The organism is Vampirovibrio chlorellavorus (genome assembly GCF_003149375.1).
Lineage (GTDB): Bacteria > Cyanobacteriota > Vampirovibrionia > Vampirovibrionales > Vampirovibrionaceae > Vampirovibrio > Vampirovibrio chlorellavorus_B.
This window is the reverse complement of the sequence record NZ_QFWH01000007.1, coordinates 113,252-169,645: the sequence shown is the minus strand read 5'-3', so window position 1 is coordinate 169,645 and position 56,394 is coordinate 113,252. Positions and strand designations below refer to the sequence as shown.

Genomic DNA, 56,394 nt, shown 5'->3' with positions numbered 1-56,394 from the left:
CTGGACGAGGGCTCAATGAGCGAGGTGAGGGCCGATGTCCGCTCTGCCAAACTTATTGGCTGCATGCTGAGACACTTCCTTCCCGAGAGGATTATATACTCCATCAATACCATTGAAGAGGATGCAAACTTCATCACTTTGGTACTCCAAGACCTAGGCCGTGGTGCCATGGGATTAGGACGCAGTATGGGAAGGGAGATACTTCTTTCTGAAGAGATACTTGCTGTCTTACGTGAAGTCCTTAAAGACACAATTGAATTTGATCAAACATTCAAGGATAAGTATCGGCAGGGGACACTGTTTGATACTGGGGCCGAAACGCTCACCTTTAGTGAGTGGCATGAACGACTGCGTAGCCTGCCGCGCGTGGACCGATTAAAAGTTCAGCAGACGCTGCGTGAACGTGAAGACCTTTTCGATCTGATCCACACAGCCTTAAAAGCATCAACAGAAGCGAAGCCTGAGTCCCATGCTGTTATCCAAGCCAGACCTCCCCGTTTAATAACAGAAGCCACACGGTATCTGGACAACTTCTTCGCCTCCGCTTTAAAATACCTTGGCCCATTAAGAGATGCTCCCAAGCCGTTGTATCCACTTGCAGCCACTAACGATCCATATGACGTGGGTTTACGTGGAGAACACACAGCTTCTATTCTTGAATTACATAAGAACAGGCAGATCCGGTATATCCCATCTACAAATTTCGAAAACCCTGTCATTGATCGCAAAACGGTAACAAGGACACTTGAAGCAGCAGTTATCGATTGGATGCAATATCTTGGCGTGGCTAGCTCAGTAACAAGCCAGGATAAAGGAAAACTGGGACATGAACTGAAGGTGGCACTTTCCAATTCGGATAATCCACACGACCTTACACATGTGGGTGTAGGCGTTAGTCAAGTGTTGCCGATTCTGGTTATGTGTCTACTGGCAGAAACAGACTCCACACTGGTTTTTGAACAGCCCGAGCTACATTTACACCCTAAGGTTCAGACCCTGTTGGGCGACTTTTTCCTCTCTATGGCCTTATGTAACAAGCAGTGTATTGTTGAGACCCATAGCGAATACTTTATCGATCGTCTCCGTTTCCGGATTGCTGCAGCATCAGCCGGGAAGGAATTAAACAATCTGACTAAGATTTATTTCGTAGAAAAGCCATCGCAGGGTTCATTTTTCCGAGAAGTAGTGATTAATGAGTATGGAGCCATTTTAGACTGGCCGGAAGGATTCTTTGATCAATCTCAACAGCAGGCTGAAGCTATCCTTAATGCTGCGCTAGTCAAAAAGCGCGCAAAGAAAAATAAGGATTAACTTTATGTCGGCTCAAGAGGTGATCGTCGATCCATTCTTGCTGTGTCTGCCTAATCCATGCAATTCTCTCGATCAGCTTGAAGAATTCATTAGTGCGATTGTTGGATGGCGTGGGTTTCTCGATAGAGCTGATACTTGCGTTCTGTTATCTGATTCAGCAAGGATCGCACTGAACACTGATGGTGAATTTCCGCATCGGCATAGGTTGGCAGAACTATTAGAAATATTTGAATGTACATTAGCCGATGCAAATACGGTTTCTAGGGTGGCTAATTCTATTTTGGAAAGGACACCCTCCCTTGAAGATTATTACGGGATAAATGCAGTTCTCATTGCGGAAGAATCGTTTGAGTTCGCTCCGACGGCGATCCTTGATCGGTTGAGTACGAACTGTAGAGTGGCATTCAAAGATGATCTATTGATTGCTGGAATAAAGGAAAACGAGTGTGCCACTGATTGTCTTGAATCTCGTCTAATTGTCGCATCTGGAGGCGTGACTGAAAATCCGCCTCCGTCATCCATTTCTATCAAAGCCGACTTTCACGACATCGGTCTTGTCTCAACCGATTCCGACACACAGAGGGTGATGCCGACTTCCATTTCACAAAGCATAGCAGTAGTTTTTAGTCACGAGCAACTGACTGAGTCACTAGATCTATGGACCATTTGGGATAGAGCTTCAAGCGAGGAGGCGGTTCGCTTGTGTATAGATAAATGTGTCAAAAATCTTATTTCGGCGGGAGCAGTCGATAATGCAATAAGTGATTTCATAATTGGAAATGATTTTGTCGCATCTCTTCATACATGGGGTGCAGATTCACGACGTGATTATGCAATGGTTACAGTTGAGTCCTGCGCACGCATTGTTCTTGGAATCCCCAAAAATCCTGTTAAAGAGTTTAAAGAGAGTGCTGAAGGAACAGCAAGGCAACGAACTAGAGACGGTGGTGCATTAGCTTTCAGGACGCACATGACAAAGAAAGGGGTGGGCCTCAGGTTAATGTTTTGGAAGCGTTCCGATGGAGCGATTGAATTTGCCAATATCGGTGGTAAGGATGAGTTGGAAATCTTATGAGTTCGTGGCACTACAGCATCATTCATAAAAGTGCCTGCAAGGTGATTGACGAACAGACTTTGTGGGGGCAGACGGTTTGCCGTATCTGGCTCCCGAACCAAGATGCGGTGGTTCGCATTCTCAGCTCTGACTTACGACCGCTGACTATTGGTATCCAGCCGGAGATCGAGGCCGGACGCATTGCCTATATTTCTGCTGCAGCAAAAGTGGCCGAGGTGCTAGAAGGCTCCATCAACGCCACCGAGGGGCACGTATTACTGGCCCCCATGGAATCCAATGTTATCCCGCTTCCACACCAGATCCACGCTTTATCCCGGGCCATTTCCGGTGACCGTGTGCGTTACCTTCTAGCAGACGAGGTAGGTCTCGGCAAGACCATCGAGGCTGGGCTGATTATGCGCGAATTAAAGCTTCGCGGCCTAGTCCGGCGCACTCTGGTCGTCGCACCTAAGGGTCTGGCCACCCAGTGGGTGGCCGAAATGCAAACCCACTTCAACGAGCAGTTCCAACTAGTGCTGGGTGATGACATCAGCACCTTGCAGCGTCTGGCTCCAGGGGCGAGCCATCGGAGTTCTGCCTGGTCGATGTTTAATCAGGTCATCGTCTCTCTGGATTCGGTCAAACCCATGGATAAGCGACGTGGCTGGACCGCCGAACAAGTTGCCGAATACAACCGAAACCGATTCGAGGAACTAATTACCGCCGGTTGGGATTTGGTGGTGGTGGACGAAGCGCATCGCCTAGGCGGCAGTAATGACCAGGTCGCCCGCTACAAGCTCGGGAAGGGTCTTTCGGAGGCTGCGCCCTATTTGCTATTGCTTTCTGCAACACCCCATCAGGGCAAAACCGATGCTTTCTATCGCTTGATGAACCTGCTGGATGATGATGCCTTCCCAGATATAGATAGTGTCTCCCGAGAAAGGGTGGCCTCATTTGTCATTCGAACAGAAAAACGTAAAGCCATTGATTCTGAAGGCCAGCCGCTCTTCAGGCCCCGGCGTACGCAGATGGTTCCGGTGGCCTGGGAGATGCGCCATCACCTGCAAAAGCTTCTTTACGATGCGGTGACCGATTATGTGCGCGAGGGTTACAATCAGGCTCTTCGCGAGAAAAAACGCCATATTGGTTTTCTGATGATCTTAATGCAGCGCCTAGTGGTATCGAGTACCCGGGCAATCCGAACCACCATGGAACGGCGGCTTGCTGCTCTTAGGGATGGTGAACAACAAGCTAGCCTTCGCCTGGCGAAGATTGAGAACGGCGAAGATAAATCAGAGAATCTCGACGATTTGTATGACATGAACGGCCAAGAACTGCTTGATGAGCTGCTGAAATCCCATGTAGCAGCCCTGCGAAATGAAGGCAGCCATGTAGAGATGCTGTTGGATGCGGCGGTCCGCTGTGAAGAGGCAGGACCGGACGCCAAGGCTGAGGCACTGATCGAGTGGATTTATCAACTTCAGGCAGAGGAGAACGAGCCGGATCTGAAGGTGTTGATCTTCACTGAGTTCGTGCCTACCCAGGAGATGTTAAAAGAGTTTCTCGAAGCACGGGGCATCTCGGTTGTTACCCTGAATGGTTCCCTGAATATGGAGGAACGTAAGCAGGCCCAGAATGCATTTCGAAATACACATCGTGTGCTGATCTCCACTGATGCGGGCGGTGAAGGTCTTAATCTGCAGTTTGCCCATGTGATCATCAATTATGATATTCCTTGGAACCCGATGCGGCTGGAACAACGGATCGGACGCGTGGATCGTATCGGCCAACCTAAAACGGTACGGGCCATAAACTTCGTTTTTGAGGACTCGGTCGAGTTTCGCGTTCGCGAAGTGCTGGAGCAGAAGCTTTCGGTGATCTTTGACGAGTTCGGCATCGACAAAACAGGTGACGTACTCGACTCAGTCCAGGCCGGTGAGTTGTTCGAAGAGGTATTCACCTCGGCGATTCTAAATCCAGATGGAATTGAAACTTCCATTGGAAACACAGTGGAACAGATAAGGGATGAGATTCAGAAAGTACGCCAGTCTTCGGCCATCTATGGCATCTCTGAAGATCCGGATTTGCAAACTGCTGAACGTATGCGTTCCCATCCTCTGCCCCATTGGGTGGAGCGAATGACAGTGAGCTACCTTAATTCCCATGGCGGTGTGGCCAACCGTAAGCGCTCCTGGTGGGATTTGAACTGGCCTGATGGGCAGGAACACTACAAGTGTGTGTTTAACGCACGGGAAGCGGAACGTCTGACCGACGTCACTCTGCTAAATCTTGAAAATAACCGTGTTCGCGGTTTAGCCCTTAACTTGCCACAGGTAGCAGCAGCTCAGCCCTTGCCGTGTGTCACAGTGAGCGGATTGCCTGCCAACATCTCCGGTTTTTGGGGTCTGTTTGAGATTCGTCTTCAGGCTGGGATAAATCAAAAGACCCAGCTTCTGCGAATCCCCATGGTGCGGCGTGGCTATGTCAGCGTCTTCTTAAGCGAGGAAGGAAAACTGTTTCTACCCACGGCACGGCATATCTGGGATACTATACAGACAACAGAAATCCAAGTGCAAACTACCCTCGGGCAGGATGAATCTATTGCCGCCCATACGCATTTACATGAAGCGGCAGAACAGGCAGGACAGGAACTGTTTGATGCCCTGCAGCAGGCACACATCTCATCTGTGGCGAGGGAGGAGGAACGCGGTATTATTTCCTTTGCATCGCGCCGTAAGGCTATTGAGCGGCTCGGCCTGCCAGCGGTAAGACAATTCAGGCTGTCCCGTTGTGATGCGGACGAATCCGAATGGCGACATGAACTGCAATTGGCGCGACAAATCTTACCGGAAATCCGACCGTTGCTGATGCTACGCATTATTAATGGAGGCGCTCAATGAGTAGTTGGAGAGACGCCATCCTGAACGACTTTGTACCCAACGTAAGCAAATTAACATTGGTTGCAGACCCGAACTGTCTATTGACCGAAGAAAAACTAGCGTTGGAGCTTCGGGAGCGCGGTTTTGATCTTATAGAGTTTAATGACCCGGTCGAATTCAGGTATGCATATGAATCCAAGTACCGGTCAATATGGGATTTAGATAAACAAACAGACCTGGTGGTGATACTCCGCTTGCACGATACCGAGCTGGAATCCATACCTTACGATCTGCTCCAGGCTGGTAGGAAGCTTTCGTTCAATCTTGGGGATCTCTTTCCCAACCTGAGCTATCCGGTCATTGAGTTGCTCGATCGAAGCCTGCTTGATGTACTCTTTGACGCCCAACGTAAGTTGTCTCCAGATCGTATGGGAGACAATGCCACCAAGGATTTTATTCTCCGCCATGTGTTCGGCATGGCCACTGAGTTGATTGCCAATGAGGTCGAGCTGCTTCGCGCTCTTCTTCGCCTACATTATGGAAAGCTTCATCTCCCACTGATGTTATCCGAGCGGTTCATACAAGTTCTCGAACATCATGACGTATTCAAGACTTGGCCAATTTCTGAAATTCTTCCAGACGACGAGTCCTTTTTCGCTTTTTTGCAGGAACGTTGGCCGGTGTTTCTTTCCAAGCTTGGCAGTGCCAATCAGATACTAGCAGGTTCGCCGGAATTTTGCCTTAAGTATCCCGGCCCAGATTATCTGCCTTTCGACCATCAGGACATCAAGGTTTACATTGACAATTTGTTCCTTGAAGGTAAACTCACGCCTGTTGAGGCCAAAGATATTGAAGTGGATGCCGGTTCCTGGCTTCGAAGCGGTATTGCTATGACTAGTTTAGATGACGAAGAGCTTCGTGTTTCCCGATTGTTTGAACTTGTCGAAAAGGATCTGCCCACAGCGGAAGCGCGTTACACTGACTGGATTGCTTTTGCGCTGAAATGGGCTGAACTTTCTTCGCTGGTTCATTGCGGCAGCAGCATCAAGCATCAGACCCGACTCAGAGGAATTGGCGATGCTCTGAACACAACCTTTGCTAGTTGGCTGGCCGACCATTATTCCAGTCTGATCAATCTGCCTCCGACAAATCCAGCCATGCTGCATCATGTGCCGCGTCGCCTAGCTCGGGATTTTGAGGATTCTGGGAGTGGCAGTGCCGCTCTGATTGTGGTTGATGGCCTTGCCCTCGACCAGTGGGTGACCATACGCCAGCTTCTGCTACAGCAGGATGGTAATCTAGTCATGCGCGAAACCGCAACTTTTGCCTGGATTCCAACGCTGACCTCGGTATCTAGACAGTCAATCTTCTCAGGCAAGCCACCGCTCTATTTCCCGTCATCCATCAACTCGACCAATAACGAAGAGAAGCTTTGGAAGCAGTTTTGGGAAAGCCATGGTTTGTCTCGATTGGATGTTACCTACCAGCGTGGTTTGGGCGACGGCGATGCATCCAGCGTAATTGACTCCGCGATCAATCCCGGCAAGACTAAGGTGGTTGGGCTAGTCGTGGACAAAGTCGACAAGATCATGCACGGCATGCAACTCGGCTCGGCCGGGATGCATAACCAGATCAAGCAATGGTGCCAAGCCGGATTTCTTTCTTCTCTGGTCAGCAAACTTCTGGATTACGGCTATGATGTTTGGCTAACCGCCGATCATGGCAATATTCAATGCGAAGGCAAAGGCCGACCATCTGAAGGTGTGATCGCCGAGACTCGCGGCGAGCGGGTTCGCGTATACCCCACTCCAGAACTCCGTTCTCAGGTTGCTAGGCCCTTTCCGTTTGCCCACGAATGGCAGCCGGTCGGTTTGCCACCAGATTATTTCCCCCTAGTAGCCGGTAGCCGCGACGCATTCATAAATCCGGGTGAGGCTATCGTAGGTCACGGCGGTATAGCCATCGAAGAAGTCATTGTGCCCCTTGTTAAGTTTGAAAGAAGGGGACGTTAATGGGCAAAAGACACGATTCTATTGGCATTAAGCAGGCTATCCGATTGGAGTGGATGCAGAAAGCAGCCAATCTGATACTGGCAGGACTTGATACAAAAGCCATCCGCCAAGAACTACATGAGTTCCTTGCTGAAAGAAAAGGTAATGGCTCCGAGGGCGAGCGAAGCGATCAGACCCGAACTTTTGTCGTCAACAGTCTTATGAAGATCTGGGCGGCTCCAGAACAAGAGCTACTCCCATTTCGGGACGCCTCACTGGCTTTTTTACAAGAGCACCCGTCGATGGCCCTAGCAGTTCATTGGGGGATGATCTCAGCGGTCTATCCATTTTGGTTTAATGTGGCACGGCAAACCGGCCGCTTGCTGGCATTGCAGGATCAGGTGACCCAAACTCAGATCATCAACCGACTGAAAGAACAGTATGGCGACCGTCAGACGGTCAGCCGCTATGCTCGATTTGTTATCCGCTCCTTTGTTGCTTGGGGATTCCTGAAGGATTCTAAAGCCAAAGGTTGTTATGAGAAAGCCAATCTGGTATGCATAACCGACGTGAAAATGGCTATTCTGATGCTAGAGTCTGCAATTATGGCAACCCCCGAATCTAAATGTTCATTGGGACTACTACTGAACAACCCAGCATTCTTTCCATTTCAGCTACCTGTAATGACTGGTGACCTTGTATCCCAGTGCAGCGAGCGAATCGACGTGGTTCGCTATGGACTTGATGACGAGTTTTTGACCCTGAAATTTAACTGAATTAGCTGTTTTTCTTATTACTTTGGTAGCGAAAATACTTATTTGCTCATCAAAACCAGATAAGATGGGGCTGGTCAAATCCCTCTTGGTTGTTTAACGTAATAGGCTTTGCAATCCCTCTATCTTTGCGCCTTACTGACTATATAACCCTTTTAAGGTGGCAGGTAAACAACAGTTTGCTTGCTATTTAACATTGAAAATACCTATTACCGAGCATACACAGGTGTAAACAGCTCAACAATAAGCTATAATGGTAGTAATAGGTGTGGATAGAGAGGGTTTGATATGACCCCGCTCTCTGAAAACTGGCTGGATGACCTCTCCTGGCAGATCCTGGAAGCCCTTCAAAAGGACGCCCGCGTGTCCTTCAAGGATCTCGGAGAGCGGATTGGACTGACCGGGGGAGCCGTGGCCGAGCGAGTCCGAAAGATGGAAGAGATGGGCATTATCAAAGGGTATCGGGCCGAAGTGGATTTCACCCGATTGGGACTGAATGTGGTTGCCTTTATCAAGCTCAGTTTTTCATCCCGTGAACAACAGGAAAAGGGACGCGCCTTCATCCAGGCCAAACCAGAAGTCGTAGTGGTTCACCAGATTTTAGGCGGGGATGCCGTGATGCTGCGGGGCGTTTTTCCCTCCATTCCGGCACTAGAAGCGTTTATCCAGGAGCTTTGGGAATTTGGAACGGTCGCTACATCCATCATTACATCCAGTCAGGTTCAGGTTAATAGCAGGAACCGTTTTCCAGGCTTGTACCAGTAGCCACTTCAAAAAATGAGGTAAAAGGCCGTTTTCACTTAAAAAAATGAAGTAAAAACGGCTTTTTACCTTAAAAATCGCAAAAGTTCGCCAAAAGGCTTGTGGGATGGGGGTTTATAAGAATATACTATTTATATAAACAGCTATAGGTTAATTTAGACGAACCCAGGGGTGTGTGATACCCCCCCAACACAAGAGGGATGCGCTATGAAAACGCAGAGACTCGGTTTTACGGATCTGATCGATGTGAATCTGATTGTGATCGATCCCGATCCCATCCGTAAGGAACTGGATGAGGCCCATATCGCGGATTTGATGGAAAGTATGACTCTCCTTCCCATGGGGCCACTGGACCCCATTATCGTTAAACCCATCGAAGGGGGCAAATACCAGATCATTAGCGGGAACCATCGGTATATGGCGATAAAAGCGGGTGGCTGGAAAGAGGCCCCTTGCCATGTCATTGAACCCATCAATGATGCCGAAGAGTTCCTGATGAAGCTCCACGCCAATACCAAGCGCAAGAACCTGAGCGATCTGGAAGCGTGTGAAGCCCTAGCGCGCGAACAAGAGATCTACGAGACCTTTTATCCTCAAGTCCGTCGGGGGCAAAACAAGGTGGCACCGTACGGCCAGTTTGGCCGTACGGAGAATAAGCCCTTTACCGAAGTAAAGGCAAAAGCCGCCGGAATGGCTCCAAGAACCATTCGTCGGGATATCCAAATCGGCAAACTGGTGCAAGAGATACCGGAACTCAAGGAGACCGGCGCAACCAAAATGGAAGCCTATGCCATCTCCCAGAGAAAGCCGGAAGAGCGAGCGGTGGTAAGAGAAGCCCTCCAAAGCTCCAACAACCCTCCAGAAACGTTGAAGTCATTCACGCGGCATGAGCCAAAACAACCTGCTGAAAGTTCTGGTGATTACGCTTATCGGCATTTCCGGGATGCCCACCGATTGCTCAAAGAAGGCATTGACTGGAAATCGGTAAGCCGGGTGGAGCACATCTTTGAGTTGGAACAGGCCGAAATCTTCCTACGGCTTGCTCAAGCATGTGAAGACGAGCATTACCGCTTGCAACAAGCCGTCCATGAGATCCGACAGCAATACGGTTAATGAGGTGAAGTGAAACGAGGCTCCCCTCTATGGGGATTAGCCGCTGCATTGAAAGGAGGTGGCCCTCATGTCATCACCTGTTATCAAGCTGTATATTCTCATCCCTATTCCGGTGCAAATCGGTGAAAGGGGCATTGATAAAAGCCATTTGGCCTGGCAAGACCGAAGGCCCGTTTCTTGGAAGCACTCCGTTTCGTTGTATCAGTGGATGAATCAATGTCCAATGTCCCGTACCCTTTGGAACTGATCGACTGCTATGAGAGTTACGATTCAACAAGCCGTAGAGCGGCGTGGCAAAACGCTGTATCGGTTATCTGCCGATCTGGAAATTCCTTTTCAGACGGTCTATGGCTGGCAAAATATGAATAAAGTCCCCAAGCCGGAATATCTAGATCTGATCTGCTGTTACTTGCAATGTCAGATCGGGGAAATATTAAAGCCTGAAAACCCGGAGTATTCTCCCTGAAGGATATTAAATAACCATTTAAGAACTGATAGATTAAGAATATAAGTGATTCTCCTAGCCATAGAACAAGTGCGTGTTTGAGACCGCACTCCCTGAGAGGATCCAGGGGCTTGATTTGAAGGGGATATTTATCATGGCTTTTTTGGGTATGCATTGTCCAGAATGCAATTCAAAAGAAGATGTTCATCGTAAAAGACGTACGGTCGTTCGTTATGCTCAGGTCTTTGATGACAAGGGCATAGCTATTGGAGAGTTCCGGTATTACCATCTCCATTGCCGTCGTTGTGAGTCAATGTTCTTTGTACAAGAGCGGTGCTTATATGACACACAAGATATGCACTCAGAAAAATTTATCGTACCAGAAGAGATCTTTCAAAAAGCCAGTCTAAATAAACCTGGCCTTGCTCATATTGGCACGACGGCAAGCGAATATACGCTGATGATTGCTGCGGGTGCCGATCATCCTTATGCCTTACGGCGTCTGGCATACAACCGTTAGGAAACCACTGTTATGGGATACTGGCGCAATCTAATGTCTGCCGCATTCGGCAAGCAATCCCAAGCCATGCGACTGATTTCCCATGCCAAGGTGGGCCGGGCGGTCTGGAGCGGACGCGATTACGGGAAATTTGCCGATCAAGGCTTTCGGCGTAATGCCATTGCTTATTCTTGTATTTCCATGATCTGCGATTCAATCAAAACTGTTCCGTGGGTGCTATATCAGGGTCAAGGGGATAATCGCAAGGAACTATCTGAGCACCCGCTTTTAAAGCTCTTGGCAAAACCGAACCCCACGCAATCGGGCAGTGATTTTATGGAATCCCTGGCCGGATTTTATCTGATTGCCGGAAATGCCTATATCGAAGCTATCCTCACCAATAAAGGCGCCAAGGAATTATGGCTCCACCGGCCCGATCGGATGAAAGTTATTCCTGGCTCCAGCGGACTACCACAGGGGTATGAGTACCAGGCCGGAGGTGAAGCATACCGCTGGGATGTCGATCCTATCAAGGGCACAGCACCGATCCTGCATATGAAAACCTTTAATCCCCTGGATGACTGGTACGGGATGAGTTTTATCGAAGCTGCCGCTTACGGCATTGATCTCCATAACACTTCAAACGCCCACAACAAAGCATTACTGGATAACGGGGCCGCTCCATCGGCGGTGATTACCTACAAAGCCGAAGACGGCAGCCCTTTGACGGATACGCAGTTTTACCGACTGAAGCAAGAAATCGAGGAGGAATATACAGGTGCTCGGAACGCTGGCAGGCCGCTTTTACTTGAAAACATCACCTGGCAGTCGCTCGGATTCTCACCCAGAGAACTCGACTGGCTACAGGGCAAAAACGTTACTGCCCGAGAAATCGGTCGCGTCTTCAGAGTCCCGTCTCAAATGCTGGATATCGAAGGCTCTCAGACCTACGCCAACATGGAGCAAGCGAAACTTGGTTTTTGGGAAGATGCGGTCATTCCCATCCTGGTCAAGATACGGGATGCCCTGAACCAATGGCTGGTTCCGACTTTTGGAGATGACCTGTTTCTGGATTTTAACCTCGATGATGTCTCAGCACTTATTCCCAGACGGGCTGAACGGTTTGAACGCAACGTAAAAGCTGTGGAAGCCGGTTTGCTGACCATTAACGAAGCTCGGGCGGATCTCGGTTATGAACCCGTGGAAGGAGGCGATGTGATTCTGGTACAGGCCAGCAGACTGCCTCTGGTGTTCTCAATTGAGAACCACACTGATGAGAGTACCCCTGATGTTTAATCTGCCCAATGATAAAGCAAAGCAGCGCTTTCAGGAAGCTTTTTTAAGAATTGAATTTGCGTTTGATAAGGCTCTTGCCTACCGTCTGGGCGTGGATCTCGATAAGCTCTCCCGCCAGGCAGCAGAAGTGTATGAGCGCGGAGGCTTAATCGCCGCTCTAGATTTGGTTTCCCGTTTTGAAGAGCCCATTCAGGTGCATCTGGTGGATCATCTTACCCAGACCTATATCCGTTTTGCCGATGAAACCATCGGGACTCTGGATCCCGCCTTGGGTCGGTCGGCCAACTTTACCATTGCCGCTCAGCGGTATGCCCGCACCTATGGTGCGGCCAAAGTCAAAAACATCAGTGATACCACCCGGCATCAGATCCAGCATGTCGTTGAGCATGCCTTAGCGGAAGGGTTGAGTGTCCCTGATATTCAATGGCGGATTGTTGAGAAAACCGGCGGGCAGATTGCTCGATCCCGAGCCCGCACTATAGCGCAAACGGAAGTGCATGCCGCTGCCAGCGCCGGTTCCCAAACCGCTATTGAATCTTTGCAGCGTCCTTACCGAAAGGAATGGATTGCCGCCGTCCAGCCGGGACGGACCCGGCCCTGGCATCTGGTAGCCAATGGTCAGGTTGTGGATGGGAATGAACAGTTCCTAGTCGATGGGGAGGGCTTGCGTTATCCGGGAGACCCGATGGGCTCGGCCCGGAACATTATCAACTGTCGCTGCGTGAATGCTTATCTGATTTGAGGTTTGCTCATGGACAAACTGTTTTTAGAAGTGCCCTTTGAAATCAAGGCCATCAACGATGAGGACGGGACTTTTGAAGGGTATGGCTCTATCTTCGGCAATATCGATGCGGACGGGGATGTGATTGAGCCAGGTGCTTTTGGCAAATCCCTGATGAATCATAAAACTAGCAACACCCAGCCTGCTTTGCTCTGGATGCATGACCCCTATAATCCGGTGGGTCGCTATCTGGAAGTCCGCGAAGATTCCCGTGGGCTGTATGTCAAAGGACAACTGATTCTGGAAAGCTCCCAGGGCCGGGACGCTTACGCCCTGCTCAAAGGAGGAGCGATCAACGGGCTATCGATTGGCTATGTGCCCAAGGAATGGGAGTTTGATCGAGCGCAAAAGGCCCGAAAGCTGAAAGAAGTGGATCTCTGGGAAGTGTCGCTTGTGACCTTTCCAGCTAATTCCATGGCTCGGGTCATGGTGGTCAAAAACAAGATTACGGCTGGGGAAGTGCCGTCTTTTCGAGAATTGGAAAAGTTCTTAAGCAGAGAATGCGGCATGAGCCGCAAGGAATCCGAAGTCTTATTGAAATCCGGTTATGAAGCGTATGCCTCATTTGCAACCAATCAACGAACAGATGATGAAGAGCCTGATGAAGATTTCGAGTCCAAGGGACTGAGCGATGAGCAGCGGGATGCGCTGATCGCCATTCTGAAGGACATGTAAAACCCGGTTCAACCATCCCCAATTGCGCCACGCGGGAGCTGGCGCAAGTTGTGTTGCCCAAAATCCGATAAGGAGACACCCCGCATGTCTTTTGAACAGTTAAAGAACCTTCTTGAAGAGCACAAGACCGCCGTGGTTGCTTTGAAAGAAGCGGATTCCGAGCGTGCCGAAGAAATCAAACGCCTTGGGAGCACGACCGGTGCCACGGAACAGAAAATGGCTGAAATCAATGCCAAGCTCGATTCCGTGGAAGAGCAAATCACCAGTTTAGAAACCGCCATGCAGCGTAAAGCTAAAGAAGTCATCTTCAGGGATGGCAAAAAATCATATACCGCCGATGAAATGGAGCACAAGGAAGCTTTCAACCAGTTCCTTCGCAAGGGCCATGACGTGGGCCTTCGGGAGTTGGAAGCCAAAGCCATGTCCACCCTTTCCGATCCCGATGGTGGCTATATGGTGGCGGTGCCCATGTCGGATCGCATCATTCAGTACGTGTATGAGACCACCCCCATGCGGGAGCTGGCGGGTCAGGTCAGTATCAGCACACGGGCTTATCCGGGGATGTATGACAATGATGAGGCTGATGCGGGCTGGGTAGGGGAAACCGAAACCCGAACCGATACCAAGACCCCGCAGTTGGGGCAATTTGAAATCCCGGTCCATGAAATCTACGCCAAGCCCAAAGTGACTCAAACACTTCTAGATGATGGCGTCTTTGATGTGGAAAGCTGGCTCGCTCGTAAAGTCGGGGCGAAGTTCTCGCGCAAGCAAAATACTGCCTTTATCATTGGAGACGGCATTAAAAAACCGCGTGAGATTCTGACCTATCCCGCTGGCACCGCGCATAAGCAGATTGAGCAAGTGGCAAGCGGTCATGCTAGCGCCATCACCGGTGACGGCATCATTACGCTGGTGGGCTCTTTGAAAGAAGCCTATCTGGCCAATGCCAACTTCCTGATGAAACGCTCCACCCTCACCCAGCTCCGTACCCTGAAAGACGGTCAAGGCAATTACTTGTGGCAGACCAATTATCAGTTGGGCCTAGCCCAAACCTTGGTGGGTTATCCGATTCGTACCGGAGAAGATATGCCTGCGGTAGCTGCGGGAGCGCTACCGATTGCTTTTGGCGATTTCCGGGAAGCGTATCTGATTGTGGACCGGCAGGGAGTTCGCGTATTGCGGGATCCCTATTCCTCCAAGCCTTTTGTCGAGTTTTACCATACGGCTCGCGTGGGCGGGGATGTGGTGAATTTTGAAGCCATCAAGCTGCAAAAGATTTCCACGTAATCCTGAAAGGAGTATTTTTTCATGCCCACAGATTTGCACAATAACATCCTGATTGAACCCGTTTTGGCCACTCAGATCGTGAGTGGTGCTGCCGGAGAAGTGGCGGTTACCGCCATTGACAGGCAAGGCTTTGAAAGCCTGGTACTTGTTGCCGCACTGGGTGAATCGGGAGATACCTTATCGGGAGCCCTGATGCTGGAGTTCATCCTCAAAGAAGGCGAACTGGCGGATGGTTCGGATCTAGCCTCGGTTACGGATGCCGCCCTTGTCCTGGGGGCGACGCCTGATATCAACGGGGTAGTTATCACGGTGGATGCGGACGGGGAAGACGGAAAAACCTATTCCGTTGGATACGTTGGCAACAAGCGTTATGCCGCACTGGTTCCGAAAAAGACTGGCACCCACACCAACGGCATCCCGGTGGCAGTGATTGCTGTCAAAGGCGGTGCCCATAAACGACCCACTCTCTGATTCCTGAAGGCCCCGGCACTTTGCCGGGTGCCTTCTAACTTTGGGCGGCCATATTGTGATCGATCTCTTCCCAAAACAAGTGCTCCTTGCCATCCTTGATCTCAACGGTATAGTTTTGAACAATACGAGCGTAAATTTTGGGGTTTCTACCACAGTAAATTTGTAAGTAAGAATCTGGGTTCGGAAATACTGCTTGATATGGATTTAACTTTGGACGTGTTGAAAAAAACGACTTCTGGTAAGTGGAATACTGAGTAGCCATGTAATGCTGCTCAATAAACTCTGCAACCCTTGCAGGATTTACTTGAAGACTTTTAACTGCAATGATTCTATCTGCAAGTGGCCTATCCTCAGAATCATATTCCCAAGTAATGAGCCAAACCTTTCTCTTGATTTTAGGTAGTTTGATTGAGTTATAAAATCTCTCAACATCACTCAGATGTTCCTCAATTCCTTCAGGTATAACGCCTCTTGATTGAAGATATGTGGCTGCATAAGCTTTTATCTCATCCAGCGAAATGTTTTCTACGAGCGCCATATAATACATTTTGAGTGCTCGCTCTCGATCACATGGGTGGATAGCAAAGTAGGCAGTTTCATATGCAAAACCACCACGGAGCAGATTTTGCCAAGATGGAGCTGAATACTCAGGCAAAGTGCACCCCTCTGATAAATTCCGTGTTTTCAATTAGCTCTACGATCACTGGATCTTCATGCCTTAAGCCATAAGGTTCTACCAGCCTTGATGACGATACGATCTCCAAGACTTCATGAGGCACCTTTGAACCAATTCTCCTGAAAACCCAAGTATTTATATCAGAAGGGATTTTCTCTGAAATCAGATTGCATCTCCATGCTTGCCCGTCACCTATGTAAGGAGGCATTCCGACTAGGTGTTCTCTCGGGATAATAAAATCCGGTTTATATCGGCCATTGTCTAGATCGTTCCTTAGGGATTGAGAAGCTGGGGGATCAATGGAAATATTCAAAGAACCAGGAAAAAGTTTGGTCTTGAAATACTCTGAAAAGACTTGTTCGTTCTGATTGATCAAGACACTAAACATACCAGCAGAAACTCTTGGCCTGCCTGGTTCCGATATCCTAAATTTCCCTGAAAATGTATGCTTCACCGTCTTCAATAGTCTTTTCTTGTTATTGGATTGATTATCGCCTCTTTAAGGCAAGAAGACCTTTGTGAGTGATTTTCAATCCGCCCAACTTCTGCTCGGCTAACCCAAGGGATAGAAACTTCTTAGTATGGACGTCTGGAATACGCTCCTGTAAAAGGTGTTTCGTTAATTCCTTTAGCGAGTTTTTCTCATCCATTGTTAATTGCTCTTGAAGCATTAGAGGCCCTCCATACTTTCCCACTTCGATTATATGATTTTTCGGCTTCAAAATCCAGAAACGTGAAGCCGGGTAAGGCTTTGTGTAACAAACATGGAACCAATACGATGAAGATCAAAGCGATACAAGACTTTCAAGGCAGCTTGAACGGATTTGAGGTGATTGACATCGCAGAAGGAACAGTGCTGGATGTTGATTACAAGACTGCCAAGATCTTTCTGGATGCGGGCTTTTGCAAGCCCTTGAGCGATTCGGACAAGGCAAAAAAGCCTCATGCAGATTGAATACCACCAGCTCACGCCTCCGGCATCAGAACCTCTCACCTTGGAAGAGACCAAAGCCTGGCTGAAAGTGGATCATAACGTTGAAGATACTTTGATCCAACTCCTAATCACGACAGCTCGGGAACGCTGTGAAGCGATTACTGGCTTATCATTGATGATCCAGCAATGGGTGGCTTATTTACCGTATTGGCCCATGCAGCCTCAAGAGGACTGGTGGGACGGTGTTCGGGAAGGGGCTTTTGCCTGGCAGATCGCTCAAGGGATTCCCTTGCGACATGGCCCCGTTCGACAAATCGATGACTTTACCCTTTTTGACGGTGATGGCAACGGTTCTCCCTATCCGGTGGAGTATTATCTGCTGGATAAGGCCAGAGACCTGCTGGTTCTGAAGTCCAGTGCCCCGACTCCCAAGGGTGAACGGGTCATCAATCCCATTGAAATCACCTACACGACAGGGTATGGCACGGTTCCCGGAGTGATTAAAGCCGGATTGCTTAAACTGATTGCGCATCTCTATGAACACCGGGGGGATGAAGGCAACCGAATCCCCAAGGACGTGCTAGGGCTCTGGCAGCCGTTTGTAAGGGTGAAAGTATGATTGGCCGCCTTCGCCATCGAACCAAGATTCTGGTTCGTTCTGAAATCCCTGACGGAGGTTTCGGAACCTCGGAAACCTTTACCGAACTAGGCACCGTTTGGGCGCAGTTTATACCAGTTTCAGGCTTGAAACGCATTGAAGCCCAATCGTATGGAGCGGATGTGACCCATAAAGTGCTGATGCGTTACCGAGGGGATGTGACGGACAGGCATTGGCTGGAATGGAACAACCGGCGCTTTGAGATCAAGACCTTTCGCTATCTCGATGAAAAGACCGATTGGCTGGAATTCACGGTGCAAGAAGCGGAATTGAATCCATGATCGATCTACGCATCACCTTATCGGAAAATGATGCAAAAAATCTTCAAAAAGCCGGTGAACAAGCCATTGAAGCGATTGCCCGTGTCATTGAAGCATTTGCTATTCGAATTGACCGGGAAATCAAAATCTCAATTGATCGTGGAGCAAAATCAGGACGGATGTATGGCAAGCATCAGGCATCCGCTCCCGGACAAGCGCCTGCAACCGATACCGGGGGCTTTGTGAAGTCCATTAGCTGGCGCAGCTTTAACCGGGGTCTATCGGCTGAAGTGGGATCTCATATTTTTTACGCGCCCTTTCTGGAAGAAGGGACCAGCAAAATGGATCCTCGCCCCTGGCTGCAACCAGCCTATGAAAAACATGCCGATGACATCGTGGATGAGGTAACTGAAACCCTGAAGAGATTCTTATGAACCTGGATGCCATCATCATTCAACTTCGAGAGCACACGCTACCCACTTTTAACCGGCGTGTTCATGGGGCGGCGGAATTTGCCCCGATTTCGGATCTCGATAAAACCGATCTGCCGGTTCCGTGCGCTTTTGTCATTCCGTTAGCGGATCGGGCGCAACCCCAGGCTGAACAAAATATTGAGATTCAGGATCTTGAAGAACGATTTGGGGTGATTGTGGCCATCAGCAACGTGCAAGACCGGACTGGCTTAAAAGCGGTGCTCGATGTTTATGCGGTTCGAGACACAATCTGGAGAGCCATTCTAAACTGGACGCCGGATGCTCAAACGTATAAACCCATTCGCTATTACGGAGCCCGGCTGCTTTCCATGAACCGGGCGGTATTGTTCTGGATGTTTGAATTTTACGCCAAGACAACCATCGTGGATGCGGATGGTTATCAACCGGAGTTAATGGATCTCAAAACCATTCATATTGATCACGATTTAGGCCCAGCGCCTGATAGCCAACTTGAAAAGCAAGACCGGCTGACCAATCTCGACCAATAGCTTTTAAGGGGATAACCCACCTATGAATAAAGAGAACTTGCAAAACAAGGTCTTTGTCGTGCCTGCACACAAGGACCTCATCGTCAGACACCCCTTTACCAAGCGACCCATCCCAGCGGATGGGCTTTTTGTTGAGGATTCCCCCTATATCCGCAGGCGGCTCAAAGACGGGGATTTGCTCCTAGCCAACCCCAAAAGACGCAAAAAAGAGGAGGCTGACGAATAATGGCCGTTTCTTTTAATGACATTCCATCTTCCGTGTTGGCCCCCTCGATTTATGTGGAAATCGACAATTCCAGGGCCTTTCACTTCACCCCGCCCTTTAAGCGATCTGTTTTAGCCATTGGCCCCATGCTTGCCACAGGAAGCGCCCAGGACGGGGAACTCAAACTCATCTATAACAACACCGAAGCCGATCAATACTTTGGCGTGGGCTCGATACTGGCGGATATGCTGAAAAATCTCCGCCTCAATACCCGAGGCGTGGATATTTACGCCATTGGCCTTGCGGATGCCGCTGGGGCGACCAAGGCCACCGCCACCATTCAGGTAACCAGCGGAGCCACCCGAAACGGGACGCTGTTTCTTTATATCGGCGGTCGTCTGGTACGCATCCCGGTTGCTGCTGGTGATAACCCAGCCACCATTGCCACAGCGATTCAAGATGCCGTCAATGCCGATAGCTTACTTCTAACCACGGCCAGTGTGCTGACCGATACCGTGACGCTCACAGCCCGGAACGCGGGCACACTGGGTAATCAAATCGATATCCGAACCAATTATTACGGCAAAGCCGCTGGCGAAGAGTTACCGGCGGGCGTGGCGCTTACTATTACCCAAATGGCGGGCGGGGCAACGGATCCCGATCTGGCTGACGCCATTGCCAATATGCCGGATGAGCGTTTTGACTTTGTACTGAACGCCTTTACCGATAACGCCAATTTGAATCTGCTGGAAGCGGAACTCGATAGCCGGTGGGGTTACAGCCGGATGCTGGAAAGCCATGCCTTTATCGCACTGAAAGGAACCCTTGCCACACTGTCTACATTTGCCGCGAGCAGAAATAACCCGCATTTGACTACGATGGGCTTTAACGATAGCCCGACCGCCCCCTGGATCTGGGCCTCAGCTTATTGCGGACAAGTGGCATGGCATGGATCGATTGATCCGGCCCGGCCCTTCCAGACTCTGCCGTTGATGGGCGTTCTGGCTCCACCGTTGTCTTCACAATTCACGTTGCAAGAACAGGAAATATTACTGGCTGATGGTATTGCCACCTACACCGTAGAAAGAGACGGGCAAGCCCGTATCCAGAGAGCGGTGACCACTTATACCCAAAGTCCCCAAGGGCTGCCGGATGCCAGCTTCCGGGATACCAATACGCTCCTGACTTTGGCATATGTCTCTCAATCGGTCAGGTTTCGCCTGGGCCAGAAATTCAGGCGGCACAAGCTGGCCAAATCCGGCACACGCTTTGGACCGGGACAAGCCATTGTAACGCCTGTCATCATCAAGGCCGAACTCATTGCGCTCTTTAGTGAATGGGAATCCTTGGGTCTCGTGGAAGACATCGAGCAATTCAAAGACGACCTGATTGTGGAAATCAACGCGCAAGACCCCAACCGGGTCGATATTTTGCTGCCGCCGAATCTGGTCAACCAGCTTCGCATTACCGCCATTCAGATCCAATTCCGCGTGTAAGCACCCGTAACAAAGCCAAAGGGTCGCTCTAATAGCGGCTTTTTTGGTATGGAGGATGAACAGATGCCACAAGCCGCTGTGGGTGGCACCGCCTATATCAAAGTGGACGGCCAGCAATACGCGCTCAAAGGCTCTCTTAAAATCACGGGCGATAAGGTGCGAGAAGGTGTCGCCGGGCAAGACGGGGTGCATGGGTATCTGGAGCGTCATCAGGTTCCCGCAATCGAAGCAACTTTTACGGATATGGACGGGCTGCGAAAAGATGATCTGGAAGCCATTGTGGATTCATCGATCACGGTGGAACTCATTAACGGCAAGGCATATGTCTTACGGAATGCCTGGTTTGCAGGACTCTTTGAGCTGGAAACGGAAGAAGGGGAAGTGGCCGTGAAATTTGAAGGTATGAAACTAGAGGAGATCAAAGCCTGATGTCTGACTATCTGATTCAACTGGAAGAACCCCTACAGCACGGGGAAGAGATCATTACCGAAGTAGTCTTCCAAACCCCACGGGTCAAACATTTACTTGAATTTGACAAGGAAACCGGGGAATACGCAGGTTTTCTGCGCTTTCTGAGCGCTTTAGCGGGGCTCCCGCCTAAAGTGCTGGGCCAGATGACGCTGAAAGACATGCAGCAAGCCAAAGCGTTGTTTGCGGATTTTTTGCCCGAAGCCCCGGAGAACTCCGAGGAACTGTAGCGCTTCTCGCCCATCCGCTGGGATATGGCTTTGCCCCGTCTGAAATCGGGGAGATGACCATGGATCAGTTGATGTTCTGGTGGGAGAACCTGGAAATCATCAATGAGCAAGTTCAACGTCAGAATTCTCATCGAGGCCATTGATAACGCCACCGGTCCCATCCGGCGAATCGCCCGCAGTCTCAAGGAACTCAGCAACACCCAAGGTATCCAAAATCTTAAAACCGCCTTTGGAGGCCTCAAAGGGGCCATGGGTAATGTCGCTGCTCAAGCCGGGTTACTGACAGCCAAGCTGGGTGCTGCCGCAGCGGTGGGCGGATTGGCCTTCAAGAAACTGGTCTTTGACCAGATGGTTTCCTGGGAAAACCTGGAGCAAAGCCTAAAGGGGTTACTCGGCGGGAGCAAACAGGCCAAAAATGCGATGGCCTGGATTGCTGATTTTGCCAAAAGAACCCCGATGGATGTTCAAGGCGTGGCGGAAAGCTTCCGTATGATGACGGCATTGGGCTTAAAGCCCATGCAAGGCCAAATGGAAGCCATTGTCGATACGGCGAGTGCTTTGGGTGGGTCTCAAGAATCCATGCGACGCATTGCTTTAGCGCTGGGCCAAGCCTGGACCAAGCAAAAGCTGCAAGGACAAGAGATCTTGCAATTGACCGAAGCCGGAGTTTCGGTTTGGGATTTACTCGCCAAAGCCACGGGAAAAAATACCCTGGAACTGCAAAAACTATCTGAAGCGGGGAAACTGGGCCGCAAGGAAATCCAGCTCCTGATAGATGCCATGGGCAAGAAATACAAAGGCGCTGCGGTGGGAATGGCCAATACCACGGCGGGCATTATTTCCAACCTCAAAGACGCCTGGCAGCGCTTCACCTTGATTCTGTATGAAGAGGGCCTGCTCGATTTTTTCAAGGCCGAACTCAAGGGCTTGCTGGATCAAGTGGATGCAATGGCCCAATCGGGGCAACTGAAGCAATTTGCCATTGAGTTTAAAAACAATGTCATTACTCTTTTTCGAGAGCTAAAGACCGTGGCAGTACAAGTCTGGCCCGTTATCAAGGGGCTGGCTCAAGGCTTTGCCGCATTGGCTCAAGCGGTGGGCGGGTACGGCAATCTCCTGAAAATTGTGATTGGCTTAATGGCGCTTCCTCTTGTTGCCTCCTTAATTCAAGCCGGTGTGGCGCTCTTTAATTTTGGGAAAGCCGCTTATACGGCCATTCAAGGTGCCAAGTGGCTGGGGACTGCTTTTACTGCTGTGCGAACAGCCATAGTTGCCATTGGCGCGGGACTGGGTGGCACGGTGGGCATCGTGATTGCAGCGGTGGCCGCCATTGCGGCTGCGGCCTTTTTAATCATCCAGAACTGGGGACCGATCAAAGCCTGGTTCATTAACATGTGGAATGAGTGGGGCGGAGTCATTCGCTTACTGAGCCCACCCATTAACGCCATTGTGATGCTGGCCGGAGCCATTAAATCGGCCTGGGCTTCAGTCGGCCCCTTCTTTACGCAACTGTTTAATACCATCCGCACAGCCGCGGCTTCTGCCGCCCGTGCTTTTCAACCTCTCATCAATGCGGCGCATCAGGTGCGGAGTGCGATTTCTGGCGCAATGGCCGCTGCCAAGTCCGGGGTTGGGACCGCCGTTCAAAATTTCAAGGGCTTTGCCAATCAGGCAACCGGTCATGTACCTCGCCGCGCCGTGGGCGGCTCCGTTCGCAAAGGGCTTCCCTATCAAGTGGGTGAATTCGGACGGGAATTTTTTGTACCCGGTGCGGATGGGCGGATTGTCCCCCATAACGCTCTTTCCCGTCTGCAAGGGGCGATTGACAGCCGCTTGAATATTCATATCCGCATTGATTCTGAAGGGCGTCCGCGCCTGGCGGATCTCAAACAACAAGGTTCTAACCACAACATCAGCTTGGATATGGGACTGATTAACAGCTATGGCTAATCCAAAAACGTTGAGGCCCGCCAGTTTCCGAGGCATCCGTTTCTTTGTGGATACGGCGGAAACCCAAGGCGGCAGGCGCAATATCCTGCATGAATATCCCTACAAAGACGAACCCTACACCGAGGATTTGGGCAGGAAGGCTCGGGAATACACCTTTGATGCCTATGTCATCGGGGAAGGGCATGAAGATATCCGCAGACGGCTGCTAGAAGCCATTGAGAAAAACGCCAACCCCGGCACTCTCATCCATCCGCTCTTTGGCTCCATCCGGGTCATTCCCGGCCCCGTGCGACATCGCTACAAAAACGCCGAAAGTCGGATCGAATATTTCAGCCTCACTTTTTATGAAGCGGGCGAAAACCGTTTTCCCGATGCGACCCTTGATACCCGTCTTGCCGTACAAGCTGCGGCGGATTTGGTGCAAACGGCCACCAAAAACGCCTTTGTCGATCACTACACCATTCGCGAAGTCCCTGAATTTGTCTTGAAAGATGCGCAAGACAATGCCAATGAGATGGTCAGTGTCATTGAAAAATCGATTGAAAAAGTTCAACTGGCTCAATCCAGGCAACCGGATTTCAATACGCAACTGGCCGAATACAAGGCCAATATCATAGATCTGGCAAGCCTCCCCCAGACATTTGCGGATGATACGGCCGCATTATTAACAGCACTGGGCGATGTATACAGTAACCCGTTGAACGCCTTTTTAACGTATCAGCGCCTGTGGGAAGCGGCAGACGATACCATTCCCGATTGGCAGGCGACGCCATCAAGAAAACAGATGCGACAAAACCGGGAAGTGCAGATCGGGATGATCAATCGCTTATCCGTGGTGGGGATGGCCAAAGCCGCAACCCGCATGGAATTTGATAACTATGATGAGGCGGTTCGCTTTCGCCAGGATTTGGCGGATCTGCTGGAAGATGAACTGATCCGTCTGGGCCGCACCGATTATGACAACCTCTTTTTTGCACTGGATGATCTCAGAGCCCAAATGATTAAGGATCTCACCGAACGCAGCGTGAACCTGGATCGCTTAAAAGACGTGTATCTGGCCAGTCAGCAACCCGCTGCGGTGATTAGCTATGACCTGTATGGAACAAGCACCAGGGATCAGGAAATCCGCTCCCGCAACCGTGTGCGGCACCCTCTGTTTATGCCCGCAGGACAAGCCATTCAGGTATTGGTTGATTAAGCCATGAATGATGTGTTTTTGATCGTCAACGGCCAGAAGTACGGTGGCTGGAAAGAAGTCTCGATTACGCTTTCCATGGAAACTCTGTCCGGCAAGTTTGAGTTAGGACTTACTGAGCGTTGGCCTGGCCAAAATGTCTCTCGCACCATTAACCTGATGGATTCTTGCGAAGTGAGAATTGGTGGGGATACGGTGATTACCGGCTACGTGGATGATATTTCCCACAGTTATGATGCTCAAAGCCATAGCTTTCGAGTGAGCGGTCGGGATAAGGCGGGGGATCTGGTAGATTGTTCCGCCATTCAGGAACCGGGCCAATGGAGAAACCAGCGCCTGGAGCAAATCGCCCGTGATCTCGTGGCTCCCTTTGAAAATATCGCAATCAAAGTTGAAGTGGGTACCGGAGAACCCTTTAAAACCTTTGCCCTGGAGCAAGGGGAATCAGTCGTGGAAGCCATTGAGCGTATGGCGAAATTGCGGGGACTCCTGGTCATTTCAGATGGGGCGGGGAATTTACTGATTACCCGCGCAAGCCAAAGCCAGGCGCAAACAGCCCTGGTGAGCGGGCAAAATATTCTGAAAGCCGAAGGCCGCTTTTCCAGTAAGGACCGCTTTTCGCAAGTGACGGTAAAAGGCCAGACCGAAGGCAGCGATGAGATCAAACCGGATGTGAATACCAAAGCGAACGCCCAGGCCGTTGATACTGAAGTCAAACGGCACCGGCCCTTGATGATGCTGGCTGAAGGCCAAGCCAATACGCAAACTTGCCAGAAACGGGTGGATTGGGAAATCGCCACCCGCAAGGCGAAAGGCTTTGACTTGACCTATACCGTGGCTGGGTGGCGGCAACTTGCGGGTGGCCCCCTGTGGCGCGTGAATGAGCGAGTCAGGGTCAAGGATAGTGTTTTAAAAGTCGATGAAATCCTGCTGGTTTCGGGCCTTAATTTCCGCCTCGATAACCAGGGCGGACGCATTTCTGAAATCAAGCTTGCACGACCTGACTCCTTTAACCCGGAGCCTACGGACTAAAGCCGATGGACTTACGAGACTTTGACAAACTCACCGGCAAAATGAAGCGCCGGATTTTTAATATGCTCGCTCGCGGTGTGGTGAAGCTCATTGATGATGCAGGCGGGTATCAGCTGATCCAGTCTGATTTGCTGGCTGGTGAAACCCGGTCGGGCATTGAGCGGATGCAGCAATATGGTTTTACCGGCCATCCGCCTGCTGGATCTGAAGCGCTGGTGGTTTTCATGAACGGGGATCGCTCTCACGGGGTAGTGATGGCCGTTGAGCACCGGGAATTCAGGAAACGGAATCTTGCTGAAGGGGATGTGGCCGTCTATACCCAGAAAGGCAATTTCGCTCATTTCAAGGCTGACGGAGAAGTCATTTTAGAAACACCGGAAAACAACATCACCCTGGAATCCAAAGACGGCAAAATCTATCTGAAAGCAACAGGCAACATCATCATCCAATCAGATGCTGTGGCACGGCTGGAAGGCAATGAGGTGGAAATCCATGCCGTAAGCAGAATCAAGTGGGACTGTGGTGGCCGGGGATACGATTACTTTCCGACTCACACGGATAGTTACGCCCAATGCACGGTCCCGGGATCTGATAATCCTTGCATGCCGCCTGAACACGGTGGGCCGGGAGCGACTTAAACCGTAAAAATCTATTTTTTAGTTTTTGCTCTGGTCTGACAAGGCTTCAAAAAAACTACGAATCTTGGTCATAAATAGCCTACGAGACCTGTCAGTTGCCTGAGTAATAGATCTAAAAATACTACGAAGTTTGATAGCGGCTATCCTGGATATATTATTTTTGTTTGCAATTTCTCTTGCTTTTCGGTTTTTAAGCTTCAGTCTAAATTCTGCAACTGTCGTTAAAATTTTGCCCAAGATATAATACTCAAACCAGTTTACTTGCCTTGCTAGATGCTCCTTGTACGTGCCTTCAAATATTTCTTTCCGTTTCTCGTTCAGGTCGTAAACAGTAAAACTAGCACATGTTAATAAACTATTTGATATTTTGTCTTCAAGAAACCTTTCCAGGTCATCTTTTGAACGCAAGGCATCTTTTGAAAGAGAGAACCTTTTAAATTTTTGCCAAGAATAATCTTCTTCTTGTAGCGGAACAACTTCACTTTTTCCATTCTCATATATAAACTCAACGATAAACTTGGTATTACCTCCATATGAAACACCTTTAAAAGGTAGTCTGATGGGCTTGGCAATTGCCGTCAAATGATTGTTAAAGTAGTGCATGACCAAGTTGTCATTTGGAATTCTTTTTCTAACATTATATCGGCCTTCTGAAGTGTATAAAATTAATTCCGAAGAATAAATTAACTTACTGGGAAGAGAAGAAATTCTTATCTTACAAGAATTGAAATTATAAAACTCAATAGGGTCATAGTTTCTATTTATCGTTTCAAAGGGATTCAATATCAGTGGACTATCTTCAAACTCTTCTATTTCAATGTAGTAATTATGCCCAATCCTTACATATATAGAAAAAATTGCGATCGATTTATCCTTGAAATTCTGCAGCTTAATGCTGGATACATATTTCTCATCTGAGTAAACACTATCTACCCATTGAGCTTGCCCTCTGACATCTACTCCAAACTTTGTTTGGGTTATCTTGTAAGTGAAATACACACTAATAGCCGCAAAAACCATTGCAACACAAGCAACAATAGTGCTTACAAATGTTAGTGTTTCAGTACTTAGAAATGACCATTCCATACTAATATCTATCCAATTCGTGCTTTGGCGGCAATTGAGAACTACTTGTTCTCAATTTAAACTACGCAAGAGGCTTGCATACAGAATTCTCAAACAATTGAGTGTATTTTAACACGCTACATTACACGCCATGAGATGGCCCTGTGAGCAACCCTCACGGGTTCTTTATCTTACTTGATTCCCTGCGCTCATTGTTATCATAGGGGTAAGGCAGATGACAAGAGACATTCGCCTCTTTCACCATGCCGGTGAAGGGGGAACCCTGGGCTACTTTGACGCTCAGCTCAAATACCGCGATCTTGAAGCGGATGAAACGCTAGAAACCTCTGTAATAGTCAGTCTGTTTACAGATAAACGGGCGGCCTTGACCGATCCGCTTCCCGCTGGGGAAACTTTTCGCCGGGGTTGGTGGGGCGATACCTTTGCGGCACTGGATGGGGATGAAATCGGATCGCACCTCTGGCTTTTGGCTCGGGAAAAGGCCACGCAAGAAACGCTCAACCGGGCCAAAGAGTATTCCCTTGAAGCCCTCGCCTGGCTCATTGATGACGGTATTGCCGAAAACGTTCAGGTCACCACCTTTTGGGTGAGCAAAATCGCTGGGGTGATGGGAATCACCGTTGAAATCACCAAGATGACGGGCTCCAAAGAGCGTTTCAACTTGATCTGGAACCGGCTCCTGCAAGGCGAACCCTCCACGGCTGTGGCCCCTCACAAAATCCTGTCGCTTGAAAGCAATCAGGACTTCCTGGCCACCGATGATAACCAATTCCTGGAGCAATAACGCGCCATGGACACCAACTTTGCACGGCCCACTTTGGAGCAACTGCTCGACAGAATCCGGGGCGATATTAACACGCGGATTTCGGGAGCCGATTCCAGGGTCAGGCGGTCCTTTCTGGGTGTCATCGCCCGTATCCTGGCGGGCCTGGCCCATGGCTTGTATGGCTACCTGGACTTTATCGCCAGACAAGGCATTCCCGATACCGCAGAGCGCGAGTATATGGAACGCTGGGCGGCTGTGTGGGGGGTGGATCGAAAAGCGGCTACCAAAGCCCAAGGCAATTGTACCTTTACCGGTAATAACGGAAGCCTGATAAACATTGGCCAGAAACTGCAACGCGGAGATGGGGAGCTGTTTGAAACCGTCAAAGCCGGGGTCATTGATGGAAATATCCTGATTTTAACAGTCCGGGCCTTAAAAGCCGGAAAAAATGGCAATACCGTCACCGGAACCATTCTTACTTTTGTAAACCCGATTTCAGGCTTTAACGCCGAATCAACGGCGGGCGAACTGACGGGCGGCACCGATACCGAAACCGATGCCAGTTTGCGGGAAAGAATGCTCGCCCGGATTCAACAACCGCCCCATGGGGGAGCGCTCTTTGATTATGTGAACTGGGCTCGCGAAGTGGAAGGCGTCACAAGAGCCTGGGCCACGCAAGAACTCGGGGCGGGCACAGTGACGGTGCGTTTTATGATGGATAACACGTACCCGGACGGGATTCCGCAAGGGGACGATGTCACCAGAGCCAATGACTATATCCAGAATCTGCGCCCGGTGACGGCTCAGGTCTTTGTGGTTGCTCCAACGCCTGCTCCCATCGATTTTGAAATTGTTCTTCTGGATAGCGACGGTTCTCCCGTTGCCGATCCGTTGATTCAAGCGGCTGCGGAAGCGGAACTTGCCGATCTGTTCAAGCGTGAAGGCGAGCCGGGCGGCACCATTTATTTGTCCCGCATCCGGGAAGCGATCTCCATTGCCCAAGGGGAATTTGCCCATAACCTGCTGAGTCCATTGGCGAATGTGTCCGTTGGGATTGGCGAAATCCCGGTTGTGGGAACCATCACCTGGAGCTAGAACCCCATGAGTGCAAGCGCCAAGGATTATTACGAGCAAATTAAAAAGCTCAAACCCAGCGGGCAGGCGTGGCCGGATGAGGACGATCTCACCCAGAACCGGCTATTGCAGGCATTGGCTGATGAATCCGCCCGTATCGATGAGCGGGCGGATGACTTGAGCGATGAACTCGATCCCCGCGTGACACTCGAACTCCTGATGGATTGGGAGCGAACGGCAGGCTTGCCCGATCCCTGCACCGGCCTTGCTCAAACAGTTGAGCTACGACGCCAAGCGGTGGTGGATAAGCTCAACGCCCGTGGCGGTCAGCACAAGCAGTATTTCATCGATCTGGCCGCACGGTTCGGCTTTGTGATTTCCATTACCGAAACCTGGCCAACCACTGCCGGGATGCCTTGTGGAATCGGCGATTACGGGGACACCTGGCTGCATTACTGGGAAGTCAATGCGCCCCTAGACACCATTCGCCATACCAAGACTGGCATCGGATCCTGCGGGGATCCGATTCGCAGTTGGGGTAATGAGATTCTGGAATGCCTCATTAACCGCTATAAGCCAGCCCACACCATCGTGATTTTCACCTATAGCTAGGGGGCTTTGCATGTATCGTATCGATAACGTGACATCGGTGGCCACACCACCGGCGATTCCGCCTGCTCAAAGCGAAGCCTTCTGGGACAGGGGCACCCATATGGAAGATTGGTGGCTCAACATGATTCAGGAGGAAATCCGCTCGGTTGTTTTGGCTGGGGGATTAAACCCGGATAAAGCGGACAATACCCAGTTCACCAAGGCGATTGATGCTCTCATCCAGGAAGCGGGTCTGGCGGTGGAAACGGGATCCATCCTCTGGTTTGCCGGAGAAAAAATTCCGGCGGGTTATCTGGAATGTGACGGTCGGGCCGTTTCCAGAACCGATTACCAGCGCCTATTCGCTGTTTTGGATACAAGTTATGGCGTAGGAAACGGGGCCACCACCTTTAACGTGCCGGATCTTCGGGGACGCTTTGTCCTGGGCAAAGACGATATGGGTGGCACCAGCGCGGATCGGGTGGTTGCCCTTCAAGCGGATTCTCTTGGAGGCGCGGGCGGTTTGGATAAAGTCCAGTTGAGTGTGGCGGAGCTACCCAGCCACACCCACACCTATAGCGTGGCCAGCTCCAGCGGGGGCGGCATGAATTTTAACGATTCCGGAGACGGCAATGTCTCGACGACAACCGGCAACACGGGCGGAAACCAGGCCCATAACAACATACCCCCTTTTATCACGCTCAAGGCCATCATTAAAAGCTAGGACGGAACGCGTATGTATCGCATTGACAATTCAACCAGCGTGACGACCGCACCCAATGTCCCTGCTCCCGCCCAAGAGCGGTATTTCACCAACGGGGATCCCGGAGCTGGCGTTGCGGCCACCAAGCTGGATAGCTGGTGGTTCAACATGATCCAGGAAGAAATCAGGCAAGCCATCGTGGATGCGGGTCTGATTCCCAATAAGAATGACAATACCCAGTTGTCTCAAGCCATCCAGAACCGGATAGCCGCAGCCGGATCCGGCATCCCCTCGGGCACCTTGCATCCCTGGCCAACAGCGGATATTCCTTCGGGGTATCTGCTGTGCGATGGTTCTGCGGTTGATCGAACGACATTTGCCGATCTCTTTACTGTCATCGGTACGACCTATGGGGCGGGTGATGGGGTCACTACATTCAACCTGCCCGATTTGCGAGGGCGATTTCCCTTGGGAAAAGATGACATGGGCGGCGTTTCGGCCAACCGGGTCACGGACGGACAGGCGGATGTGCTGGGCGGGTTTGGCGGCACGGAAAAGCACACACTGACAGTGGCTGAAATGCCCTCTCACGGCCACAGTTATTCGGCGCCTTCCCATAGTGGAAGCGGCATGAACTTTAACGGTTCCGGTGACGGGCCGGTGGGGACCACAACCGGTGCTACCGGAGGCGGGCAACCCCATGAAAACATGCCGCCTTATCTCACGTTGAACTACATCATCAAATCCTGAAGACGGGGAATTTTTTGACTATGGCTGAAGATCGGATTCAGATAAGCCAGTTGCCTTCGACGCTTTCACTCAATGAAAGCGATGAACTTGCGATCAACAACGCGGGCGATACCCGAAAAGCAAGCCTGACCCAGGTGAAAAAGACGATTGGGGTGACCGATCACCTCGCGGATCTTGAAGCCCACCGTCCCATGGATGACACGGTCACCGCCCCGGATACGATCTGGTCTTCTCAAAAAACCCGCGATGAAATTGACACGGCGCTGACCAACCGCCAAGTGAATTCGGATCAGTTCTCTGGTGTTCTGCCGCCCACCAAGGGGGGGACGGGTATGGGCACCCTGGACGGAGGCAAGTTGCTGATTACGCAACCCGATGCCATGACGGAAGTGGCAATGGGGCCAACGCTTGCTGAAACCGGTGGGGCCATTGATGTAGTCGAAGATACCAGCGTTCAGAAAGTGGAGCTAGCGGTGGATGGGAATCTCGGCGGGGTCAGAAAGCAAGTCAACTTTATCAGTAACGGGGATGTCGTTGTTGAACTGAGCGATGATCCGATCAATAACAAGCTGGATGCCGAAATCAAGCTGCTGGCCCGAGGTCCCCTGGAAGTGCATGATAACGGCATTGCTTTGGCTGGCACGGTGGGTATTGTCAACATTGTGGAAGGGGACAATGTCAGAACGGATCTGGTGTTTAATGCCGGGGATCCGGAAGGGGAACCTGCAATTCCTTCCAGTGTGGAAGTGACCATTCATGCCGATGTCTCGATTCAGGATGAAGGGGTGGATATTGCCACCCGGCCCAAGCTGAATTTCAAGGACGGTTTAAACACTGTGGCGGTGGTTACCGATGATCCAGTCAATAGCCGCATTGATGTCAATGTGGATGTGGATCTTTCCGGCAAGGCCAATGTCACTCATACCCATACGCTTTCTGAAGTCGGCGATGCCGGGTTGTTGGCATCCAAAGACCAGGTAGAAGCTCCCACGGATTTTTCAGCGACCGGCACCCCGGATGCCACCACCTTTTTGCGCGGGGACAATGTCTGGGCCATTCCTCCGGGCGGGACCGGGGTTGTGGATGTCTATGACAATGGCGTTTTAACGGGCTCTCGGGGCGGAGTCAACTTTATTGCAGGCCCGAATGTCACCATAACCCAGAGCGATGATGCCGGTGGGGATAAAGTAGATGTGACCATTGAAGCCACAGGAAGTGGCGGAGGCGGCGGCATTCTGTGGCGCGATTCATCGGATGTGAATGTCGCTAACACCACCTCATTAACCCAACTATTCAGCTATACAATTCCTGGCGGCACTCTGGGGCCAGGGGATGTGATCCGCGTTCATGTACGCGGTTCCGGCTTGAATAACACTGGAGGCTTACAAGCCTTTAGCTGGCGTACCAGTCTCGGCGGACAAAACCAGGATTCCGCTTTCAGCAACTTTGGCAACCATGCCAGTGGCTTTGACTGGGTGCTCGATTACGAAATCATGGCCAATGGCTCAGGTTCTCAACAAGTGACAGCGCATCTTCAAACCTTCCAGCACAAGGCCGATCCCGAAGATGAAGGCTGGTTGCTGACCACCAACCTGAACCTGGATATGACGGTCGATCAGACCTTCCAGCTCTTTGTTACGCCCTTTACCGCCAATGCCTCGCTTTCTATCACCAAGGAAGCGGCCTGGGTGGAGCATGTGGCGGAATCCGATTCAGGGGGCGGAGGCGGTGGAGGCGGCGGCATTACCGGCGTTGGCATTCGCAATAACAGCGCCACCATTGTCGGCACCCGGCCCAATATCAATTTTCATCCGGGCAGCAATGTGACCCTCACCATCACCGATGACGCGGTGAACAATGAAGTGGATGTAACCATTGCCGCAGCCACCGGCAGCGGCAGCAGCATGTTCTTGAACGTGCAGGATTACGGAGCCGTGGGGGACGGGGTGACCAGTGATTCCAGCGCCATTCAAGCGGCTATTAATGATTCCGTGACGCTGGGCCTGTCCGGGGTATTCTTCCCGGACGGCGTTTACCGGATTACCACGGCCATTACCCCGCCAGGGGGCTCTGCGGGCCGGGAACGCCCTTCCATTGTTAACTGGAACCCCATTAGTGAACGGATTACTTTTGACAAGGATCCGGGCCTGCAAAACGGGGATCCCATCGCTTTTCAGGGAGACGGCCTCCCATGGACCGTCACCGAGAACAAGGTCTTCAATGCTAGGCGTATCAGTGCCCTTGAATATGAACTCTATGATACCCGTTCCAATGCCACCAATACCGCTTCCACAGCCGGACGCATTGATCTGATTGGCCGTACCGTTTCATCCATTAATCTCACCACCAATGAAATCACGTTTTCCGCCCCTCACCTGATGCGCACGGGCCAGCGGGTGCGCTTCCAATCCACCGGTTCCTTGCCAAGTGGAACCGATATTAATACCGAATACGTTTTCCGGGTGGTGTCCCCCACCGTGGGAACCATTCACCCGATTAACAATTTCACCACCTCTAACGATTTTCCGGCTTATCACGCGTATTACTATCCGAGTTCTCAACCTTCAGGTGGCCGCACCCCTGAGATTATCGACATTACCAGTGCAGGATCCGGCACCATCGATATGAAACGGGTGGGGGCTCAACTGCATCCCGGCACAACCAAGTATCACAATGGATTGATTCTCAAAGGCTCCGGCAACGCCATTATCGCCAAAGACCCCAATCAGGGTCTAAGCCTGCTTTTCTGGGCGCACCGATTTGATAACCTGGTGGTGGAAGATCTCGAATTCTGGGGCCGCAACTATGAAGAACGCTGGCTGGATGAATTCGGTGGCTCTTATCCATATTGGGGCGATGATGGGTTTCGCGTGGAATCTTGTCATAACGTGGTCTTTAACCGTTGCCGCTTCAAATACTTTGGGGACGGGGCGCTTCGCTTTCAGACGGCCTTTAATGACAAGAACATTGGGCCGATGGCCGAAAGTCTCACCGTGGAAAACTGCTGGTTTTTCATGTGTACGCAAACCAGCTCCACCGTCTCCAATACGGCGCACCCTTCAGCCGCCACCACCATTCGCTTTATCAACAACACCTTTGAGAAGATGCGAACCGGGGTCAAACTCTCCTCCAAAAAGACCGAGGGGATTGCGGATGCCTGGTTTATCGGCAACAAATGGAAAGATTGCAAGATCAGTCACCAGTTCAATGCCCCTCTCGAAATCCAGTCCTTCAGCCGGGTCTATGTCAAAGACAATACCTGGGAGAATCAGGGAACAACGGGCAACATTGAACCTTATTGCATACTGATTATTCCCAACAATTCCGCCACCGCTTCCAAAGGCCCGATCAATAACATCACCTTGGAAGGCAATGTGATTGAAAACTGTCCTCGGGGTTTTAAAATTTCCAACCGTTCTTACATCGATGGCCCTGTGGTAATGGAAGATGTGACCATCCGGGGGAATCATTTTAGAAATCTCACTTCCACCTTTAGTGAAGGGGCGATCTCCATCAGCATCAATCCTGTGCGGCGGGTGGAAATTTCCGGCAATCATTTTGATGACATTGCAAACCAGTATTGCATATTCATTAACCTGATTGATGATTCCGATGGCGTTCAGTCTTGCAATTACGTCTTGGACAGTAACTTCTTTGGCAACATGACTCACGCCAGTGCCAGTCTCATCAGCCTGACTCTCGATAACCAGGGTGGACCAGTAGGCGCAAAAATGCTGCGGGGCTTTATTTTCTCTAACAGCGTGATTACCACGCCTGTTCCGCTCCTTCGAGCCATCAACGTGTCCGATATGCTCTTTAGCAATATCATCTACAACGCCCCCAGCGGAACCTTCCACAACCCCACGCTCTTTAGCGGAATTAGCCGCTTCCGTTACAACAATTGCCACATCACCGCCACCAACGGGATTGATCATCCCAGCACCCCGCATCTGTTTATCACGGGGTGTTCTTTCAATTGCTCAGGCATTGCCATCAAGAACGCCACCTCTCAAAGCGCCACGGCCTTTATCGAGGGGAATCATGTTGTCAGTGGCTCGGTTAGCTTCCAATAAATGGAGTATCAGCAATGGAACAAGTGAACTGGCTTGAAGCCATCCTCACCCAGGTTCTGGGTCCCATGGGGCTCACCATTGGGGCCTTAATTGTCGTAAGGGAGTTGTTTCTGATGTTCATCAAGGAACGCGAAGCCAGCCGGATATCGGCGCAGGAACAGCGGGATTACCTGACCAAAGAAGCCGATCATAACCGTACTGCTTTTATGGATGTCCTGGCGCTCTTGAAGTTAGAACTCGCCATGTGCAATGAGCACCGGGATGAATGCACAAAGCAAATCACCTTCTTAACTGAAAAGTGCGCCACCTTGCAGGAGCGGGTGGATCAGCTCGAAGGCCCGCTGCGCACGATTCTCGCGAAAGTAGAAGCCGGTCTCAAAAAAAAATCACGCAAGAGGTAATGCTATGAACCCATTGCCCAGATTGTCGGAATCGCAAATTGAGCGCATCCGGCAAGTCAAACACGTCTTTGAAAAAGTGGAGAGATTGACCGGGGTGCCTTGGCAAGCCGTGGCAGCCGTGTGGTATCGGGAGAGCTTTTCGGTCACACCACCCAAAACACCCGGCGGCCCGTTTCAGTTTGATCCCGTTTTGCAACCCGAGACGATTTGCAATTTGCTGAAGTTCTTTACCCGGTTATCGAGTGCTGAGATAGAGCAATATGCAAGCAAAGGCATCAATGATTTTGAAACCGGAGCATTGTGTGCCGCTTGCTGGCTGCGTTTGAAAACAAAGCCAGTCATTACGCCTGAAGCTTCGGATGAGGTCATCAAGGATGCCTTGTACGGATACAACGGGCGAGCATACGGAGGTGCGGATAAAAGTCCCTATGTCATGAACGGTTTTGATCAAACGCACCGGGATATGGTCTTGAGGGGGACGATTCCAGATGGAAGAGGCGGGAGGAAATGGGTAGAGATTGTCGATAAGCGACCCGGCGCATTCACGGTCTACAAGCAGCTGAAATCGTTGATTCTTTAGGTAGTCTCTTTAGAACCGCCATAAATTTCCATATTTCTATTGAGGGTTGCTTGTAATTCCGCCAACTGGTCCATAAGCTCCAGCATTTCGTTTTGGACGCTATCTAGTGACGCAGTAACAATTTCCCTAAATTGTTCGTATGCGATTTCGCCTGACTTAAAGAACTCGACTGGTAATAACCGTAAGGTCATTTGGGGAACCACAATATGATTTCCAGTGGCATATACCGAGACCTTTTGCCCATTGAAATCCAGGCGATACTCGATTCTCTTTTTGAGGATTTTACTTGTCCCTTTGTGATTTTTTGCCTTCTTGGAAGTATTTTGTTTTTCCGTTCCAGACGGGGGAATACTTTGCTTATTATCTTTTTGTTGTCTTTCCCTTTGTTCAGGCGGAATGTAGTGATAGTAAACTATTTCCCGATATTGAGAATTAAAATCGGTTTTATACGTGGGTCTATATAAGAGTCCTGGCCGGGTAAGAGAAACTTTAATCTGAGGCTTATCAGATATTCTCTCCCTCTTTATGCTCGTCCCCATCTGCCCTTTCTGAACATATTCCTTCAGGATGGGCTCTACATAACGAAGGGTAAAAGTCCCTTCCACCATATCTTTAAGCTGCTCGATGATTTCATTCACGGTGTAGCCATTTTGGCCACATTCTGAAAGCAGCTTACAAATCGCCTGCTTCACCTCTGGCTGTTTATCGAGGATATCAATATTTCCAAGATCGAGATATGAGGCGGGCGTAGATAGCTGTTCTCGAAGCTGTTTATGTATCCGCTTTACCTTTTTCCAATACTTCTTGCTCATTTTTACCCCAAATAAGCTTTATCACCCGAAGAATAACACAATCGCTTCGTAAGGAGCTATATATGACCCGAAAAATCGTAGCCATCCATGGTATTGGTAATACCCAGCCGGGATGGTCTGAATTTCTGCGTCTTGAATTAGAGATTCCCCAGGAGAACTGGATCGAGTTTCATTATGAGGATCTGCTGGATCGATCCTTGTTTAACCGGCTGGTTGTCTCTGCAATCGGGATGCTGCTCACATGTATTGCCGGACGTGATGCGGCAGCATTGGCTAGTATGCCCAAAGATTACATCAATGACGTTGTGTCATATTTCTGGCTAAAGAAAACGCACAATGCCATCCAGGCCCGGTTAGCCGGAGTGTTACAGGTAAATCCGGATGCGATCATCCTGGCCCACTCCCTGGGAACCGTGGTGGCCTATGAAACGCTCAAGAACTTCAATCTCAAGGCACATACGCTTTTTACATTAGGCTCTCCGCTTTCCAAGGGGCTGGTGAAAAGATTCTTGCAGGTGCCAGACTTCAAGCGGCCCAAAATCAGGAATTGGTTTAATGTCTGGGGTCGCTTTGATCCCATTGGCGGCAAAATCAACGGCTTGGGTTGCAAGGTGAAAGATCAGTTCAGAATCCACAATGCCCATGATCTTTTGGTCTATGTGCACTCCCAGAAACTGCGGATGCAGGAGATTTATGAGGAAGTCGAAGAAATGGCTTCCTGACAATAGAGGGGGATAGGGTATGACACGAAAAGACGGCTTGTTTCAAGCCTTGACCGGGTTAATACAAGTTGTGACCTTGATTCTGTTTGTTCATTGTTTGCAAGCTGCTTTGGGCCTGGTGGTTAAAGCCTTGTCACTTTTTGTCTTGTTCACACAGCCTTCGGACCTGATATAGGAGGGGAAATGATGAATCAGCACAAACGCATCAAGCAGGTTGAATACCTCAGACGTGTTGATGTCATGACGGCGCTTCTGGGAAAAAGTATTCCTTACTCCCACATGATAAAGCTCGCCTGCCAGCAATGGGGAATTTCCGAGCGCCAGGCCAAACGATACATCCAGGAAGCAAGAGAAAACGTAAAAGAGGCTGGATCCCAACCGCTATCGGATCTTTATCACCAGGTTATCAGTTGGTTTGTTTCCATCTACCAGGATGCCACTCAGTCACAAGATAACGAGCTTCGCAGGAAAACCGCAAAGGACATGTTGAATTTGCTCAAACAGATTAAAAAGGATCTGGGACATGCGGAATTCAAAAAAAGTGAATCCAGACTCATTGAGTCGGGTGAACTGGAAGAAATTATCAGAGCACTTGAAAACGAGGAGCGAACTTTCCCAACTGAATAAAATCAGTGCCCTGGCCTACATGAGGAGCTTCCAGGAATTTGATTTCTTCGTGCAATGCTTTTTTCCGCATCATTGCCAGTTCCTCTTTTCAAAGATGCATGGCTGTTTCGTCAAGGATGAAGAGGATCCTCTTCGACGGGGGCGCCGCGATGTGATCGCGGCGCCCCGCGGCCATGCCAAGACCACCTTCAAGGTTTTGTTCAAAGCCATCCATGCCATTGTTTACGGTTACGAGCCCTTTATTTTGATCATTGGGCACTCGGCTCAAGAAGCCCAGGGGAAAGTCCAGAACATTCTCGACGAGCTTCAAACCAACGAGAGACTGATTGAAGTCTTCGGGGACCTGGCACCGCCCGAAAAACACCGTTCCCGCAAAGGATTCGTAACCAAAAACGGCATCCGGATCATGGCCAAATCCAAGGGCCAGCAAGTCCGGGGTCTGATTCACGGACAACACCGTCCCAGTCTGATTCTTTGCGACGATATCGAGTCATTGGAAGGTACCTTATCACCTGAACAAAGAGCCAAAACCAGGGATTGGTTCTTCAAGGATGTCATGAAATGCGGGCAAGTGGACGGATCGACCAATATCACGGTCATTGGAACCTGCCTGCATCCAGAATCCCTTTTAAGTGAGCTTCTTCAATCCCCCGGCTGGTTTTCCCAGAAATACCAGGCGGTAGTAAGCTTTACTGAGAATGAATCCCTTTGGGAACAATGGAAAGCCTGTTATACGGATTTGTCCAACCCGAACCGGCAAAGTGAGGCTGCGGATTTTTTCGAGGCCAACAGGGAACTTATGCTCAAGGGAACGCATGTTCTCTGGCCGGACGGGGAATCGTACTTGCAACTTATGAAGATGCGCATCGATGAAGGCCAGGCCAGCTTTTACAGCGAAAAACAAAATGAGCCTTTGGATCCGGAACGCCAAATCTTCGATATGAAAAGGGCCAAACGCTTCCGGATTGAAGAAGATGGCGTCCTATGGCTGGATGGTTCTGACAAACGGGTGGCTTGGAGCGATTTCGAGCGCATCGTCGCTTTTCACGACCCGGCTCTTGGCAAAAAACCGGGCCAGAATTCAGAGCCTGATTTTGCGGCCATCGTATTGGTGGGCAAGGATTACGATGGGTATCTCTATGCGCTTGATTGCTACATGGAAAAAGCGGCTCCCGCGATTCAGATCGAGAAAGCTCTTTCTTTGCATGGCAAATGGGGTTTTGACACTTTGTATCTCGAAGACAATAACTTCCAGCAGTTATTAAAACCCTTATACACTCAGGCTATTGAGCAATCGGGGCTCACGGATATTCGGGTGGTGGGTGTCCACCAACACCAGAACAAATACCAGCGGATTTCCACCCTGGAACCGGATATCAGCAACGGGTACCTGCTTTTTGCTGACAGCATCCATCCGCGCCTCATCGATCAAATGGCGCTTTTCCCAACCAGTTACGATGACGGGCCGGATGCGTTGCAGGGGGCAGTCTCTCAACTCAGGCGAGCATCTCACCTGCCGCGTTTCCGCAGCATGTAAGGAGAAATGGCTATGAAACTGGAGATTACCGCAGTATCCCTGGATAAAATCAGGTTGCCCGAAAACCCGCTGAAAGAGCATCCCGATGGGCAGATTCGCCAAATTGTCGCTAGCATCAGGCAATTCGGGTTCAATGACCCGGTGGCCATTGACGAAAACGGTGAAATCGTCGAAGGGGTGGGCAGGGTTCTTGCCGCCCGTGAACTTGGGATGAGCGAAATCCCGGTTATTACCCTTTTGCATTTGAGTGAAGCCCAGAAAAAGGCTTATTGCATCGCCCATAACAAGATTTGCCATAACAGCGGATTCAATCTGGAAAGGCTTCGTTCCTTGATCGAGTTGCTTTGCAGGGAAGACGATCCGGCATTGCTTGAAGCAACCGGCTTTGCTCAAGCTGAGCTGGATGATTTGCTAGCGGCTCCCATGGAGCCCGAGCTGGGCGGGGAACTGACAGGCTCGATGAAGGACGCACCCAAAGTCATTTGCCCTCATTGCGGAGAAGCAGTCTATGTCTAGCACATCAAAAAGTATGAGAGTCATCAGCCTTTTTGCAGGATGCGGTGGGTCGAGCCTTGGCTACAAGCTTGCCGGATGCAAGGTGCTGGCCGCGGTGGAATTTGATAAGCATGCCGCCGCCGTTTACCGTGCCAATTTTCAGGAAACCCGCCTGTATGAAGCCGATATCGCGACTCTCGATCCCCTAGAGGTTCTGAAAGAACTGGGGCTTGAGCCGGGAGAACTGGAGATCCTCGACGGCTCACCACCTTGCCAGGGCTTTTCGATGGCTGGGAAAAGGCGAATGGACGATCCCAGAAACCGCCTGTTTGAAGAATACGTGCGGCTCCTAAGAGCCATCCGCCCTAAAGCGTTTGTCATGGAAAACGTGCCGGGTCTGGTTACTGGAAAGATGAGAGGCATTTTTTATGAAATGGTGAAAGCCTTGTCTGAAGCGGGCTATGAAGTCAGGGGCCGTATCTTGAATGCTGTTCATTACGGCGTTCCACAGAGTCGAAAAAGGGTCATACTGATTGGATTCAGGAAAGACTTGGACCTGATACCCGAACACCCGGTGCCGTGTACGCATCCGGTCACCTTCCGGCAAGCCACAGAAGACTTGAGTGAACATGAAATGATTCAGGCTCCCAAAGGCAAGGCGCTTCATACGGCGAAAGCAATCCGGGCCGGTGAATCCGGGGCCGACCTGCACAAAAGATACCGCCAAAAAGCGAACGAATTCTCCCTGATTCGTTTGGCTTGGGATGCTCCTTCACCAACTGTCCTGAAAACGCTGAGGCCAGGGCAGGTGGGCCTGCTTCACCCGAGTGAGGACCGCTTCCTGAGCATTGGAGAGCTGAAAAGGGTCTGCGCATTCCCGGATGATTTCGTTTTGCACGGATCATTCATAGACCGCTGGGGGCGGTTAGGGAATGCGGTTCCGCCTCTGCTCACAAAAGCGGTGGCCCAAAGCGTCGTTCGGCAACTTTGTGAGTCTTGATTATGGGTAGCTGGCTGCCATATCCAGACCCTTATTCATAAACCGGGTGGCATGAATGATGCTTGAGGCATCATCCTCATGCTGCTCGGGATGCCGATCATACAGGGTATGGAGGTATCTCTCGCCCAACTTGTCCAGTTTGCGGAGCATGTTGTTGAGATTATTGACCAGCAGTTTCACAGTCTTCAGGTCGATTTCCGTTTTTTGAGCCACCTGATAAGGCGTCAGGGAAGAAAGGGAAATCATGTAGCAGACGCCGTAAAGAAACTGCGTTCTTGAGCTGCCTTCCCTTCGGCAATGCTCATCTATTATGGCTTCCAGCTTCCGATTGACCGGAAATTCAGACAGCTCCTGAAGGAAGACGGTCAGCCATTCATCGGCTTCGGGAAGCAGTATGTGCGGCGGAGAATTCATGATGAGTTTTATCCTACCACAGCCATAATCCCGGTCTAATCAAAGCAACCTCAGGAAATCCTCGGGCTTTCCTGATAAGATTAACGGGAGATCCCATACCCTGTAATCCGGTGATATGTCATGGATGACGAAATCAAGATAACGGCAAGTGATGGTGTTGAAATGCGTATTTCTTCCACGAATCCCGAAGTTACGCAAGAGTGGGTTGAGGAGAACATCCGGCAAGCAAAGTTACAGCATGCCGAGATGAAGAAAAAATATCCGACTATCGGGGATGCCGAAGCAGCCTACAAGAATGGCGAAATCACTTGGACCGATAAAGAAGTTTATATCGAAGTCGAATTGGGTTGGGTCTAACCTCTATCTTAGTATTCCTCAGCAAGCATGAGGGTCATGACCCGCTTGGTCTTGGCTGGGTCTGCCGGATCCTCGCTTCCAAAGGTCAGCGTGGGGTCGTAGTAGTCGATCTTCCAAAAGAGCCGTTTTCCTCCGACCTCAAAAGCCCCGAAATCATGCTCCCCATAAGGATCATTATCTTCGGAAAAATCGTCGAAGGTTTGGACTTTCCTGAAAACTTCATAATGCTCAAGCTCGGATAGGGCCTGAACCCCTGCCGTGAGCATGACTTGCCCGCCCAAGAGCGTTTTACGAAACGCATCATTGAGGTGGGCTATTTGTGTTGCTTGCGTGGTATCGATCAATGGCCTTCTCCTCTCAGCTCGAAGATGTGCCGGCAGAAGCGTTCCGCTACGGCGTTAGCGAAGTCCGTCCACTCTTCCAAGATTCGACCTTCCTCATCGAAGGCGCCATCTTCGGCAAAAGGGTAGAGCATATTGTGGTCGCAGATATCGCCGAGGGTACCGAAGGGCGTAATGCCTTCATGCCGGGTACTGATGGCGTATTCGATATCGGCTGGTTCTAACTGGCTCAAGACATGCTGAAATCCCTGCTCCACGGTCATACCCTTGAATGTCATTTCGGAGCTCATCATAGGCTGTCTCCTTATGTTCTAGCGGATCCATACCATGTTATGGCGATGTCCGGGTTTCGGGAGCCCCCTGCGCCTTCCATCCTTACATTTCCTTGCGAAGTTGGGTCTGTGGACTGTAATATACTCTTGCCAAAGAGAGGATCCATGAACGTATCTGCTCCAGCAAACGAAACACCTGAAATGGTTCGCTACCGTGTTACCGGAATGGACTGCTCTTCATGTGCAGCCAAGATAGAAAAGGCCGTACGCGGGGTTGGGGTCGATAACGTGAAAGTTTCAATCGCTACTCAGGTAATGACCCTGAGCCTAGAGAACCCGGATACCAAGCTCCCGGAAGTTGAAAGCATCGTACAGGCTCTTGGATACCAACTAGACCGGCTGGATCGCATTCCTGTCGAGCCTGGCGACGATGATGAACTGCCCAAAGACCTGACCCATATTGCGCCTGGCTACAAACGGGCACTGTGGACGGTTGTCCTGCTGAACGTGGGCTATGGCGTGATAGAAGTGGTTGCAGGCTTTATGGCTGGATCTCAAGCCCTTAAAGCCGATGCGCTTGATTTCCTGGGGGACGGCCTGATTACCTTCATTGGCCTTCTTGCAATCGGATGGAGTCTAAAGTGGCGGGCACGTTCCGCCCTTATCCAGGGCTTGTTTTTGGGGGCGCTCGGAATCGGTGTGCTCGTTTCCACGATCTATCGTGTTCTGGTGACGCATCAACCGGATGCGGAAATGATGGGGATATTTGGCGGTATCGCCCTTATTGTGAATGTTGGGGCGGCAGTGGTGCTTATCCCTCACCGTGCCGGTGATGCCAATGTCCGTGCGGTTTGGCTGTTTTCCCGAAATGACGCCATCGGGAACCTCGCTGTGGTCATAGCGGCGGGGTTGGTGGCCTGGACCCACACGCCATGGCCCGATTTGGTTGTTGCTGCGGTGGTAGCAGGTCTATTCCTGCAATCTTCCTGGTCGATTGTCCGCGATGCGCGAAATGACCTGCGCGAGGCTGGTGACTCAGGGTAAAACTCCTTCTTACAGGCCGTTTGTTAGGCTAAAAAGCTTATGGGGCAAGTCATTTTGGCAACAATTGTTAGACAGGGATCAACCCGCCGGGGATTGTGAGCAAATCCCTTATCGGCTGAAACCCTTACCAGTCTTGCAAATTTTTGGAAGAGTGGGTGCCTGGGCAACATTCCTCCGGGGATAGTGACCCGTCACAACCCTTCCGGGTGTGTGCTCTCGATCCTTCAACGGCTAACCTGGCAAGGGTTTCAGACATTTGGGCCTCATCCCCCCGTCGGGTGAGCTTTTAAGAGGCGAAATCCAATCATAGCTGGAAAATTCTTCGCCCTGGTTTCCAGAAATGAGGCCAGCACAAAAAGAGGGCCGCAGATCTCCCAAGGGTGAGGCCCCAAAATCTAAAAATAAAAAATCAGCCCAGAGGCCGATTTCCTTGCTATGACTGGATATAGGGAATGGTGGGCCATCGGTGACTTGAACACCGGACCTCACCCTTATCAGGGGTGCGCTCTAGCCAACTGAGCTAATGGCCCATACAAAGCACTGGCTGGTGTGTTGTGCTTTGAATGTATGTAGATTAGCAGCCACAAAAAAAGATGTCAACAAACTGGTGCGTTTGAACCCCTCCGCTTCGAACGGCCGGGGTGGTGCCCCTCTCGTGCGGTCTTTTCAGGATGCCTTAAGCGTCCGGCCTTGATAGCCCGCCTGCAGCAGGCCTGACTGATAGAACTCACACAAACCGCACCAAAGCCGTGCTAAACTGTGAAGCATGGGCACAGATTCCCTACTCCTATTATCACATCAATCTCAAATGCAGTTTGAAACGCAGTCTGAAGCAGTGTTGCAACCTTTTACCGGATCCATCTTTATCGTTTTTTCAAAATCCATTCACCCAAATCAGCCTCTCCGTATCATTGATTCGTAAATTTACGATTACCTTTTCTGGAGCTTGCGCATGAACGATCGGGTCTATCTCGTTACCGGAGCCACCGGCGGAGTCGGTCAAGCCCTGGCAAGACGACTGCATCAATCCGGGGCTACCTTGTATTTGTCCGCCCGAGATGAGGCCAAGTTGCTGCCTCTGGCCCAAGCACTGAATGCCACCCCCTTGCTTTTGGATTCTACTGATGCCGGGGCTGTCGATCAAGCCCTGCAAACGGTGCAAAGCCAGTCGGGACGATTGGATGGGCTGGCCCATTGTGTGGGCTCCCTCATCCTGAAGCCTGCCCATCTGACCAAGCCCGATGAATGGCTGCAAACGCTGAATATTAACTTAAGCAGCGCCTTCTATTGGCTGCGGGCCTCAGTTCGGCTGATGGAGAAATCCGGCGGGGGCAGCGTGACCTTCGTCTCCTCTGCGGCGGCCCGGTTGGGCATTGCCAATCACGAAGCCATTGCGGCGGCCAAGGCCGGGCTTCATGGGCTGGCGTTATCCGCTGCGGCCACCTATGCCCCCAAAAATATTCGGGTGAACGTGGTGGCCCCCGGGCTGGTGGACTCTCCCTTAACCGAAAAACTCTTGAATAGTGACCTGGCCCGACAGGAATCGGTGAAGAAACACGCCCTGAATCGGCTGGGCACCCCTGAGCAAGTGGCTTCCGCTCTGGCCTGGCTCCTGAGTCCCGAGCAGGACTGGGTCACCGGGCAGATTATTGGCGTGGATGGTGGTTTAGCGACAATCGCCCCGAGGTGAAAAGAATGACACGATTTATCAAGCAAACCCGGATCGAAGCACCGGCTGAAGTGGTGTTTGCCTGGCACGAATTGCCCGAAGCCCTGCCCTCCCTCATTCCCCCGTGGGAAAATGTTCGAGTGGTCAATCAAACCGGGCCGATTTCCCAGTCGGGCAGTCGGGTCACCCTGAGAATCAATATGCTGGGCCCTATCACGGTGGACTGGGTTTCCGAGCATCATAATTATCAAGCCGGTCGCCAGTTTCAGGACACCCAAATCAGCGGTCCCTTCGCCCGCTGGACGCATACCCATCGGGTCATTCCCATTGATGAGGCCCATTGCCTGCTGGAAGATGACATTGACTACGCCTTGCCGCTGGCCCCCCTGTCTCATTGGGTGGCCGGGTGGATGGTTCGGCAAAAATTACAGCGCATGTTCGATTACCGACACGCACAGGTGGTGAAAGCGTTTTCCGGGGTAAAACGCTGATGGCTCGGCAGCTTTCCGCCCAAATGCCCCAGTGGAGTTTTGCCGTTCTGGCTGTGGCCGGGATTTATAACATCCTCTGGGGTGGGTTCATGGTGCTATTTCCCAATGCCGTATTCCAGCTCAGTGGGGCGGTGTTGCCCAACTACCCTGAGCTGTGGCAGTGCATCGGCATGATCGTGGGCGTGTACGGGCTGGGTTACCTGATTGCGGCCACGGATCCCCGCCGTCATTGGCCCATTGTGCTGGTGGGGCTGTTGGGTAAAATTTTCGGTCCCATGGGCTTTGCCCTGGCCCTCGTGCAGCAACGCTTTCCCCTGCTTTTTGGCTTGAACATCGTTACCAACGATCTCATCTGGTGGGTGCCCTTTTTCCTGATCCTGAAATCGGTTTACACCCTGTGGCGAGCGGATCGGACCCCCAATGCGTTTGCCTCATTGCCTGCGGCGCTAGATGAGCCGATTCCGGCCTTGGACGCATCCTTGCGCACCCTGTCCCAGGATGATCCGCTCCTGCTGATTTTCTTGCGGCATTCCGGTTGTACCTTTTGCATGGAAACCCTGACTCAACTGGCCCGGCAGCAGGACGCCCTGAAGACGGCTGGACTGCGGGCTGCGGTGGTCATGATGTCGGCGCCGGAGGCCATGGAAACGCTTTGGCAGCGTTACGGCCTGCAGGAGATCTTCCCCATTACTGATCCGGATCGCCGGTTTTACAAGGCCTTTGGGCTGAGTCGTGCCAATTTTCAGCAGGTTTTTGGCGGGTCGGTGTGGGTACGGGGCTTTCAGGCCTGGACCCAAGGCGGGCATGGCATTGGCCCCCTGGATGGCGATGGTTTTCAGTTGGGCGGCGCCTTTTTGATTCAAGCCGGTCAGGTGATTGTGTCCCAACCACAAACCAGCGCCGCTGATCCCATCGATTGGGAGCGTTTTCTGAGCAAGACTACACAATATAAAGCAGACGGAAAAGCAGGTGCCGCATGAGCAACAACCACCTCATTGTCATCATCGGTGCCGGAATGGCCGGTTTAATAGCGGCGTCCAAACTACAGGCAGCCGGTCAGGACGTGCTGGTGCTGGAAAAAAGCCGGGCGCTGGGCGGTCGGCTGGCCACCCGACGTCTGCAATCGGCAGGGTTTACCACCGTCTTTGATCATGGGGCCCAATACTTCACGGCCAAAGATGCCCGCTTTCAACAGCTAGTTGAGGACTGGATTGCCCAGGGGGTGGCCCGGGTCTGGTTTGATAAGTCCACGGAAAACGGGCACAGCTACCCCACTTTTATCGGCGCAGAGGGGATGACCCGCATTGCCAAGCATCTGGCCCAGGGGATCACGGTGCGTAAAGCGGCCAAAGTGACCCGTCTCGCCATGGCCGAACCGGGCTGGCAGGTTTTTCTGGAATCGGGCGGGTGCCTTCAGGCCAGTGCTATTATTATGACTGCGCCCACGCCCCAAGCCGTGGACATTTTAACGGCCAGTGCGTTGGATCTTCCCACCGAGCAATGGGACGCCTTAAAAGCGGTGACATATGATCCCTGCGTGGCCCTGCTGATGTGCCTGGATGGCCCGGTGGACCTGCCGGACAAGGCCGGTTACTGGCAACCGGAGAAGGGATCTCTCATTGGCTGGGTGGCGGAGAATCATCAAAAGGGCATTTCCCCCAACGGGTTTGGCTTAACCATTCAAATGTCCCCCCGCAGTAGCACAGAATGGTTTGATCAAAGTGATGAGGCCTGTTATGAGTGCATGCGTCAGGCCGTGCAACCGTATCTGGGGGAGGCCCAAATTCTGGACTGGCAAGTCAAGCGCTGGCGCTACGCTTTGGTCAAAAATGCCGGAACCCAGTATTACCAATGGTTTCAGCAAACCCCGCCGCTGATTTTAGCAGGCGACGCTTTTGCCGGGCCTCGGGTGGAAGGGGCTGTGTTATCTGGCTTGGTGGCCGCCGAACAGTTACTGAAGCACTTAAATAATCAACCCGCCGTTGGAAGTGGAACCCTCTGATGCAAGCGTGGTTGATACTGGCCTTGGCAACCTCCTGGATGATGACCGGTATCATCTGGTTCGTGCAGTGGGTGCATTACCCCCTGTTTGACCGGGTGGGTCGGGAGGGCTTTGCCCATTACGAACAAACCCATACCCGGCGTACCTTTCAGGTCTTGTTGCTGCCGCTGGGACTGGAAGCCCTGAGCGGGGCTATCCTGTTTGCGGGCTATACCGGCGACATCCTGAAAAGCCCGGTTTTGATAGCTGTTCTGGGCTTACAAGGGGTCATTTACGGCTTGACCTTTTTTGTGCAAATGCCCCTGCATCGCACATTGGAAAAAGGCTTTTCCGAGCAGGCCTACTGTTGGCTGGTACGGTCCAATTGGCCCCGCACCGTTTGCTGGACCGCAAAATCGCTGTTAGTCACGCACTACCTATTTAATCGGTAAATTTTTTGTGAATTTGGAAAGGATCTGGTCTGATGAACATCCGTCGGTTGGTGATCATACTGGGTGATCAGTTGACCCTGGACAATCCGGCCCTGAGAGACTTTGACCCGAATCAGGATTGCGTGTGGATGGCGGAAGTGGCTGAGGAATCCACCAAAGTGTGGACGCACAAGGCTCGCATCGTGCTATTTCTGAGCGTCATGCGCCATTTCAGGCAATTGCTGGACAGCAAGGGCTATCGGGTGCATTACGTCTCACTGGATGATGCGGAGAATCAGGGGAGTCTGGCCGCTCAACTTCAGCACGATTTAACCCGCTTAAACCCTCAATCGGTTTGCATGACCGAAGCGGGCGAGTGGGACGTGGCGCAGGCTCTACAGGGGGTTGTACAGGCCGCTCAACTTCCCTTTGAGGTGTTGGAGGACAGTCATTTTTTCTGTTCCAAAGCGGAATTTGCCCAGCACGCCAAGGGCAAAAAGCAGTTGCGCATGGAGTTTTTCTATCGCTGGATGCGCCAAAAATATAATGTGTTGATGCACGGCGCGGAACCGGAGGGCGGGCGCTGGAATTACGATCAGGAGAACCGGGGCAGTTTCGAGAAATCCGGGCCCGGTGCCGTGCCGGAGCCGATTCCCTTTCAACCGGATGACATTACGCAAGCCGTGATCGCACTGGTGGAAAGGCGCTTCCCCGAGCATCCGGGGAGTGTGCAGACCTTCGACTGGCCGGTTACCCCTGAGCAGGCTGAGCAGGCCTTGCAGGATTTTATCGAATATCGCCTGCCCCAGTTTGGACAGTATCAGGACGCCATGTGGTATGGCCCCAAGCAGGATCAGCCCTATCTGTATCACTCCCGTTTATCGGCGGCCATGAACCTGAAGCTGCTCGATCCGCGCCGGGTGATTGCCGCCGCCGAATCGGCCTACCATCAGGGAAAGGCCTCGCTGGAAGCGGTGGAAGGTTTTATTCGGCAAGTGCTGGGCTGGCGGGAATACGTGCGAGGCATCTACTGGCTTCACATGCCCGACTACCGGGAACTCAACGCCCTGCAGGCCAATCAGCCACTGCCTGATTTTTACTGGACGGGTCAGACGGAAATGCGATGCCTCAATGCGGCCATTGGCCAGACCTTGCGGTATGGATACGCCCATCACATTCAACGCTTGATGGTGACCGGATTGTTCGCCTTAATGCTCGGCGTCCATCCCAAAACGCTGCACGAATGGTATTTGGCCGTGTATGTCGATGCCGTGGAATGGGTGGAATTGCCCAACACGCTGGGCATGTCCCAGTTTGGCGATGGGGGCATTATGGCCTCCAAGCCGTATGCGGCCACTGGCAAGTACATTCAGCGCATGAGCAACTACTGCCAGCACTGTCCCTACAACCCGGCAGAGCGAGTGGGGCCCACCGCTTGTCCATTCACAACGTTATACTGGGACTTCCTGATTCGGCATCGGCCGTTGCTCAGTAAAAATCCCCGTATGGGCTTGCAGCTAAAAAACGTGGATCGACTGGATAGCGCTGAAAGTCTGGCCATTCAGGCGCAGGCGGATGGCTTGCGGCAAAAACTGCAACCAAAACGGCCTCAAGAGGTTTAAGCCATGGGCAATCAACTGGTGTGGTTCAAAAAAGACTTGCGGGTAACCGATCACGCCCCGCTGTCTTTAGCGGCCCAAGCGGGGCCTTGTCTGTGTTTATACGTCTTTGAGCCGGAGCTTATTTTTGCCCCGGACTTCGATAGCAGCCACGCCGAGTTTATACGGCAATCATTATTTGATCTGAAACAGGCCCTGGAAAATCGAGGTGGCGTGTTACTTATTCAAACGGGACGCATGCCGGAGGTGCTGGATGCCCTGCATCAGCGTTACGGGTTTGAAGCCCTGTGGAGTCATGAGGAAACCGGCAACGATCTCAGTTATGCCCGAGACTTGCGGGTGGCGGACTGGGTGAAACAAAAGGGGCTCCGCTGGACGGAGTTGCCCCAAACTGGTGTGGTGCGGCGCCTCAAATCTCGGGATCGCTGGGCTGCCCACTGGGAAAAACGCATGAGCCATGACGTGATCCCGCCGCCGAATCGCTTGGTTCCGGTTCCCGGATTGCAAGCGTCCTCAACCATACCCACCTTGGCTGATCTGGGCTTGCCCCCCCATTCAAAGCCTGCCATGCAATCGGGCGGCGAGCTGGCCGCTCAGGATACGTTGCGCAGTTTTTTAACCCAGCGTGGGCAGAATTATCAAAAGGGTATGTCCAGTCCGGTGACTGCCGGGGAAGAGTGCAGTCGCCTCAGCCCCTATCTCACCTGGGGCAACGTGAGTGTGCGGCAAGTGTATCAGGCCACCCTCCATCAGATTCAGACTGTGAGCGCAGGCCCCAAGGGCCCGGAAAGCCTTCAGTGGTTGCGCTCCTTGCGTTCATTCAACAAGCGTTTGCACTGGCACTGCCATTTTATGCAAAAACTGGAAGACGAACCGGGCATCGATTTTGAGAATATGAACCGCGCCTTTGACGGACTGCGGGATCCCGAACCTGACAAGGACTTGCTGGCAGCCTGGATACAGGGGCAAACCGGGTATCCGCTGGTGGATGCCTGTATGCGAGCCTTGCACCAGCAAGGGTGGATTAATTTTCGCATGCGGGCCATGCTGGCCTCTTTTTCGGCCTATCATTTGTGGCTGCACTGGCGAGAACCGGCTGTTCAGCTGGCCCGGCACTTCCTCGATTTTGAGCCGGGCATTCATTACTCCCAATTCCAGATGCAATCCGGGGTGACTGGTATTAATACCATTCGCATTTACTCCCCCATCAAGCAGGCCAAGGAGCAAGATCCCACCGGAGCTTTTATTCGGCAATTCGTGCCGGAGCTGGCCGATTTGCCCAACGAGTTCATTCACGAGCCGCACACTTTGCCTCCGCTTTTGGCCCTGAGTTATGGATTCCAGCCGGGGGTGCATTACCCGCTGCCGGTGGTGGATCATGCCACAGCTTACCGGCAGGCCAAGGAGCGTATTTTTGAATGGAAGCGACGGCCCGAGGTGCGTCAAATGGCTCAGACGGTTTATGAAAAACATGGCAGTCGTCAGCGGCCCACCCGTCCACTGTCCGCGAAGCGATCAGAAAGCCCGCGCTCATGATTCGCTTGCCTTTTTCCTTTCGACAGCGCTGGGAACACTTGCTGTTCCTGCATTACCCGGTGGCTCCAGAAGTTTTACAAAGTCGCTTGCCCCAGGAACTGGTGCCGGATACCATTGATGGCCAAGCCTGGCTGAGTGTGGTGCCCTTTGCCCTGACCTACTGGCTTCCGGGCCTGCCCATTCCGTTCCGGTTTCTGGAGTTGAATTTGCGCACCTACGTCAAACCGGCCTCTGCTTTTGCGGAAATGGCCAGCGGTGTCTACTTTTTTTGTCTGGACGCCAATGATTTCCTCTCGGTGGAGGCCGCCCGACTCAGTTACCACCTGAATTACCAACACGCCCGCATGCAGATGTGCCAGTCCCCGTCGGCAACGTCGGAAGCGGCCCTGATCCAATTTCAAAGCACCCGCACCGATCATCGGGCCAAGCCCGCCCGCTTTAAGTGCCAATACAAGCCCCAACCCGCACCACCTCTGGGGGAGGAAAAGGCCAGTTTGCAACACTGGTTGACGGAACGCTACCGACTTTATACCACCGATGGTCGAGGCGGCCTGTTTACCGCCCGCATTGCGCATCTCCCCTGGCAGTGGCAAGCCGCCGACTATGAGATTTTTACCAATGAATTACTGATCGCCCATGGCTTTTCAGAGTCTTTGTCTCCCATTACAGCCTTGGCCAGTTACTGTCCTTCGCTGGATGTGGTGGCCCACCCCGGCTGCCGGGTCAAACGCCGGGTGTGAACCCTCAGCGCTCGGCCACTGGATGGACATGACCCGGTTTGTTCAGGTATTGGGTAAACCACTGGCTGGCGGCCTGCGCCACATCGCCCAGTGTGCCGGGTTCCTCAAACAGGTGGGTCGCCCCGGAAACCAGCATCATTTCCTTCTTGCATTGTAACTGCTGAAACGCAAGTCGGTTCAGCTTCAGGACCTCATAATCCTCACTGCCCACAATCAGCAGGGTGGGCGCGGTTACGTTTTTTAAAAAGGGCCCGGCCAAATCAGGCCGCCCCCCTCGGGAGACGATGGCATCCACCTGTGTGCGGCGCTGTCCGGCTGCCATCAGTGCGGCGGCAGCCCCGGTGCTGGCCCCGAAATAGCCAATGTTCAACCCCTTGGTTTCCGGTTGGGCGATGACCCAATCGGTGGCACCGGCCAGACGATCCGCCAGCAGGCCAATGTTAAAGCGATATTCCCCGCTCAGGGCATCTTCGGACTCCTCATCAGGGGTCAGCAGATCAAACAACAGCGTACCTAGTCCGGCCTGATTCAAAACCTCTGCCACATAGCGATTTCTGGGACTGAAACGGCTGCTGCCACTACCATGGGCAAACAGAACAAGCCCCCGGGCGCGCTCTGGCAGCGTCAGGTTGCCCGACAGCGTCTGAAAGCCAGCGGTAATGTCCACAGGGTGTTCCCGGTGACTGTAGCGAATGATTTCACGCATTCAGACTCTCCCCTGTTGCGAAATATCCGGTGAAAGCGCCTGGCACCCGTTGTATACGGAATACAGCCAGTGCCAGGCACTACAAAATCGGTTTTGGCTATCTGGCTTGCACCTGAATGCGTTTTCCCAGATTGCCTTCCGCTTTGGGCAGAGACAGTTCCAGAATGCCGTGCTTGAGTTCCGCTTTAGCTCCTTCCGACTTGACCGAGCCCGGAAGGGGAACCCGTCGGTAAATCGCCCCATAGTGGCATTCCCGGCGATAGACATCTTTCTTCTCTTCCGCTTTTTCCTCTCGACTCTGTCCTCGAATGACCACCGCGTCTTCAAGAATCTGGATGTCAATATTCTCGGGTTTAATGCCCGGCACTTCCATTTTCAGGTGGTAATTCCCGTCTTTCTCGAACAGATCAACGGCGGGCAGCCAGGTTCTTGGCACCCGCTCCCGGGCTTCAGGGAAGGTGGGAAACTGAAACTCTTCCAGCTCGTGGAACAGGCGCTCCATCTGATCACGCACTTCGGTAAACGGTCTCATCAAGGCCATCGGTATTTTTCTCCTCTCTCTCAACTTGTTATTAACCGGATTCTGCGGATGAATCACCAGTGATTCCGCGGCTGTTCACCCTGCTGTACTGTTGCCCAGAAACAGCGTTGTGTAAATTATCAGCTTGACCAATAGCCATCCAGACAGAGGCGATATACCCAGAGTAGTAATGCGGGTTTGTCGAAATGCCGTACATAATAAATTACCTTTCCAGCCCTTGTTATGGAGGAGTTTGCCATGCGCGTCCATGAATGTATGACCACCCCGGTGATTACCATTGAGAAGTCTGAATCGGTGGAAAGCGCCTTTGAAAAAATGCGCCAGAACCGGGTTCATCATCTGGTGGTGGTGGAGCGCCGGCAGGTTGTGGGGGTTATCTCCGATTCCGATACGGGCAGTGAGAAGGTAAAGCCTTACACCACCATGAAGGGGCTTTTGGTGGAAGACGTCATGAGCGAGCCTGCCTATTGTGTGGCGCCGGATTCCACCATCCGGGAAGTTGCCAACAAGTTGCGGGGCAATCGCATTGGCTGTCTCCCCGTGGTGGAAAACGATGAACTGGTGGGTGTGGTGACCACCACTGATTTACTGGATCTGCTGGGGCAGGGGGTGGAGCGCATTGTGGGAACCGCCGCCAAGCAACCGGTCAGTCGGGAGAATCCCGGCAGCAAACCGGCCAGTTTTAATCCCCGCCTGGGAAAATATTGAAGGGAACGATTAAGGGGAACGATGAAATGCCAGGGTGGCCAAACCGTATGGGTAACAGAATCTCGGACGGGACACAGCACCGACCGGTAAAATTGGCTCCGATGGGGTGTCAGGTCCCAAGGTAAAGTACCTTGCGAGCAACTGTACTTAATGGGATCATAAACACGTCAGGCATCAGAAACGGGTGTTTCAACAGGTTCAGTCCAGCAGCCCACTATTTCCGGAAAAGACACTGGTTTTCAGGAGAAAACCCGGGATGATGTGTGTGGCTCTTCAGAATAATGAAACGTTATATCCACCGTTGCTTAAAAAATGTATTATAAAGACCATCAAGGTCACTAGGCTGTACAATGCGCTGTAAAATTCCGAATGTTTCGTTTCTCCTCAGTGTCATCATTACTTTAATCGGCCTCCTGGGAATTATTGGCAAATCCTTTAATTACAGGCTTTTAACCACCTTTTCGTGGCTGGGTGCGGGTTCGGAAATCGCCTTGTTCACGGCGATTTCATTTTTCTGTCTGGGACTGGTGCTTGCCATCCTGACTTGCCCCATATCCCTGCCTGAAAAATACCGGGCACCGATACTAGGCAACTTGGCCCTCATTCCAGCGGGCATTGCCCTCTTCTACGTTGTCCATTACCTGATCCTTGCGAAATTTAACGTCCTCCTGCCGCTGGTGACGATTTACCCGACTGTTCCCGTGGCTTTTCTTACCGCTGTTCAGTTGCTGTTAATCACCATTGGCGTCAGCCTGTGGCGTTTTCTGCCCCAAGTACCCGGCAGTCGCAATCCCATTGGGCTGATCGGTATTCTGGTGCTGGAAACGGCATTGTTTGCCCTGGTCGGGGTTTTCGCAAAAATTCCCGTGCTTATGAGCTTTTACCAGGCGGTTCCCACGATTGTAGGGGCGGCCTTGTGCGCCATTCTGCTTTTAAGTCAGGCGCTGACCCCGCCGGGCTTTTTGGCCCCCCTGTTATCTCCGGTCAAGCGAATTCGTTATCTTTCCGGTTTGGGCATTGCCTTGGGTTTTCTGATTCTGGTGGCCGGGGTGGTCATTATCCAGATCTTTGAATTTTTGCTGGGCAAAGCTGCGGAGGCGCTGGAGGCGGAGAAACTGATCGTTACCTTTGAAATTTCGACTATCGCCATTTCCATATTGGTGATGACCTTGTCCCTGCGCGTTCTGTTTTATTACCAATCCAGCCTGCAATCCGAGGAAGAGGCCAGAACCAGTGAGGAGCGCTTTCGCCTGTTCGTTTCCGGCGTTAAGGATTACGCCATTTATATGCTGGACCCACAGGGAAACGTGATTAGTTGGAACGAGGGTGCGGAGCGGATTCAGGGGTATACCAGAAGCGAAATTCTGGGTCAGAATTTTGCCGTGTTTTACCCGGAGAGTGAACAGGCAGCAGGGGGCCCCCAGGAAAAACTGCGAAGGGCGCAAAAGGCGGGCCGTCTTGATATTGAAAGTCGGCTTATTCGTAAGGATGGTTCGGATTTCTGGGCGCAGTGTACCCTGACCAGCACGTTGGATGCCGAAAATAACCTGCTGGGATTTTCCAATGTGGTTCGGGATCTCACCGTACAGAAAGAAATGGAAGCCTCGTTAAGGCAATCCGTATTTGAGTTGACCAACATTCGTCAGGCCTTGGACTCGGCCTCCATTCTGGCCATCACCGATCCGAACGGGGTGTTGACCTATGTCAATCAGGCGTTCTGCGAGATTTCCAAATACACGCAGGTGGAATTGATCGGTCATCCCCATCCCCTGATCAACACCAGTTTTCACGCCCCTGCCTTTTTTGAGGAACTCTGGCGAACCATTCAGTCTGGCAAGGTGTGGAAGGGAGAAATCTGCAATCAGTCCAAAACGGGGCAGCATTACTGGGTGGACACCACCATTTACCCTTTTATGACGGTGGACAAGCAACCGATCCAGTATATTTCCATTCACCATGATATTACCCCGCTGAAAACGGCCCAGGAAAGGCTGCGGGGCAATTTTAACAAGCAAAAAATCCTGACCTCGCTAAGCCAGCAGGCCTTATCCGGTGTGGCCATTGATAAACTGCTGGATCAATCCTGTATTCTATTGGCCAAGACCTTGAAGCTGCCCTTGACCAAGGTGCTGGTTTTTAATGCCGCGGAAAACCAGTTCCTGATGCAGGCGGGCTATGGCTGGAATGAGGATGTGGTGGGGACTGCCAGGGTTCCGGCGGGACCGGAATCTCAGGCGGGATACACCCTGTTGGTGGAGGAGCCCGT

General features: G+C 51.6%; 62 protein-coding genes and 1 tRNA gene (2 of these 63 only partly in view). 52 read left to right on the top strand and 11 right to left on the bottom strand.

Annotation, left to right across the window (positions count from 1 at the left end):
- The 14 genes from DF283_RS10495 to DF283_RS10435 all read left to right on the top strand — a co-directional run.
- A protein-coding gene (locus DF283_RS10495) for an AAA family ATPase (protein ID WP_303674813.1) crosses the window boundary here: on the top strand, positions 1-1,311 show its 3' portion. Its footprint begins 606 nt before the window's first position; the window shows 1,311 of its 1,917 coding nt (coding positions 607-1,917); its start codon lies off the left edge, out of view; it ends in the stop codon at positions 1,309-1,311.
- Positions 1,312-1,315: 4 nt separating this feature from the next.
- On the top strand, positions 1,316-2,386 hold the full coding sequence (locus DF283_RS10490) for a hypothetical protein (protein ID WP_303674812.1): 1,071 nt from the start codon (positions 1,316-1,318) through the stop codon (positions 2,384-2,386).
- The gene (locus tag DF283_RS10485) at positions 2,383-5,265 is read left to right on the top strand and encodes a DEAD/DEAH box helicase (protein WP_303674811.1); all 2,883 of its coding nucleotides are present in this window, start codon (positions 2,383-2,385) and stop codon (positions 5,263-5,265) included. The genes DF283_RS10490 and DF283_RS10485 overlap by 4 nt, the downstream gene beginning before the upstream one ends.
- The gene (gene pglZ, locus DF283_RS10480; protein WP_303674809.1) at positions 5,262-7,256 is read left to right on the top strand and encodes a BREX-3 system phosphatase PglZ; all 1,995 of its coding nucleotides are present in this window, start codon (positions 5,262-5,264) and stop codon (positions 7,254-7,256) included. The genes DF283_RS10485 and pglZ overlap by 4 nt, the downstream gene beginning before the upstream one ends.
- The gene (locus tag DF283_RS10475; RefSeq protein ID WP_303674808.1) at positions 7,256-8,011 is read left to right on the top strand and encodes a hypothetical protein; all 756 of its coding nucleotides are present in this window, start codon (positions 7,256-7,258) and stop codon (positions 8,009-8,011) included. Before pglZ ends, DF283_RS10475 begins: the two co-directional genes overlap by 1 nt.
- Before the next feature lie 285 nt (positions 8,012-8,296).
- Positions 8,297-8,773, top strand: a complete 477-nt coding sequence (locus tag DF283_RS10470) for an Lrp/AsnC family transcriptional regulator (RefSeq protein WP_303674806.1) — start codon at positions 8,297-8,299, stop codon at positions 8,771-8,773.
- Positions 8,774-8,977: 204 nt separating this feature from the next.
- Positions 8,978-9,883 (top strand): ParB/RepB/Spo0J family partition protein, encoded by a 906-nt coding sequence (locus tag DF283_RS10465; RefSeq protein ID WP_303674804.1) that lies wholly within the window; start codon positions 8,978-8,980, stop codon positions 9,881-9,883.
- A 256-nt stretch (positions 9,884-10,139) separates the two neighbouring features.
- Positions 10,140-10,349 carry a helix-turn-helix domain-containing protein gene (locus DF283_RS12810; protein ID WP_443083014.1) on the top strand — a complete coding sequence of 70 codons (210 nt, stop codon included), beginning with the start codon at positions 10,140-10,142 and terminating at the stop codon, positions 10,347-10,349.
- A gap of 133 nt (positions 10,350-10,482) precedes the next feature.
- A complete protein-coding gene (locus DF283_RS10460; RefSeq protein ID WP_303674803.1) occupies positions 10,483-10,848 on the top strand; it encodes a hypothetical protein in 366 nt (121 codons plus the stop codon).
- 33 nt (positions 10,849-10,881) lie between these two features.
- Positions 10,882-12,123, top strand: coding sequence for a phage portal protein (locus DF283_RS10455; RefSeq protein WP_303674801.1), 1,242 nt, complete (start codon positions 10,882-10,884; stop codon positions 12,121-12,123).
- Positions 12,101-12,865: a phage minor head protein gene (locus tag DF283_RS10450; RefSeq protein ID WP_303674799.1), complete on the top strand. Its 765-nt coding sequence runs from the start codon at positions 12,101-12,103 to the stop codon at positions 12,863-12,865. Before DF283_RS10455 ends, DF283_RS10450 begins: the two co-directional genes overlap by 23 nt.
- Positions 12,866-12,874: 9 nt before the next feature.
- Positions 12,875-13,579 (top strand): HK97 family phage prohead protease, encoded by a 705-nt coding sequence (locus DF283_RS10445; protein WP_303674798.1) that lies wholly within the window; start codon positions 12,875-12,877, stop codon positions 13,577-13,579.
- Positions 13,580-13,663: 84 nt separating this feature from the next.
- The gene (locus tag DF283_RS10440; RefSeq protein ID WP_303674796.1) at positions 13,664-14,866 is read left to right on the top strand and encodes a phage major capsid protein; all 1,203 of its coding nucleotides are present in this window, start codon (positions 13,664-13,666) and stop codon (positions 14,864-14,866) included.
- 21 nt (positions 14,867-14,887) lie between these two features.
- Entirely contained in the window at positions 14,888-15,337 is a 450-nt protein-coding gene (locus tag DF283_RS10435; protein WP_303674794.1) for a hypothetical protein, read from the top strand.
- A gap of 34 nt (positions 15,338-15,371) precedes the next feature.
- On the opposite strand, the gene DF283_RS10430 is transcribed toward DF283_RS10435, so the two are convergent.
- From DF283_RS10430 to DF283_RS10420, 3 genes are all read right to left on the bottom strand, one after another.
- Entirely contained in the window at positions 15,372-15,992 is a 621-nt protein-coding gene (locus DF283_RS10430) for a hypothetical protein (RefSeq protein ID WP_303674793.1), read from the bottom strand.
- A complete protein-coding gene (locus DF283_RS10425; RefSeq protein ID WP_303674792.1) occupies positions 15,985-16,401 on the bottom strand; it encodes a DUF120 domain-containing protein in 417 nt (138 codons plus the stop codon). The genes DF283_RS10430 and DF283_RS10425 overlap by 8 nt, the downstream gene beginning before the upstream one ends.
- Positions 16,402-16,501: 100 nt before the next feature.
- Positions 16,502-16,684, bottom strand: a complete 183-nt coding sequence (locus tag DF283_RS10420) for a hypothetical protein (protein ID WP_303674790.1) — start codon at positions 16,682-16,684, stop codon at positions 16,502-16,504.
- Between the two features lie 107 nt (positions 16,685-16,791).
- Between DF283_RS10420 and DF283_RS10415 the strand changes: the two genes are divergently transcribed.
- From DF283_RS10415 to DF283_RS10355, 13 genes are all read left to right on the top strand, one after another.
- Positions 16,792-16,968: a hypothetical protein gene (locus DF283_RS10415; RefSeq protein ID WP_303674788.1), complete on the top strand. Its 177-nt coding sequence runs from the start codon at positions 16,792-16,794 to the stop codon at positions 16,966-16,968.
- Entirely contained in the window at positions 16,958-17,566 is a 609-nt protein-coding gene (locus DF283_RS10410; protein ID WP_303674786.1) for a head-tail connector protein, read from the top strand. The genes DF283_RS10415 and DF283_RS10410 overlap by 11 nt, the downstream gene beginning before the upstream one ends.
- On the top strand, positions 17,563-17,886 hold the full coding sequence (locus DF283_RS10405; RefSeq protein WP_303674785.1) for a phage head closure protein: 324 nt from the start codon (positions 17,563-17,565) through the stop codon (positions 17,884-17,886). Before DF283_RS10410 ends, DF283_RS10405 begins: the two co-directional genes overlap by 4 nt.
- Entirely contained in the window at positions 17,883-18,299 is a 417-nt protein-coding gene (locus DF283_RS10400) for an HK97-gp10 family putative phage morphogenesis protein (protein WP_303674784.1), read from the top strand. Before DF283_RS10405 ends, DF283_RS10400 begins: the two co-directional genes overlap by 4 nt.
- Positions 18,296-18,847, top strand: a complete 552-nt coding sequence (locus DF283_RS10395; protein ID WP_303674783.1) for a phage tail terminator protein — start codon at positions 18,296-18,298, stop codon at positions 18,845-18,847. Before DF283_RS10400 ends, DF283_RS10395 begins: the two co-directional genes overlap by 4 nt.
- A gap of 22 nt (positions 18,848-18,869) precedes the next feature.
- A complete protein-coding gene (locus DF283_RS10390) occupies positions 18,870-19,073 on the top strand; it encodes a DUF2635 domain-containing protein (protein ID WP_303674782.1) in 204 nt (67 codons plus the stop codon).
- The gene (locus tag DF283_RS10385) at positions 19,073-20,548 is read left to right on the top strand and encodes a phage tail sheath subtilisin-like domain-containing protein (protein ID WP_303674781.1); all 1,476 of its coding nucleotides are present in this window, start codon (positions 19,073-19,075) and stop codon (positions 20,546-20,548) included. Before DF283_RS10390 ends, DF283_RS10385 begins: the two co-directional genes overlap by 1 nt.
- A 63-nt stretch (positions 20,549-20,611) precedes the next feature.
- The gene (locus tag DF283_RS10380; RefSeq protein ID WP_303674780.1) at positions 20,612-20,977 is read left to right on the top strand and encodes a phage tail tube protein; all 366 of its coding nucleotides are present in this window, start codon (positions 20,612-20,614) and stop codon (positions 20,975-20,977) included.
- A complete protein-coding gene (locus DF283_RS10375; RefSeq protein WP_303674779.1) occupies positions 20,977-21,246 on the top strand; it encodes a phage tail assembly protein in 270 nt (89 codons plus the stop codon). The genes DF283_RS10380 and DF283_RS10375 overlap by 1 nt, the downstream gene beginning before the upstream one ends.
- A 102-nt stretch (positions 21,247-21,348) precedes the next feature.
- Positions 21,349-23,196 carry a tape measure protein gene (locus tag DF283_RS10370; protein WP_303674777.1) on the top strand — a complete coding sequence of 616 codons (1,848 nt, stop codon included), beginning with the start codon at positions 21,349-21,351 and terminating at the stop codon, positions 23,194-23,196.
- Complete coding sequence (locus DF283_RS10365) at positions 23,189-24,394, top strand: DNA circularization protein (RefSeq protein WP_303674776.1); 1,206 nt, start codon at positions 23,189-23,191, stop codon at positions 24,392-24,394. Before DF283_RS10370 ends, DF283_RS10365 begins: the two co-directional genes overlap by 8 nt.
- Before the next feature lie 3 nt (positions 24,395-24,397).
- Entirely contained in the window at positions 24,398-25,423 is a 1,026-nt protein-coding gene (locus DF283_RS10360) for a phage baseplate assembly protein (protein WP_303674775.1), read from the top strand.
- Between the two features lie 5 nt (positions 25,424-25,428).
- Positions 25,429-26,061: a phage baseplate assembly protein V gene (locus tag DF283_RS10355; RefSeq protein ID WP_303674774.1), complete on the top strand. Its 633-nt coding sequence runs from the start codon at positions 25,429-25,431 to the stop codon at positions 26,059-26,061.
- 18 nt (positions 26,062-26,079) lie between these two features.
- Here DF283_RS10355 and DF283_RS10350 read toward each other — a convergent pair whose 3' ends face one another.
- Complete coding sequence (locus DF283_RS10350) at positions 26,080-27,147, bottom strand: hypothetical protein (RefSeq protein ID WP_303674773.1); 1,068 nt, start codon at positions 27,145-27,147, stop codon at positions 26,080-26,082.
- Between the two features lie 214 nt (positions 27,148-27,361).
- Here DF283_RS10350 and DF283_RS10345 point away from each other — a divergent pair, with 214 nt between their 5' ends.
- From DF283_RS10345 to DF283_RS10310, 8 genes are read left to right on the top strand one after another with little or no spacing between them, the layout of a single operon-like run.
- The gene (locus DF283_RS10345) at positions 27,362-27,931 is read left to right on the top strand and encodes a phage GP46 family protein (RefSeq protein ID WP_303674772.1); all 570 of its coding nucleotides are present in this window, start codon (positions 27,362-27,364) and stop codon (positions 27,929-27,931) included.
- A gap of 6 nt (positions 27,932-27,937) precedes the next feature.
- Entirely contained in the window at positions 27,938-29,008 is a 1,071-nt protein-coding gene (locus tag DF283_RS10340) for a baseplate J/gp47 family protein (protein WP_303674771.1), read from the top strand.
- A 6-nt stretch (positions 29,009-29,014) separates the two neighbouring features.
- Entirely contained in the window at positions 29,015-29,599 is a 585-nt protein-coding gene (locus DF283_RS10335; protein ID WP_303674770.1) for a YmfQ family protein, read from the top strand.
- Positions 29,600-29,609: 10 nt separating this feature from the next.
- Positions 29,610-30,302 carry a phage tail protein gene (locus tag DF283_RS10330; protein ID WP_303674768.1) on the top strand — a complete coding sequence of 231 codons (693 nt, stop codon included), beginning with the start codon at positions 29,610-29,612 and terminating at the stop codon, positions 30,300-30,302.
- A gap of 12 nt (positions 30,303-30,314) precedes the next feature.
- Positions 30,315-31,031: a phage tail protein gene (locus tag DF283_RS10325; protein WP_303674766.1), complete on the top strand. Its 717-nt coding sequence runs from the start codon at positions 30,315-30,317 to the stop codon at positions 31,029-31,031.
- A gap of 20 nt (positions 31,032-31,051) precedes the next feature.
- Positions 31,052-35,104 (top strand): glycosyl hydrolase family 28-related protein, encoded by a 4,053-nt coding sequence (locus tag DF283_RS10320; protein WP_303674764.1) that lies wholly within the window; start codon positions 31,052-31,054, stop codon positions 35,102-35,104.
- Between the two features lie 14 nt (positions 35,105-35,118).
- A complete protein-coding gene (locus DF283_RS10315) occupies positions 35,119-35,505 on the top strand; it encodes a hypothetical protein (protein WP_303674762.1) in 387 nt (128 codons plus the stop codon).
- Positions 35,506-35,509: 4 nt separating this feature from the next.
- A complete protein-coding gene (locus tag DF283_RS10310; RefSeq protein ID WP_303674760.1) occupies positions 35,510-36,085 on the top strand; it encodes a hypothetical protein in 576 nt (191 codons plus the stop codon).
- Here DF283_RS10310 and DF283_RS10305 read toward each other — a convergent pair.
- Positions 36,082-36,897 (bottom strand): hypothetical protein, encoded by an 816-nt coding sequence (locus DF283_RS10305; RefSeq protein ID WP_303674758.1) that lies wholly within the window; start codon positions 36,895-36,897, stop codon positions 36,082-36,084. The genes DF283_RS10310 and DF283_RS10305 overlap by 4 nt on opposite strands.
- Positions 36,898-36,959: 62 nt before the next feature.
- Here DF283_RS10305 and DF283_RS10300 point away from each other — a divergent pair, with 62 nt between their 5' ends.
- The 5 genes from DF283_RS10300 to DF283_RS10280 all read left to right on the top strand — a co-directional run bounded on the left by DF283_RS10300 (position 36,960) and on the right by DF283_RS10280 (position 41,278).
- Complete coding sequence (locus tag DF283_RS10300) at positions 36,960-37,619, top strand: hypothetical protein (RefSeq protein ID WP_303674756.1); 660 nt, start codon at positions 36,960-36,962, stop codon at positions 37,617-37,619.
- A 183-nt stretch (positions 37,620-37,802) separates the two neighbouring features.
- Positions 37,803-38,246, top strand: coding sequence for a hypothetical protein (locus DF283_RS10295; protein ID WP_303674755.1), 444 nt, complete (start codon positions 37,803-37,805; stop codon positions 38,244-38,246).
- A complete protein-coding gene (gene terL, locus DF283_RS10290) occupies positions 38,212-39,783 on the top strand; it encodes a phage terminase large subunit (RefSeq protein WP_303674754.1) in 1,572 nt (523 codons plus the stop codon). Before DF283_RS10295 ends, terL begins: the two co-directional genes overlap by 35 nt.
- Positions 39,784-39,795: 12 nt before the next feature.
- Positions 39,796-40,299, top strand: a complete 504-nt coding sequence (locus tag DF283_RS10285) for a ParB/Srx family N-terminal domain-containing protein (RefSeq protein WP_303674752.1) — start codon at positions 39,796-39,798, stop codon at positions 40,297-40,299.
- Complete coding sequence (locus tag DF283_RS10280; protein ID WP_303674751.1) at positions 40,292-41,278, top strand: DNA cytosine methyltransferase; 987 nt, start codon at positions 40,292-40,294, stop codon at positions 41,276-41,278. The genes DF283_RS10285 and DF283_RS10280 overlap by 8 nt, the downstream gene beginning before the upstream one ends.
- Here DF283_RS10280 and DF283_RS10275 read toward each other — a convergent pair whose 3' ends face one another.
- Positions 41,279-41,692 carry a hypothetical protein gene (locus tag DF283_RS10275; protein ID WP_303674750.1) on the bottom strand — a complete coding sequence of 138 codons (414 nt, stop codon included), beginning with the start codon at positions 41,690-41,692 and terminating at the stop codon, positions 41,279-41,281. It abuts the gene before it with no gap.
- A gap of 120 nt (positions 41,693-41,812) precedes the next feature.
- Between DF283_RS10275 and DF283_RS10270 the strand changes: the two genes are divergently transcribed.
- Entirely contained in the window at positions 41,813-42,049 is a 237-nt protein-coding gene (locus tag DF283_RS10270) for a hypothetical protein (protein ID WP_303674749.1), read from the top strand.
- An 8-nt stretch (positions 42,050-42,057) separates the two neighbouring features.
- On the opposite strand, the gene DF283_RS10265 is transcribed toward DF283_RS10270, so the two are convergent.
- Both DF283_RS10265 and DF283_RS10260 read right to left on the bottom strand, forming a co-directional pair.
- Positions 42,058-42,393, bottom strand: coding sequence for a DUF3768 domain-containing protein (locus DF283_RS10265; protein WP_303674747.1), 336 nt, complete (start codon positions 42,391-42,393; stop codon positions 42,058-42,060).
- Positions 42,390-42,683 (bottom strand): hypothetical protein, encoded by a 294-nt coding sequence (locus DF283_RS10260; protein ID WP_303674746.1) that lies wholly within the window; start codon positions 42,681-42,683, stop codon positions 42,390-42,392. Before DF283_RS10260 ends, DF283_RS10265 begins: the two co-directional genes overlap by 4 nt.
- Positions 42,684-42,827: 144 nt before the next feature.
- Between DF283_RS10260 and DF283_RS10255 the strand changes: the two genes are divergently transcribed.
- On the top strand, positions 42,828-43,706 hold the full coding sequence (locus DF283_RS10255) for a cation diffusion facilitator family transporter (protein ID WP_303674745.1): 879 nt from the start codon (positions 42,828-42,830) through the stop codon (positions 43,704-43,706).
- A 453-nt stretch (positions 43,707-44,159) separates the two neighbouring features.
- On the opposite strand, the gene DF283_RS10250 is transcribed toward DF283_RS10255, so the two are convergent.
- A tRNA-Ile gene (locus DF283_RS10250) sits at positions 44,160-44,236 on the bottom strand.
- Positions 44,237-44,658: 422 nt separating this feature from the next.
- On the opposite strand from DF283_RS10250, the gene DF283_RS10245 reads away from it, so the two are divergent.
- Genes DF283_RS10245 through DF283_RS10210 form a run of 8 tightly spaced genes read left to right on the top strand, consistent with a single transcriptional unit; the run spans position 44,659 to position 52,173 of the window.
- Complete coding sequence (locus DF283_RS10245; RefSeq protein WP_303674744.1) at positions 44,659-45,396, top strand: SDR family NAD(P)-dependent oxidoreductase; 738 nt, start codon at positions 44,659-44,661, stop codon at positions 45,394-45,396.
- A gap of 5 nt (positions 45,397-45,401) precedes the next feature.
- On the top strand, positions 45,402-45,866 hold the full coding sequence (locus tag DF283_RS10240; protein WP_303674743.1) for an SRPBCC family protein: 465 nt from the start codon (positions 45,402-45,404) through the stop codon (positions 45,864-45,866).
- A complete protein-coding gene (locus tag DF283_RS10235; protein WP_303674741.1) occupies positions 45,866-46,846 on the top strand; it encodes a SelL-related redox protein in 981 nt (326 codons plus the stop codon). The genes DF283_RS10240 and DF283_RS10235 overlap by 1 nt, the downstream gene beginning before the upstream one ends.
- A complete protein-coding gene (locus DF283_RS10230) occupies positions 46,843-47,868 on the top strand; it encodes an NAD(P)/FAD-dependent oxidoreductase (protein ID WP_303674740.1) in 1,026 nt (341 codons plus the stop codon). The genes DF283_RS10235 and DF283_RS10230 overlap by 4 nt, the downstream gene beginning before the upstream one ends.
- Entirely contained in the window at positions 47,868-48,299 is a 432-nt protein-coding gene (locus tag DF283_RS10225) for a hypothetical protein (RefSeq protein ID WP_303674738.1), read from the top strand. The genes DF283_RS10230 and DF283_RS10225 overlap by 1 nt, the downstream gene beginning before the upstream one ends.
- Positions 48,300-48,331: 32 nt before the next feature.
- Positions 48,332-49,900: a cryptochrome/photolyase family protein gene (locus tag DF283_RS10220; protein WP_303674737.1), complete on the top strand. Its 1,569-nt coding sequence runs from the start codon at positions 48,332-48,334 to the stop codon at positions 49,898-49,900.
- Positions 49,901-49,903: 3 nt separating this feature from the next.
- Positions 49,904-51,433, top strand: a complete 1,530-nt coding sequence (locus DF283_RS10215) for an FAD-binding domain-containing protein (RefSeq protein WP_303674735.1) — start codon at positions 49,904-49,906, stop codon at positions 51,431-51,433.
- A complete protein-coding gene (locus DF283_RS10210; RefSeq protein ID WP_303674733.1) occupies positions 51,430-52,173 on the top strand; it encodes a YqjF family protein in 744 nt (247 codons plus the stop codon). The genes DF283_RS10215 and DF283_RS10210 overlap by 4 nt, the downstream gene beginning before the upstream one ends.
- A 4-nt stretch (positions 52,174-52,177) precedes the next feature.
- Here DF283_RS10210 and DF283_RS10205 read toward each other — a convergent pair whose 3' ends face one another.
- Together DF283_RS10205 and DF283_RS10200 are read right to left on the bottom strand one after the other, a co-directional pair.
- Positions 52,178-52,879 carry a dienelactone hydrolase family protein gene (locus tag DF283_RS10205; protein ID WP_303674732.1) on the bottom strand — a complete coding sequence of 234 codons (702 nt, stop codon included), beginning with the start codon at positions 52,877-52,879 and terminating at the stop codon, positions 52,178-52,180.
- Positions 52,880-52,976: 97 nt separating this feature from the next.
- Entirely contained in the window at positions 52,977-53,420 is a 444-nt protein-coding gene (locus DF283_RS10200; RefSeq protein WP_303674730.1) for an Hsp20/alpha crystallin family protein, read from the bottom strand.
- A 237-nt stretch (positions 53,421-53,657) separates the two neighbouring features.
- Between DF283_RS10200 and DF283_RS10195 the strand changes: the two genes are divergently transcribed.
- Both DF283_RS10195 and DF283_RS10190 read left to right on the top strand, forming a co-directional pair.
- The gene (locus tag DF283_RS10195) at positions 53,658-54,128 is read left to right on the top strand and encodes a CBS domain-containing protein (RefSeq protein WP_303674729.1); all 471 of its coding nucleotides are present in this window, start codon (positions 53,658-53,660) and stop codon (positions 54,126-54,128) included.
- 491 nt (positions 54,129-54,619) lie between these two features.
- Positions 54,620-56,394, top strand: partial view of a PAS domain S-box protein gene (locus tag DF283_RS10190; protein WP_303674728.1) — the 5' portion only. It continues 1,114 nt past the right edge of the window; 1,775 of the gene's 2,889 nt are visible here — the first part of the coding sequence; its start codon is at positions 54,620-54,622; the stop codon falls past the right edge of the window.

Bases quoted from the DNA above. Each gene is read 5' to 3' on its own strand.
- DF283_RS10445 (WP_303674798.1), top strand. From the start codon at position 12,875: ATGGACAAACTGTTTTTAGAAGTGCCCTTTGAAATCAAGGCCATCAAC.
- DF283_RS10360 (WP_303674775.1), top strand. From the start codon at position 24,398: ATGAATGATGTGTTTTTGATCGTCAACGGCCAGAAGTACGGTGGCTGG.
- DF283_RS10380 (WP_303674780.1), top strand. From the start codon at position 20,612: ATGCCACAAGCCGCTGTGGGTGGCACCGCCTATATCAAAGTGGACGGC.
- DF283_RS10285 (WP_303674752.1), top strand. From the start codon at position 39,796: ATGAAACTGGAGATTACCGCAGTATCCCTGGATAAAATCAGGTTGCCC.
- DF283_RS10400 (WP_303674784.1), top strand. From the start codon at position 17,883: ATGATCGATCTACGCATCACCTTATCGGAAAATGATGCAAAAAATCTT.
- DF283_RS10485 (WP_303674811.1), top strand. From the start codon at position 2,383: ATGAGTTCGTGGCACTACAGCATCATTCATAAAAGTGCCTGCAAGGTG.
- DF283_RS10240 (WP_303674743.1), top strand. From the start codon at position 45,402: ATGACACGATTTATCAAGCAAACCCGGATCGAAGCACCGGCTGAAGTG.
- DF283_RS10415 (WP_303674788.1), top strand. From the start codon at position 16,792: ATGAAGATCAAAGCGATACAAGACTTTCAAGGCAGCTTGAACGGATTT.
- DF283_RS10455 (WP_303674801.1), top strand. From the start codon at position 10,882: ATGTCTGCCGCATTCGGCAAGCAATCCCAAGCCATGCGACTGATTTCC.
- DF283_RS10275 (WP_303674750.1), bottom strand. From the start codon at position 41,692: ATGAATTCTCCGCCGCACATACTGCTTCCCGAAGCCGATGAATGGCTG.
- DF283_RS10230 (WP_303674740.1), top strand. From the start codon at position 46,843: ATGAGCAACAACCACCTCATTGTCATCATCGGTGCCGGAATGGCCGGT.
- DF283_RS10315 (WP_303674762.1), top strand. From the start codon at position 35,119: ATGGAACAAGTGAACTGGCTTGAAGCCATCCTCACCCAGGTTCTGGGT.
- DF283_RS10370 (WP_303674777.1), top strand. From the start codon at position 21,349: ATGAGCAAGTTCAACGTCAGAATTCTCATCGAGGCCATTGATAACGCC.
- DF283_RS10345 (WP_303674772.1), top strand. From the start codon at position 27,362: ATGACAAGAGACATTCGCCTCTTTCACCATGCCGGTGAAGGGGGAACC.
- DF283_RS10410 (WP_303674786.1), top strand. From the start codon at position 16,958: ATGCAGATTGAATACCACCAGCTCACGCCTCCGGCATCAGAACCTCTC.
- DF283_RS12810 (WP_443083014.1), top strand. From the start codon at position 10,140: ATGAGAGTTACGATTCAACAAGCCGTAGAGCGGCGTGGCAAAACGCTG.
- DF283_RS10325 (WP_303674766.1), top strand. From the start codon at position 30,315: ATGTATCGCATTGACAATTCAACCAGCGTGACGACCGCACCCAATGTC.
- DF283_RS10475 (WP_303674808.1), top strand. From the start codon at position 7,256: ATGGGCAAAAGACACGATTCTATTGGCATTAAGCAGGCTATCCGATTG.
- DF283_RS10435 (WP_303674794.1), top strand. From the start codon at position 14,888: ATGCCCACAGATTTGCACAATAACATCCTGATTGAACCCGTTTTGGCC.
- DF283_RS10215 (WP_303674735.1), top strand. From the start codon at position 49,904: ATGGGCAATCAACTGGTGTGGTTCAAAAAAGACTTGCGGGTAACCGAT.
- DF283_RS10425 (WP_303674792.1), bottom strand. From the start codon at position 16,401: ATGTTTAGTGTCTTGATCAATCAGAACGAACAAGTCTTTTCAGAGTAT.
- DF283_RS10210 (WP_303674733.1), top strand. From the start codon at position 51,430: ATGATTCGCTTGCCTTTTTCCTTTCGACAGCGCTGGGAACACTTGCTG.
- DF283_RS10350 (WP_303674773.1), bottom strand. From the start codon at position 27,147: ATGGAATGGTCATTTCTAAGTACTGAAACACTAACATTTGTAAGCACT.
- DF283_RS10375 (WP_303674779.1), top strand. From the start codon at position 20,977: ATGTCTGACTATCTGATTCAACTGGAAGAACCCCTACAGCACGGGGAA.
- DF283_RS10460 (WP_303674803.1), top strand. From the start codon at position 10,483: ATGGCTTTTTTGGGTATGCATTGTCCAGAATGCAATTCAAAAGAAGAT.
- DF283_RS10195 (WP_303674729.1), top strand. From the start codon at position 53,658: ATGCGCGTCCATGAATGTATGACCACCCCGGTGATTACCATTGAGAAG.
- DF283_RS10470 (WP_303674806.1), top strand. From the start codon at position 8,297: ATGACCCCGCTCTCTGAAAACTGGCTGGATGACCTCTCCTGGCAGATC.
- DF283_RS10340 (WP_303674771.1), top strand. From the start codon at position 27,938: ATGGACACCAACTTTGCACGGCCCACTTTGGAGCAACTGCTCGACAGA.
- DF283_RS10245 (WP_303674744.1), top strand. From the start codon at position 44,659: ATGAACGATCGGGTCTATCTCGTTACCGGAGCCACCGGCGGAGTCGGT.
- DF283_RS10390 (WP_303674782.1), top strand. From the start codon at position 18,870: ATGAATAAAGAGAACTTGCAAAACAAGGTCTTTGTCGTGCCTGCACAC.
- DF283_RS10200 (WP_303674730.1), bottom strand. From the start codon at position 53,420: ATGGCCTTGATGAGACCGTTTACCGAAGTGCGTGATCAGATGGAGCGC.
- pglZ (WP_303674809.1), top strand. From the start codon at position 5,262: ATGAGTAGTTGGAGAGACGCCATCCTGAACGACTTTGTACCCAACGTA.
- DF283_RS10205 (WP_303674732.1), bottom strand. From the start codon at position 52,879: ATGCGTGAAATCATTCGCTACAGTCACCGGGAACACCCTGTGGACATT.
- DF283_RS10450 (WP_303674799.1), top strand. From the start codon at position 12,101: ATGAGAGTACCCCTGATGTTTAATCTGCCCAATGATAAAGCAAAGCAG.
- DF283_RS10220 (WP_303674737.1), top strand. From the start codon at position 48,332: ATGAACATCCGTCGGTTGGTGATCATACTGGGTGATCAGTTGACCCTG.
- DF283_RS10365 (WP_303674776.1), top strand. From the start codon at position 23,189: ATGGCTAATCCAAAAACGTTGAGGCCCGCCAGTTTCCGAGGCATCCGT.
- DF283_RS10465 (WP_303674804.1), top strand. From the start codon at position 8,978: ATGAAAACGCAGAGACTCGGTTTTACGGATCTGATCGATGTGAATCTG.
- DF283_RS10295 (WP_303674755.1), top strand. From the start codon at position 37,803: ATGATGAATCAGCACAAACGCATCAAGCAGGTTGAATACCTCAGACGT.
- DF283_RS10385 (WP_303674781.1), top strand. From the start codon at position 19,073: ATGGCCGTTTCTTTTAATGACATTCCATCTTCCGTGTTGGCCCCCTCG.
- DF283_RS10420 (WP_303674790.1), bottom strand. From the start codon at position 16,684: ATGCTTCAAGAGCAATTAACAATGGATGAGAAAAACTCGCTAAAGGAA.
- DF283_RS10300 (WP_303674756.1), top strand. From the start codon at position 36,960: ATGACCCGAAAAATCGTAGCCATCCATGGTATTGGTAATACCCAGCCG.
- DF283_RS10260 (WP_303674746.1), bottom strand. From the start codon at position 42,683: ATGATGAGCTCCGAAATGACATTCAAGGGTATGACCGTGGAGCAGGGA.
- DF283_RS10405 (WP_303674785.1), top strand. From the start codon at position 17,563: ATGATTGGCCGCCTTCGCCATCGAACCAAGATTCTGGTTCGTTCTGAA.
- DF283_RS10330 (WP_303674768.1), top strand. From the start codon at position 29,610: ATGTATCGTATCGATAACGTGACATCGGTGGCCACACCACCGGCGATT.
- DF283_RS10355 (WP_303674774.1), top strand. From the start codon at position 25,429: ATGGACTTACGAGACTTTGACAAACTCACCGGCAAAATGAAGCGCCGG.
- DF283_RS10225 (WP_303674738.1), top strand. From the start codon at position 47,868: ATGCAAGCGTGGTTGATACTGGCCTTGGCAACCTCCTGGATGATGACC.
- DF283_RS10235 (WP_303674741.1), top strand. From the start codon at position 45,866: ATGGCTCGGCAGCTTTCCGCCCAAATGCCCCAGTGGAGTTTTGCCGTT.
- DF283_RS10310 (WP_303674760.1), top strand. From the start codon at position 35,510: ATGAACCCATTGCCCAGATTGTCGGAATCGCAAATTGAGCGCATCCGG.
- DF283_RS10270 (WP_303674749.1), top strand. From the start codon at position 41,813: ATGGATGACGAAATCAAGATAACGGCAAGTGATGGTGTTGAAATGCGT.
- DF283_RS10490 (WP_303674812.1), top strand. From the start codon at position 1,316: ATGTCGGCTCAAGAGGTGATCGTCGATCCATTCTTGCTGTGTCTGCCT.
- DF283_RS10280 (WP_303674751.1), top strand. From the start codon at position 40,292: ATGTCTAGCACATCAAAAAGTATGAGAGTCATCAGCCTTTTTGCAGGA.
- DF283_RS10335 (WP_303674770.1), top strand. From the start codon at position 29,015: ATGAGTGCAAGCGCCAAGGATTATTACGAGCAAATTAAAAAGCTCAAA.
- DF283_RS10395 (WP_303674783.1), top strand. From the start codon at position 18,296: ATGAACCTGGATGCCATCATCATTCAACTTCGAGAGCACACGCTACCC.
- DF283_RS10320 (WP_303674764.1), top strand. From the start codon at position 31,052: ATGGCTGAAGATCGGATTCAGATAAGCCAGTTGCCTTCGACGCTTTCA.
- DF283_RS10305 (WP_303674758.1), bottom strand. From the start codon at position 36,897: ATGAGCAAGAAGTATTGGAAAAAGGTAAAGCGGATACATAAACAGCTT.
- DF283_RS10440 (WP_303674796.1), top strand. From the start codon at position 13,664: ATGTCTTTTGAACAGTTAAAGAACCTTCTTGAAGAGCACAAGACCGCC.
- DF283_RS10255 (WP_303674745.1), top strand. From the start codon at position 42,828: ATGAACGTATCTGCTCCAGCAAACGAAACACCTGAAATGGTTCGCTAC.